Genomic DNA, 57,490 nt, shown 5'->3' with positions numbered 1-57,490 from the left:
TTTCCGGCGGATCATGGCCCGTCACGTGCATCTGGAGGGTCGCGATCCCTATCTGGTGCTTGGCGTGTCGCCGACGGACGAACTCTCCGAGATTCGTCGGATCTATCGCCGCCTGGCTTCTGAACATCATCCCGACCGCCTGATCGCACGCGGCGTGCCGGCAGCATTGCATGCCGCTGCCAATGAACGTATGGCAGCGCTCAACGCGGCCTTCGCCGCGATCGAGAAAGAGCGCCGCGCTGCATGAACCACTTCGCTGCCGACCATGTCGGCGCAACGGTTATTCCCTCACCGAATTTCGGGCCACGCGCCGGCGCGCGTGAGCCAGACGTGATCGTCCTGCACTATACCGGCATGCCGGACCACGAGCAGGCCTTGTCGTGGCTCTGCAATCCCGACAGCCAGGTCTCGAGCCACTACTTCATCCACGAAGACGGACGCATCGTACAGCTCGTACCGGAGTCGGAGCGCGCCTGGCATGCGGGAAAGAGCTGCTGGGGCGGCGAAAGTGATGTTAACTCCGCCTCTATCGGCATCGAGATCGCCAATGCCGGACATCCGGCCGGTCTTCCCGAATTCCCGACGGCGCAGGTCGATGCCTTGATTAGATTGTGTCGCGATTGCGGCCGGAGGTGGCAGATTGCCCCGGAACGGATCCTTGCTCACTCCGACGTGGCGCCGATCCGCAAGCTCGATCCGGGAGAAAATTTTCCCTGGGGAAGACTTCACGCCGAGGGGGTAGGACACTGGGTACAACCGGCGCCGATCGGTGGCGGCCGGTTCTTTCAGCTTGGCGAAGTGGGGCAACCCATCGAAGCCCTGCAGTCCATGCTCTCCCTCTATGGTTATGATGTTGAGATCAATGGGAGTTTTGACCAGCGGACGAAGGGTGTCGTCGAGGCTTTTCAACGGCATTTTCGAACCGAGCGCGTCGACGGGATCGCCGATATCTCAACCATCGATACGTTGCACCGGTTGCTGACGTCACTGCCAAGATACAACCGGGCGTAACGTCTACAGGGCACGCTGGTTCCGTAGCGCAATCGTAAAATAATTCCCGTGCCACATCATTTCCTCAATGAGCCGTTTTAACCGGGCTCATCAACGTGGTCGCCGCCAATGGACGGGGGGATCACAAAACATCAATGACTTGGGATGCTTCCCGCTGTCGCTGCGTCTGACGGACGTGGTGCGCAGATGCCGATCCGTGGCCGGAGCATCCCTGATCCGGAGAATTCTTCCAGACATGAATAGATCGATTGTTGCTCTCGCGGCGTGCTTCACCATGCTTGTTGCCCTTCCCCAGGCGTCCTTCGCTGCGGAGGAAAAGACCAAGTCGAAGACCGTCGCGCTGGAAACGAAGGTCAGCAAGCCGGGATATGCTTCGCCGAAGAACGCCGTCTCGGATGCCGCGCATGCCGGCAAGCCCTATTCGAAGATCATCGCCAAGTACGCCAAGGCCTACGGCGTGCCAGTCGATCTCGCCCACGCGGTGGTCCAGGTCGAGAGCAACTTCAACGCCAAGGCGCGCGGCAGTGCCGGCGAAGTCGGGCTGATGCAGATCAAGCCGGCGACGGCGCGCATGATGGGGTACAAGGGCAGCGTCAAGAACCTCTACAATCCGGAAACCAATATTCAGTTCGGCATGAAGTATCTCGCTGCCGCCCATGAACTCGGCGGCGGCAAAACCTGCGGCACGATCCTAAAATACAATGCCGGCCACGGCGCGAAGCGCATGAACCCTATTTCCAAGCGCTACTGTGGCAAGGTCCAGGCGATCCTGTCCTCCTGAGGTGCCGCGCTTTCCGCTGGCAAACTGATTCCGGAAACGGCTAGAACCGCCGACGAGAACATCGTTTTCCGGAATCGAAGCAGACGGACATGGCAGCGCATTTCAAGTACATCGTCATCGGTGGCGGCATGATGGGTGCCGCCGCGGCCCGCCACCTCTCCCAGCGTGTCGACGGTGTCGCGCTGATCGGCCCGGGAGAGCCCGCCGACTACCGATCCCATGACGGGGTCTTTGCCAGCCACTATGACGAGGCCCGAATCACCCGCCGGTTCGATGCCGATCCGCTCTGGGCAAGCGTCGCGCAGCGAGCGATCGACCGCTACCGGGAGATCGAGGAGGGCAGTGGTATCCGCTTCTTCTCCGAAGCGGGATGCCTGTTTGCTGGACCCGAGCCCAGATCCCATGCCGACTATCTCCAACGCGCGACCGACGTCGCCACGTCTACGGGCCTGGAGATCGAGAGGCTGACGTCCGGCGAACTCCAAAGCCGCTTTGCGCAGTTCGACTTTCCGTCCCATCTGATCGGCTATCACGAATTGTCGCGGGCCGGTCACATCAATCCGAGAGCGCTGGTGCGTGCGCAAATTGCACTGGCGAAGCGCGGCGGCGCGACGGTGCTGGATGCGCATGCGACATCGGTGCGGGAGGAGGGCGGCCGGGTCGAGGTCATTGCCGGCGGTGAGACCTTCCATGCCGATCGTGTGCTCGTTGCTGCGGGCGCCTTCAGCAACCTGAATGCTCTCCTGCCCCGTCCTTTGCAGGTGCGCGCGGCGCCGCGAACGGTGGTCTTCTTCGAACTCGACGAGCAGGCAATGACTGTGTTCGGCACCATGCCGTCCACTATCGTCTTCACGGAGCGCGAAGAGGATCATGTCTATATCCTGCCGCCCGTCCGCTACCCTGACGGAAAGACCTATCTCAAGCTCGGTGGCGACATAGAGACTGGCGATCTGGCACGCCCGGAAGAGTTTCGCGCCTGGTTCGGGTCCGATGGCAATCCCGAGGAACGCCAGCGGCTGGTCGACACTGCGCTGCAGCTGATGCCGGCCCTCAAGGGACGACCGACATCGTCTGCCGCCTGTGTCGCGACATTCACGCCGACAGGTCGTCCCTATGCAGGCTTCGTGGAATCGTCACGTATCGCGGTCCTGACCGGCGGCAATTTCGTCGCCGCGAAATCATCCGACGAGCTGGGACGGCTCGGTTCGTTCCTTCTTCTGGAAGGGGGCTTAAGCGAAGACGACTACGGAAGCCTGATGACGCCACTCTTTCGGTGAGCCCTCGACATGCAAAGCTACAGATACATCATCGTCGGCGCGGGCATGATGGGGACGGCTGCCGCCCGCCATCTGTCGGGGTGGACGGATGGGGTCGCGCTGATCGGGCCGGACGAGCCACTAGATCACTCCGCGCACGAGGGCGTCTTCGCCAGCCACTACGACGAGGCGCGGATCACCCGCACGATCGACTCTGACCCAATTTGGGCCTGCCTGGCCAATCGTTCGATTGCCCGCTATCGGCAGATCGAATGCGATTCGGGCATAGACTTCTACACGGAGACCGGCTGCCTCATCGTCGGCCCGCGACGAGTCGAGGGGAACTCCTATATCGGCGAAGTTCTGGCCGCATCGGAGCGGCTGGGCGTCGGTGTTGCTCTCCTCGACGACGTGGACCTAACGCGCACCTTTCCGTTCTTCGCCTTCCCCAGCAGAAGCGAAGCAGTCTGGGAAGCAAGGAATGCGGGACATATCAATCCGCGCAGGCTGGTACGGGCGCAGACGCTGCTTGCGGAGCGGCAGGGCTGTGCCCTGATCCGCCAGACCGTTGGCGGGATACGCGAAGAAGGCGATCGCGTCATCGTTGCGACGGAAAGCGGCGAGCAATTCATGGCGGATCATGTTCTGGTGGCCGCCGGTGGCTTCTCGATCAATACGGCGCTGCTACCGCGGCGTCTCGACCTCAAGGTCTTCGCCCGGACCGTCGCATTCTACGAGGTGGACGAAGCGGCGGTGCAGGAGTGGGGGAGCTTTCCTTCGCTGATCTGGAAATGGAGCGAGGAGGATGACGGTATCTACCTCCTGCCGCCCGTCCGTTACCCCGACGGCAAGATCTACCTGAAGATCGGCGGTGATCCGAATGACCTTCTGCTCGAGCGGGAGAGCGACATCCGTGCCTGGTTCCGGTCGGGTGGCCGGACGAGCACGCATCGGCACCTAACCGGGGTGATGGAGCGGCTCATGCCGGCGCTTGATCTTTCGCGCACCTCCATGGCGGCCTGCGTGACCTCCTTCACGCCAACCGGCTATCCGGCCATCTCATGGTCCGAGTCGAAACGGATCGGTGTGCTCGCAGGCGGCTGTGGTGCCGCGGCCAAGAGCTCCGACGAAATCGGGCGGCTTGGAGCCGAACTCCTCTTCCAGGGAGCCATCAACGACAACGGCTATGGCGTTGACTTCGAGGCCGCATTCCGCAGATGACCGGCTGCTGCCGTTTCTTCTGGCGTTGCGTTGCCAACTCCATTATCTGGGGGCGGCCAGTTGGCCGGGCAGCCGCGCTTCACCAATGCCGAAAGGCGGTGAGGTGAGGAAAGTCCGGGCTCCACGGAAACACGGTGCCGGATAACGTCCGGCGGGGGCGACCCCAGGGAAAGTGCCACAGAAAGGATACCGCCCCGCCTGCTGTCCCGCTCCCAATCGAGCGGCAGAGCTGGCGGGGTAAGGGTGAAAGGGTGGGGTAAGAGCCCACCGCGTCGCTGGCGACAGGGACGGCATGGTAAACCCCACCGGGAGCAAGACCGAATAGGGATGACGTGGGGCGCGCAAGCGCCTACAGCCGGTTTCCAGGCCAGTCATCCGGGTGGGTTGCGCGAGGCGATGTGCAAGCACCGCCCCAGATGAATGGCTGCCACGTTCCGGTTCGCGCCGGAGCCATACAGAACCCGGCTTACAGGCCAACTGGCACCTCTTTCCCTTGACGTCGTCCTGACGCAGTTCCCAGGTGCGGGCCTTGCTCAAGGCTTTCCTGAAATTCGTTCCTAAACATAGGCTTAGAAGGGTCGAGGGTGGGGCTTACGAGCCTCTTGAGAACCTCTTTCTCCGCATTGCGAACTAACCCTTTGTTAAACTTAACAGCTCATAAATAAACGATGTTGCGGCCCTGCTGCGGGGCCTCTTCCCATTGACGCCCATGTGGTCCCATGCTATCCCATAACCGTACTGTTCAAGGGCGAATGACTGCCCGCCAATCACAGAGTTTGAGGCGTTTCAACGGGCGGAGTTCCATCCGCTTCGCTGGCGAAGCTGTGTCTGGTTCAGTCGTGTGCGAGGGGCGATTTGTCGTCCCCGGGAGTAGCGAGGCGGATGTCGGGCGTCATGAGCCGCTTCCTGTCGAATGCCACGAACCGGATCGATTCGAAGGGGCGGGTTTCCGTCCCGGCGAGCTTCCGTTCGGTTCTGGTGGAGAGGGGAATTCAGGAGCTTTACTGTCTCCAGGATTTTATCTTTCCGGCGATCAGCATTGGTGGACCGGATCTGCTCGATCGGTACGAGCGGCAGATCGCGTCTGTCGATCCCTTCTCGCCGGAGGCGAACAGGATGTCGCTGCTGGTTCATGGTGGCGGCGTCTTCATGAGGCTCGATGCGGAGGGCCGGCTGATGGTCACGGATTTCATTCGCGACTTCGCGGGAATCAGCACGGAAGTCACTTTCGTGGGGCGCTCGGATCATTTTCAACTGTGGCAGCCGCAGGCGTTTCACGAGGCGCAGGCGGCGGCAAGAGCAGGACGCGTTCCGCGTCCTGCCTAGGACGGGGGATCGGAATGGCGGCGAATCTTGGTGGAGGCGTGCCCGAAACCGAAGGCGGACCGGTTCGCCACATTCCTGTTCTTCTCCCGGAGGTGATGTCGGCCCTCGACCTGGCGCCTGGTCAGATCGCCCTGGACGGTACTTTCGGTGCGGGCGGATACACTTCGGCTATGCTCGATGCTGGCGCCCAGGTCATTGCGCTCGATCGCGATCCGACCGCCATCGCCGGCGGCCGTGAATTGGTGGCTGCAAGCGGCGGCAGGCTGACTCTGATCCGGTCGCAGTTCTCCCGCCTCGCGGATCATGCGCCCGCCAGCGGGCTGGATGCCGTCGTGCTCGACATCGGCGTCTCCTCCATGCAGATCGACGAGGCCGAACGCGGCTTCTCCTTCCAGAGGAATGGACCGCTCGACATGCGCATGTCGGCCGAAGGCGTATCGGCCGCCGATGTGGTGAACCGGGCCAAGGTCGGAGACCTCATCCGGATATTTGGATTCCTGGGCGAGGAAAAGCAGGCCGGGCGGATCGCGCGGGCCATTGAAAAGCGTCGTTCTTCGGAACCGTTCACGACCACGCGCGATCTGGCCAACCTCATCGAGAGCGTCAATCCGCGCAAGGCCAAAGACAAGATCCATCCTGCCACGCGCGTCTTCCAGGCCCTGCGCATCTTCGTCAATGACGAACTCGGTGAACTGGCGCAGGCGCTGTTCGCGGCGGAGCGCGCGCTAAAGCCGGGCGGTCGGCTCGTGGTGGTGACCTTCCATTCGCTCGAGGATCGGATCGTCAAGAAATACTTCTCCGATCGTTCCGGCAAGGCGGCGGGCTCCCGCCACATGCCTATGGTGGTCGAGAAGCCCCCGATCTTCGAGCCGGTCGGCAAGGGCGTAGTTAGCGCTACGGAGGAGGAGGCGGAACTCAATCCTCGGGCGCGCTCCGCCAAGCTACGGGCAGGGCGCCGCACGGATGCGCCGGCCCGCGCGGCGGACATGGGCATTTTCGATCTGCCGGATCTCGCCAGCCTCGCGAAGATGGGAGCCGCCTGATGCTGAGAAGCCTCGACCTCGTTCTGATCGGCGTAATGACCGCCGCGGCCGTTGTGACCTATACCATCAAGCACCGGGCCGACGACAAGCTGCAGGAGGTGCGGCGCCTGGAGGCCGAGATCGTCCTTGAAAAGGATACGATCGATCTGCTGAAGGCGGATTGGGCGTTGTTGACCCAGCCGAACCGGCTGGAGCGACTGATCTTAGCGTATCAGTCGGAGCTGCAACTGGTGCCGACGCAGCCGACTCAACTTGCCATGCCTGTCGAACTGCCCATGCCGCGATCGCAGCTGCCGATGCCGGAAACGACGATCGAGGAATTGATCGCCAGCGCCGGTGGTGAAGTCGCTGCCGCCATCAAGGGCGTGGACGCGGCAAGGAATGCGGCCCCTTCAAACGGAATTCCCGTGCCGATCCCGCGAGGAGGCGTGCCCCTGGATGCAATCTCAACTGGATCGGTGAGGCGCTGATGTCGTTTCTCTCGCGCATCATGGTGTTGAAAAGTCGCGCACACCTGTCGACGGGGAGCCGCCGCAGCGCGGCCGTGTCGGGTGACAACACGTTCGAGGGCGTCGGCAAGCGAAAGGCCGCGCAGGCGCGCAATCGTGTCGGGCTGATCATCGTCGGCTTTGTCGCCGTGTACGGCGTCATCGGTGGCCGGTTGGTTCAGTACGGAGTGGCGCAACCGGAGATCACCTCCAGCATCATGCCGGCAGACAGGCTGATGGCTTCCCGTCCCGATCTTCTCGATCGCAACGGCGAGGTGCTGGCGACCGACATCCGCACCGTCTCGCTCTACGCGGAGCCGCACAAGATCGTCGATGCCGACGAGGTCATCGAGAAGCTTGCTACTGTCCTGCCCGATCTCGACGCCAAGTCGATCTACGGGAAGCTCTCTTCGAAGTCGCATTTCCAGTGGCTGCGTCGCCAACTGACGCCGAAGCAGCAGAGCCAGATCCTCGCACTTGGGATTCCCGGCATCGGCTTCCGGCCCGAGAAGCGGCGGTTCTATCCCGGTGGCGCGACCGCCGCCCACGTGGTGGGCCACGTCAACATCGACAACCGCGGCGTTGCAGGCATGGAACGGTATGTCGACAGCCAGGGCCTTGCCGATCTGGCAGCGGTCGGCATGACGTCCGACCAGCCGCTGGAGCCGGTTCGGTTGTCCATAGATCTCCGGGTGCAGTCGATCGTGCGGGAGGTGATCTACTCCTCCATCGACAAGTACCAGGCTGTGGGTGCAGGGGCCGTCGTCCTGGACGTCCATACCGGGGAGGTCATCGCGATGGCATCCGCTCCGGACTACGATCCCAACACCCCGGCGGCGGGTGCAGAGGAAGGTTGGCTCAATCGGATGTCGAACGGCACGTTCGAGATGGGATCCACCTTCAAGGCTTTCACCACAGCGATGGCGCTCGACTCTGGCAAGGTCAAGATGACCGATAGCTTCGATGCCCGCTTTCCGATCCGCATCGGCGGCTTCACGATCAAGGATTTCCACGGCAAGGGCCGGATGCTGACGGTTCCGGAGGTCTTCCAGTATTCCTCCAACATCGGGACCGCCAAGATGGCCGACGTGGTTGGCATAGAGGGACACAAGGAGTTCCTGACCCGGCTCGGCCTTCTGACCCGGACGCAGACCGAACTGCCCGAGGTGGCCATGCCCAGTCAGCCGCGGGAATGGAAGAAGATCCACTCGGTCACGATCTCCTTTGGTCACGGCGTTTCCACGACGCCGCTGCAGACGGCCGTTGCCGTTGCTGCGCTGGTGAATGGCGGCAAGCTCATTCCGCCGACCTTCCTCCCGCGGACCCGGGACGAGGCGGATGTCGTGGCGCAGAGGGTGATGAAGGAATCGACGAGCGAAGACATGCGCTTCCTGTTCGACTGGAACGCCACCAAAGGTTCAGGCAAGCGCGCGCTGGTCGAGGGCTTCAACGTCGGAGGCAAGACGGGAACCGCCGAGAAGGTGGTCAACGGTCGCTATTCGAACGAGAAGAACTTCAACGTCTTCATCGCCGCCTTCCCGATTCACGAGCCGCAATATGCCGTGCTTACCTTCATCGACGAGCCGAAGACCGGAGAGGGCGGAGGGCGCACAGCCGGCCTCAATGCTGCCCCGATGGTACAGGACATCATCAGCAGGTCAGCGGCGATTCTCGGTGTAAAACCACGCTTCGGCGAGGATGGTTCGGCCCTTTTGGTATCGTATTAGGCGATAATGATTCACGGGCGATTCGAGAGAGTGCCCGCCTGACCAATGATGAGAGTACCGCTGATGAAGTTACGCGACCTGGCCGGCGATGATTTTCCGGAGATCAGCGAACTGCTCGCCGGAGCGACGGGCGACATCGAGATCGGCGGCATCTCTGCCGACAGCCGGAAGGTTGAGCCCGGCATGCTTTTCGCGGCGCTGCCTGGGACGAAGGCTGATGGTGCTCGCTTCATTGCCGACGCAGCGCAACGCGGTGCGGCTGCGGCTGTCGCAGGTCAGACGATCGATGCCTCGGTACCCGTCCTGACCCTCTCCAATCCGCGCCGCTTTCTGGCTTTGGCTGCCGCACGCTTCTACGGAGCCCAGCCGGCCACCATGGTCGCCGTCACCGGGACCGCCGGCAAGACGTCCGTCGCCTCCTTCACCCGTCAGATATGGGCACATGCCGGCCATCCTGCCGCGCAGATCGGCACCACCGGCGTGGTTTCGCCGACCCGCAACGACTATGGATCCCTGACGACGCCGGACCCGGTTGGGCTCCATGCGCTGCTGGCGGAACTTGCGGCCGAAGGTGTGACCCACGCCGCCATGGAAGCATCCAGTCACGGGCTCGATCAGTGCCGGCTCGACGGCGTGCGCCTCGCGGCGGCCGGGTTTACCAATCTCGGCCGCGATCACATGGATTATCATCCGACGATCGAAAGCTATATGGCCGCGAAGATGCGGCTCTTCGATACGCTGCTGTCGAAAGGTTCGCCGGCGGTCATCTTTGCGGATGACGAATGGTCGGCGGACGCGATCCGCGTTGCCGGTAAATCGCAGCTTCAGGTGCTGACCGTCGGCCGCAAGGGAGATTACCTCGCTCTCAAGCGCGTGGAGCACTTCCGCCACAAGCAGACTGCCGAGATCCATTTCGGTGACGAGATCTTCGAGGTCGATATTCCTCTAGCGGGCGACTTCCAGGTGGCAAATGCACTCGTGGCTGCGGGTCTGGCGATATCGACCGGCACGCCGGCTGCGGTTGCGATGGCGGCGCTGGAGAAGCTGCAAGGCGCCTCCGGACGCCTGGAGCTCGTGGGGCAGACACGCGAAGGGGCCTTGGCCTACGTGGATTATGCCCACAAGCCCGATGCGCTCGAGAATGTCCTGTCGTCCGTGCGACCCTTCACCACCGGGCGAGTCGTGGTCGTTTTCGGATGTGGCGGCGACCGTGACAAGGGCAAGCGCCCTATCATGGGCGAGATCGCTACACGGCTGGCGGATGTTGTGGTCGTAACTGACGACAATCCGCGTTCCGAGGTCCCGGAGGTCATCCGGTCCGAAATCCTGGCGGCGGCGCCTGGTGCCACCGAGATCGGCGACCGCGCGGCGGCGATCCGCCATGCCGCCTCGCTTCTGAAAGCGGGTGACACCCTCATCGTCGCCGGCAAGGGGCATGAGGAGGGGCAAACGATCGGCGACCGGGTCCTGCCGTTCTCCGACCACCTGGAACTGCGTAAGGCACTGGAGGAGATGACATCTTGAGCTGGCTCTGGACCTGCGATGCAATGGTTGCCGCAATGGAAGGGCGGCCGGTGGGTACGCTTCCGGAGGGTATCACCGGCATCTCGATCGACAGCCGTTCGATAGCCCCCGGGGAAGCCTTCTTCGCCATCAAGGGCGATCACGTCGATGGTCATGACTTCGCCAGTATCGCCGTGGCAAACGGGGCCTCCCTGATTGTGGTGAGCGAGGCGAAGCTGCCGGCCATGGGGCGGTTGACCATCCCGATGATCGTCGTGGAGGACGTGCTGGCGGCGCTTGGAAAGCTCGGCGTCGCCTCTCGTGAGCGGAGCCGCGCCCAGATCGTCGCGGTAACCGGCTCGGTCGGCAAAACGACAACCAAGGAGATGCTGCGGCACGTTCTCGCACCGTCCGGCAAGGTGCATGCGGCGGTTGCTTCCTTCAATAATCATTGGGGGGTGCCGCTGACGCTGGCCCGCATGCCCGAGGAGGCGCAGTTCGGCGTCTTCGAGATCGGCATGAATCATCCGGACGAAATCCGCCCGTTGGTGAAGATGGTGCGACCCCATGTGGCCATCATCACCACGATCGCCGCCGCCCATCTCGGTCACTTCCGCAATCTCGAGGAGATCGCGGCCGCCAAGGCGGAGATATTCGAAGGTCTGGAACCCGGCGGGGCAGCGATTCTAAATCGCGACAACAAGCAGTTCGCTTTCCTCGAGCAGCGGGCCCAGGAGGTCGGCGTCGGCCGCATCTATACGTTCGGTCAGCATGCCAAGGCAGACTTCCGGCTGGCCGATTTCGAGGGCAACGCGCAAAGCTCGACCGTCTGGGCGACGCTCAGCGGCGAGACGGTGGAGGTGGAGATCGGCACTCCGGGCAGGCACATTGCGGAAAACGCCATGGCTGCACTCGGCGCTTGCACGCTGGTTGGTGCGGATCTCGGCAAGGCCGTCGCTGCACTGGCAGAACTGCGACCGGTCAAGGGCCGTGGCGAGCAGCACAGGCTCGGTATCGGCGAAGGCATCCTGACGCTGATCGATGAAAGCTATAATGCCAACCCGGCGTCCATGCGTGCCGCGATCGCGCTTCTTGCCGCATCGGAGCCAGTCGCGTCCGGGCGGCGCATCGCCGTGCTCGGCGACATGCTGGAAATGGGGGAGTTTTCCGCCAAGGTCCACGAGGAACTGGCAGGCCCCATCCTTGCAGCCGGTATCGAGCATGTCTGGCTTGCGGGCGCTGAAATGGCGGCCCTTCGGGATGCGCTGCCGGAGAGCGTGCATTGCGAGTACCGGTCGACGACGGAAGAGCTTCGGGATTTTGCTGTGCGCGCCGTCAAGCCGGGTGACGTGGTCATGGTGAAGTCGTCCCTCGGCATCGGTTTCGGAAAGATCGTTTCTGCGCTTATTGACAATTATCCGGCAGTCTCCGAGACGGAGCGCCAACTTTAATTCGGCTTCTAGAAAGGGCCATGGATGCTCATCTGGCTTGTGGAACTGGCGGATACGTTTCAAATCTTCAACCTGTTCCGATACATTACGTTTCGCACCGGTGCGGCACTCTTCACCTCTGCATTGATCGTCTTCCTGTTCGGTCCCGCAATGATCGCCTCGTTGCGCGTGCGCCAGGGCAAGGGACAGCCGATCCGCGCTGACGGACCTCAGACCCACTTCAAAAAAGCCGGCACACCCACGATGGGCGGGTTGATGATCCTCGCGGGGATCATCGGCGGATCGCTGCTCTGGGCGGATCTGTCGAACATCTACGTGGTCGCGACGCTGCTGGTGACGCTCGGTTTCGGTGCGATCGGCTTCTATGACGACTATCTCAAGGTGACGAAACAGACCGACAAGGGCTTCTCGGGGAAGGCCCGGCTCGGGATCGAGTTCCTGATTGCCGCGATCGCCGTGTTCTTCATGATGCGCATCGCTTCAGCCACCGGGCAATCGGCTAATCCCAACCTCGGCACCTCGATCGCCTTTCCATTCTTCAAGGACTTCCTGGTCGACCTGGGCATCTTCTTCGTCCTGTTCGGCGCTTTCGTGATCGTCGGGGCCGGGAACGCGGTGAACTTGACGGATGGACTTGATGGACTTGCCATCGTCCCGGTGATGATCGCCGCGGCCTCCTTCGGTGCCATCTCCTATCTCGTCGGCAACGGCGTCTTCGCGAATTACCTGCAGATCAACTTTGTTCCCGGCACGGGGGAACTGGTCGTTATCCTCGGTGCTGTGATCGGTGCCGGCCTCGGCTTCCTCTGGTTCAACGCGCCGCCGGCTGCGATCTTCATGGGGGACACGGGCTCGCTCGCCCTCGGCGGACTGATCGGCTCCGTTGCCGTTGCGACGAAGCACGAGATCGTCATGGTCATCATCGGCGGCCTGTTCGTCATGGAAACCCTGTCGGTCATCATCCAGGTTGGCTTCTTCAAGCTGACGGGCCGGCGCGTATTCCTTATGGCGCCCATCCACCATCATTTCGAGAAACTCGGATGGACCGAGAGCCAGGTGGTCGTCCGCTTCTGGATCATTGCCGTCGGGCTGGCATTGCTCGGCCTCTCGACACTGAAGTTGCGGTGAGGGGGAGATGATCCCGGTCACCACATTCGCCGGCAAGAAGGTCGCACTCTTCGGGTTGGGCGGCTCCGGGCTTGCCACCGCACAGGCCTTGCAGGCCGGCGGAGCCGACGTGACGGCGTGGGACGACAATCCGGACAGTGTCGCCAAGGCGGCTTCGGCCGGCATGCATACCGAGGATCTGCGCTCCATTGACTGGCCGCAGATGGCCGTCTTCGTCCTGTCGCCGGGCGTGCCGCTGACCCATCCGAAGCCGCACTGGAGCGTTGATCTCGCCCGTGCCGCCGGTGTCGAGATCATCGGTGACATCGAACTCTTCGTGCGTGAGAGGCGGGCATTCGCGCCCGATTGCCCGCTCATCGCCATTACCGGCACCAACGGCAAGTCGACGACGACCGCGCTTGTCGCCCACATCTTGAGGAGCAGCGGCCGTGACACGCAGCTTGGCGGGAATATCGGCACCGCGGTGCTGACGCTCGATCCCCCGAAGGCTGAGCGTTACTATGTCGTCGAGTGCTCCTCCTACCAGATAGACCTTGCGCCGACACTCGATCCGACTGCCGGCATCCTGCTCAACCTGACACCGGACCATCTCGACCGCCACGGCACGATGCAGCACTATGCCGACGTCAAGGAGCGGCTGGTGGCGGGCAGCGACATTGCCATCATCGGCATCGATGACAGCTTCTCGACCCTCATCGCCGACCGGGTCGAGCGGGCAGGGGTGAAGGTTCGTCGAATCTCCAGGCGCAACGTTGTTGTCGACGGGATCCATGCCGAGGGGAGCCGGCTCTTCAGGGCCGAAGGCGGCGCGAGTTCGCTGTTCGTCGACCTGGAGGGCATCGCAACCCTGAGGGGCGGGCACAATGCCCAGAACGCAGCGGCGGCAATCGCGGCCTGCCTTGCGGTCGGCGTCGATGCTGATGAGATCCGCGAGGGTCTGAGGTCGTTTCCGGGACTGAAGCACCGCATGCAGCCGGTTGCGCGCCGCGGAAGCGTGCTGTTCGTCAATGATTCCAAGGCGACCAATGCTGAAGCCGCTGCGCCGGCTCTGTCGAGCTATGACCGCATCTACTGGATTGCCGGTGGATTACCCAAGGAAGGCGGTATCGCAAGCCTCGCACCACTCTTCCCGCATATCGTCAAAGCCTTTCTGATCGGAGAGGCGGCACCGGCCTTTGCCGCGACGCTTGGGCAGGCTGTTCCTTACGAGATTTCCGGGACGCTCGAGCGTGCAGTCGCCCATGCCGCTGCGGAGGCTGAGGCGGAAGGCAATTCGGCTGCTGTAATGTTGTCGCCGGCTTGCGCCAGCTTCGATCAGTACAGGAATTTTGAGGTCCGCGGAGATGCATTCGTGAGCCATGTTGCCGAACTCGACGGCGTCACCATGCTGGTCGAGACGAACAAGGGGATTTGACCATGGTAAGCCGCGCCGACCGGGGACCACTGGCGGATTGGTTCTGGACGATCGATCGCTATTTCCTTGCGGCGTTCATCCTTCTGATGGGGATCGGCTTCATGCTGTCCTTCGCCGCATCGCCGCCGGTCGCCGAACGGCTCGGCCTCGACAGCTTTCATTTCGTGGAGCGACACGCCGTCTTCATTGTCCCGTCGCTGATGGTGATGATCGGGTTGTCGTTCATGACGCCGCGCCAGGTGCGTCGAGCCGCCATCATTCTGCTGGCCGTCTCGCTGCTGATGATGGTGATGGCGCTGTTCTTCGGCGTGGAAGTGAAGGGGTCGCGCCGATGGGTCTCCATCGGCAGCTTCTCCATCCAGCCCTCGGAGTTCATGAAGCCGGCCTTTGTGGTGGTGTGCGCATGGCTGTTTGCCGAGCATGCCCGCCAGCCGGAAATTCCCGGCAATCTCTTCGCGATCATCCTGTTCGGCATTGTGGCCGCGCTGCTCGTTGCCCAGCCCGACCTGGGGCAGACGATTCTGACCGCGGTCGTCTGGGGCGGCATGTTCTTCATGGCCGGCATGCCGTGGCTCTGGATCATGGTTCTCGGGGCAGTCGGTATCGTCGGCTTTGCCTCGGCATATTACATGTTGCCGCACGTGACCGGGCGTATCGACAGGTTCCTGACCGGCGAGGGCGACACGTTCCAGGTGGACACGGCCCGCGATGCGATCATCCGCGGCGACTGGTTCGGGCAGGGCCCGGGCGAAGGCATCGTGAAGCGCATCATTCCCGACAGCCATACCGACTTCATCTTCTCCGTGGCGGCGGAAGAGTTCGGAATCCTGTTCTGCATGCTGCTGGTGCTCATCTTCGCCTTCATCGTTCTGCGCGGCCTCGGTCACTCCTTCAAGGAGCGCAACGATTTCGCACGGTTTGCCGTTGCGGGCCTCGTGCTGCAGATCGGCATCCAGTCGATGATCAATATCGGCGTCAATCTCGAACTCTTGCCCGCGAAGGGAATGACCCTGCCACTGATCTCCTATGGCGGCTCCTCGATGATCGCGATCTGCGTGACGGCAGGTTTCATCCTTGCGCTGACCCGGCATCGTCCGGAAAAGCGGGCGCAGGAGCGCAGCCTCTTCCGCATTGCCGGCGTTCCGGCGGAGTAGACTATGGCCAGTGGCATCATCCTTCTTGCCGCCGGTGGGACCGGCGGGCACCTCTTTCCTGCCGAGGCCCTTGGGCACGAACTGAAGGCACGCGGCTACGCCGTCCACCTCGTGACCGACAGGCGCGCCGAACGGTTCGCCGGTAGCTTTCCCGCGGACGAGATCCACGTCGTCCCCTCGGCGACCTTCGGATCGAAGAATCCCATCGCGGTGCTGCGCACGGCGTGGACCTTGTGGACGGGCCTGCGGGCCGCCCGCCGCCTCATCGGGCGGCTGAAGCCGGCCGCCGTCATTGGATTCGGAGGGTATCCGACCGTTCCGCCCCTGCTTGCTGCGACATCAATGGGCGTGCCGTCGCTGATTCACGAGCAGAATGCCGTGATGGGCCGCGCCAACAAGGCGCTCGCCTCGCGGGTACAGGCAATTGCAGGTGGCTTCCTGCCGGATGATCACGGAGCCCATGCGGCAAAGACGGTGACGACCGGCAATCCGGTGCGCCCCGCCGTCCTGCAGGCCGCCGGTTCGCCGTACCTCGCCTCCCGGAGTTCGGAAGAATTCCGCCTCCTCATCTTCGGCGGCAGTCAGGGAGCACAGTTCTTTTCGTCCGCAGTGCCCGCGGCCATCGCACGTCTCGACGGTGCGGATCGAAGCAGGCTCAGGGTGACGCAGCAGGCACGGCCGGAGGACCAGCAGGCGGTCGCCGATCACTATCGCGCGCTGCAGGTTTCGGCGGAGGTCTCGCCCTTCTTCGGCGACATGGCCGAACGTCTTCGCTCGGCGCATCTGGTCATCTGTCGGTCGGGGGCATCCACGGTGTCGGAAGTTGCCGTCATCGGCCGTCCTGCCATCTTTGTTCCCTATCCCCACGCGCTCGACCACGACCAGGCGGCCAATGCTGCAGCGCTCGTCGAGAAGGGCGGGGCAGAGGTCGTCGCGCAGGCGGAGCTGTCACCCGAGCGGCTCGCACAGATGATCTCGTCGGCAATGCAAGAGCCGGAGCGGCTTGAAACTATGGCGGCTGCCGCCCGGCAGGCGGGGCATCCGGATGCATCGACCTTGCTCGCGGACCTTGTTGTAGCTATTTCCGGGCGGCGACCGGTCGCGGAATTCAAAGGAGTACGTTCATGAAGATGCCGAAGGCCATCGGGCTCGTTCATTTCGTCGGCATCGGCGGCATCGGCATGAGCGGTATCGCGGAAGTGCTCCACAATCTTGGCCATCGCGTCCAGGGCTCGGACCAGTCCGACGGCGCCAATGTCCAGCGGTTGCGCGACAAGGGCATACCTGTCTTCGTCGGCCATCGGGCGGAAAACCTCGGAGAGGCTGAAGTCGTAGTCGTGTCGACGGCGATCAGGAAGGATAACCCGGAACTGGTCGCCGCACGCGAGCGCTTCCTGCCGATCGTCCGGCGTGCGGAGATGCTTGCTGAGCTGATGCGTTTCCGCAATGCGATCGCGATCGGTGGTACGCACGGCAAGACCACGACGACCTCGATGGTCGCGACGCTTCTCGAAGCTGGAAACCTCGATCCTACTGTTATCAATGGCGGCATCATCAACGCCTATGGAACCAATGCCCGCATGGGTGAAGGCGAGTGGATGGTGGTCGAGGCGGACGAATCGGACGGGACCTTCCTCAAGCTCCCTGCGGACGTCGCAGTGGTCACCAATATCGATCCGGAGCATCTCGACCATTACGGCAGCTTCGACGCCGTCCGCGCTGCCTTCCGGCAGTTCGTCGAGAATGTGCCTTTCTACGGCTTCGGCGTACTGTGTATCGATCATCCGGAAGTGCAGGCGCTTGCGGCGCGAATCGAAGATCGCAAGATCATCACCTATGGCGAGAACCCGCAGGCCGACGCCCGCTTTTCCAATGTTCGCATGGAAGGGACGAAAGCCATCTTCGACGTCGAGATCCGCCGCCGTCGCACGGGGAGGGTCTTCAGCTTCAAGGACCTGACACTGCCAATGCCCGGGCGGCACAATATTTCGAACGCCACCGCGGCAATCGCCGTCGCCAATCGGCTCGGCATTTCCGAGGAAGACATCCGCAAGGGGCTGGCGGCCTTCGGTGGCGTCAAGCGGCGCTTCACGCTGACGGGGACCTGGAACGGCGTTTCCGTCTTCGACGACTACGGCCATCATCCGGTGGAGATCAGGGCGGTCCTGAAGGCGGCAAGGGAATCCTGCTCGGGGCGGATAATCGCAGTCCACCAACCGCATCGTTACACGCGTCTTTCCAGTCTCTTCCAGGAGTTCGCGACCTGCTTCAATGATGCCGATAGCGTCATGCTGGCGCCGGTCTACGCTGCTGGAGAGGATCCGATCGAAGGCGTGGATTCGGAAGTCCTGATCGGCAAGATCCGGGCCGCCGGCCACCGCGATGCGCGCTACATCTCCGGCCCTGGCGAACTTGCGCCGATCGTAGCCGGCATTGCGAAGCCGGGTGATTTCGTGGTTCTTCTGGGGGCTGGTAGTATCACGCAATGGGCGGCAGCGCTGCCCAGGGAACTGGAAAGCGTATCGGGACAGTCGTAATGAAGCAGGTGCATGGTGAAAAGCTGCTGGCCTCACTCGGTGAGGGCGTCAAGGACCTTCGTGGGCGGTTGACGCCGGATGCGCCGATGGACCGCGTGACCTGGTTCCAGGCCGGCGGACTGGCAGAACTGATGTTCCAGCCGCATGACGTGGATGACCTCGTCACCTTCCTGAAGATACTCCCGGCTGAAGTGCCGCTGACGGTCGTTGGCGTCGGCTCCAACCTGCTTGTTCGCGACGGGGGTATCCCGGGCGTGGTCCTGCGCCTGTCGGCAAAGGGGTTCGGGCAGGTCGACCTTGCAGGGGACAATCGCATCCGCGCCGGCAGCATATGTCCCGACAAGCATGTCGCGGCGATGGCAATGGATCACGGCATTGGCGGTTTCGCGTTCTACTACGGCATCCCGGGCTCCATCGGCGGCGCGCTTCGCATGAATGCGGGGGCGAACGGCACGGAGACTGCGGATCGTGTGGTGGAAGTCCATGCCGTCGACCGGCAGGGCAATATCCATGTCCTGGACAAGGCGCAGATGGGCTACGGCTATCGCAAATCGAGCGCTCCGGGCGACCTGATTTTTACCCATGCAATCTTCGAGGGCTATCCGGACGATCGTGCCAAGATTCGGCATGAGATGGATGCGGTGCGCCAGCACCGCGAAACGGTCCAGCCGGTCAAGGAGAAGACCGGCGGCTCGACCTTCAAGAACCCCGAGGGTCATTCCGCCTGGAAGCTGATCGACGAGGCGGGGTGCCGCGGGCTCGTCTGCGGCGGCGCTCAGATGTCCTCGCTCCATTGCAACTTTATGATCAACACCGGCAATGCCAGCGGTTACGATCTTGAATATCTCGGCGAAACGGTTCGCCAGCGGGTCTTCGAGCATTCAGGAATCAAGCTGGAATGGGAGATCATGCGGCTCGGGATCTTCATGCCCGGTCGGGAAGTGAAGCCATTCCAGGGCGTCGCCACCGAATAGAGCAGCATTAGAAGATTCTGAAAAAAAGGCTGTCAGCCCATGCGGTTGGCGGCCTTTTTTGATGTCTTGAATCAGATTCACGATGTGGGGTGGAGCGATTGAAATTCCACGCCTTTTCCGCCTCGGTTAACGAAAGTAAACGGTTTGTTAACCATATGCCGGCAGTATGAACCTGCGCGGCGGGATCCGGAATCGCATCGGGAACAGGTCGGCGCAAGCAAGGCTGTGCAAGGATGCGTACTTTTTCCGGAGGTCGTTCGATGAGTGACAAGCATGTGGCTGTTCTGATGGGAGGGTTTTCCGCCGAGCGGCCCGTGAGCCTGTCTTCCGGGGCGGCTTGCGCCCAGGCCCTCGAAGCTGAAGGCTACCGTGTCACGCGCGTCGATGTTGATCGCAACGTCTCCGGCGTTCTTTCCGATCTTCGTCCGGACGTCGCTTTCAATGCCCTCCACGGCCCTTTCGGCGAGGATGGTACGATTCAGGGTGTTCTGGAGTACCTGCAGATTCCCTACACGCACTCCGGCGTCCTTGCGTCGGCGCTGGCCATGGACAAGGGGCAGGCGAAGCATGTTGCCAAGGCCGCGGGCATCCCGGTCGCCGAGGCACGGGTGATGAGCCGCTTCGATATCGGTAATCGCCACCCAATCGAGCCGCCTTATGTCGTGAAGCCTGTACGCGAGGGTTCGTCCTTCGGCGTTGTGATCGTCAAGGCGGACCAGTCCCATCCGCCGCAAGTTCTGTCGTCGGATGAGTGGCGCTACGGCAACGAGGTAATGGTCGAGCGCTATGTCCATGGTCGCGAGCTGACCTGCGGCGTCATGGGTGACACAGCGCTCGGCGTAACCGAGGTCGTGCCGACGGGGAATGCCTTCTACGATTATGACGCGAAGTACGCAGCGGGCGGATCGACGCATATTCTTCCTGCGCAGATTTCATCGAATGTTTACCAAAAGATCCAATCCTTGGCCCTCAAGGCGCATCAGGCGATGGGCTGCCGCGGCGTGAGTCGATCCGATTTCCGCTACGACGACCGCGTTTCCGAAGACGGCGAGGTGATCTGGCTGGAGGTCAATACCCAGCCCGGCATGACCCCGACTTCGCTGGTGCCCGAAATGGCCGCGCATGCCGGCCTCTCGTTCGGTGATCTCGTCCGTTGGATGGTGGAGGACGCATCGTGTCTGCGTTGAGCGGCCAGAGTTCTGCAGGTTTCAAGGGGGGCGCATCTCGCGCCTTTCCTGCGGTGGAGGATCGTCGGGTTCTCCCGCGTCCGCTCCGTCGTATCGTTCGCTTCGCGGTCAGCCTGGCAAGCGGCCGCGTTCATATTCCTCGCCATATCGGGACGGTTTCGACCTTCGCCTTCATGGGGGTTGTGGGCCTCTACGGCATGTCCGTTGGCGGGCATAGTGCTGTCGTTTCGCAGGCGGTAACAGCCTCGGCGGGTTTTGCGATCGAGGATGTTCGCGTTTCCGGTAATGACCAGACCTCCGAGATCGATATCCTGCAGCTTCTCGGTCTGGATGGGACGACCTCGCTCGTCGCTCTCGACATTGAGGCTGCCCGCAAGAAGCTTTCCGAACTGCCTTGGGTCGAATATGCGGAAGTCCGCAAGGTCTATCCGAATACCATCGAGGTCACGCTCAGGGAGCGCAAGGCCTTCGGCATCTGGCAGCATGGCGACGAGCTTTCCCTGATCGAGAGGAACGGCGCCATCATCGGGCCGCTGCGGGACGGCAAGTTCGCCTCGCTGCCGCTGTTCGTCGGTCGCGATGCCGAGACGAGGGCCGCCGCCTTCGTGGAGGAACTGGCCGGCTGGCCGGAGCTCGGCAGCCGAGTACGCGCCTATGTCCGCGTAGCTGGTCGGCGTTGGGATCTGCATCTCGACAACGGCGTCGTCCTCAAGCTGCCGGAGCAGGGCGTGCAGAACGCGCTTGCCGTTCTGTCGCGCCTGGAAGCGGAGCAGGGGCTCTTGGAGCGGGACATCGCTGCGGTGGACCTGCGGCTCAATGACCGCACCACCATACAGTTGTCACAAGGCGCGCTCGAGCGCCGCAACGAGGCGCTGGAGCTGCGAAGCAAGGCACTCAAGAAAGCAGGAGTGCGGTCATGAGCCTCTTCGGTTCGGGTCACTTCCTGCCGCGCCTCAAGCCGCTTTCCTCCAAGCGTAGCCACGTGGTCACGGTGCTGGACATCGGGTCGACCAAGGTCGTCTGCATGATCGGCCGGCTGACTCCTCGCCAGGAGAGCCTCGTGCTCCCAGGGCGGACCCATAATGTCGAGATCATCGGCATCGGGCACCAGCGGTCCCGCGGCGTGAAGTCCGGCGTGATCGCGGATCTCGATGCGGCCGAAAGCGTCGTCCGGCTCGCCGTCGACGCCGCCGAGCGGATGGCTGGCCTGACCGTCGACAGCCTGATCATCAACGTTTCCGCCGGTCGTCTTGCAAGCGACGTCTACACGGCCACGATCGACCTTGGCGGCCAGGAGGTCGAGCAGGCCGACCTGCGCAAGGTGCTGGTGTCGGCAAGCCAGCAGTCACAGCGGCAGGATCGCGCCATCCTTCATTCCCTGGCGACAGGCTATTCGCTCGATGGCGAGCGCGGCATCCGCGATCCGCTCGGGATGTTCGGCGATCTCCTCGGCGTCGACATGCACGTCGTCTCCGCCGAACGGGCGACGCTCAAGAACCTGGAGCTCTGCGTCAACCGCGCTCACCTGTCTGTCGAAGGCATGGTCGCGACGCCCTATGCCAGCGGCCTCGCCGCCCTCGTCGATGACGAGGTCGAACTGGGATGCGCCGCGATCGACATGGGTGGCGGCACGACGACCATTTCCGTCTTCGCAGAAGGCAAGCTGGTTCACACCGATGCGATCAGCCTCGGCGGCCACCACGTCACGACCGATCTTGCGCGGGGGCTTTCCACCCGTATCGAGGATGCCGAGCGCCTGAAGGTCGTCCATGGTTCTGCGCTCGCCAACGGGGCGGATGAGCGCGACATGATTTCCATTCCGCCGATCGGCGAGGATGACCGGGACCTGCCGACGCAGGTACCCCGCTCGCTGGTCACCCGGATCGTCCGGGCCCGCATCGAGGAAACGCTGGAATTGATCCGCGACCGGATCGAGAAGTCCGGCTTCAGTCCGATCGTCGGCAAGCGCGTCGTCCTGACGGGTGGTGCCAGCCAGCTGACGGGGCTGCCGGAGACGGCGCGCCGGATCCTGGCTCGCAACGTGCGCATCGGGCGCCCGATGGGGATTTCCGGCCTGCCGGTCGCAGCCAAGGGCCCCGCATTTTCCACGGCTGTCGGGCTGATGATCTATCCGCAGGTGGCCGAGATGGAGACGCATGCTTCGCAGGGGGGGCTGATAAGCTCCCTCGGCAGTGGAAATGGCCGGCTGGCTCGTATGGGCCAGTGGCTCAAGGAGAGTTTTTGACGTCCGTCCCAAACGGGCGGCGGCATGAAGAACAGCAATGAATCGGCCGGCGGCGATGCGGCCAGAGTTAGAAGGAACGGTACCCATGACTATCAAGCTGCAGAAGCCGGACATCACTGAACTGAAGCCCCGCATCACCGTCTTCGGAGTTGGCGGTGGCGGCGGCAATGCCGTCAACAACATGATCACCGCCGGGTTGGAAGGCGTCGATTTCGTTGTCGCCAATACCGACGCGCAGGCGCTGACGATGACGAAGGCCGACCGGATCATCCAGATGGGTGTCCAGGTCACGGAAGGTCTGGGTGCAGGTTCCCAGCCGGAAGTTGGTCGCGCCGCCGCCGAAGAATGCCTGGACGAGATCGTCGACCACCTGAACGGCACCCACATGTGCTTCGTCACGGCCGGCATGGGCGGCGGGACGGGAACGGGTGCGGCTCCGGTCGTGGCGCAGGCTGCCCGCAACAAGGGCATCCTCACCGTCGGCGTCGTCACCAAGCCGTTCCACTTTGAGGGCCAGCGCCGCATGCGGCTTGCCGAATCCGGCATCCAGGAGCTGCAGAAGTCGGTCGACACACTGATCGTCATCCCCAACCAGAACCTCTTCCGCATTGCCAACGACAAGACCACCTTCGCCGATGCCTTCGCGATGGCCGACCAGGTGCTCTATTCGGGCGTCGCCTGCATCACCGACCTGATGGTCAAGGAAGGCCTCATCAACCTCGATTTCGCCGACGTCCGCTCGGTCATGCGTGAGATGGGCCGTGCGATGATGGGTACCGGCGAGGCTTCCGGCCCCGGCCGCGCCATGCAGGCCGCCGAAGCGGCGATCGCCAATCCGCTCCTCGACGAGACCTCGATGAAGGGCGCGCAGGGCCTGCTGATCTCCATCACCGGTGGTCGCGACCTTACCCTCTTCGAAGTCGACGAAGCGGCAACCCGCATCCGCGAGGAAGTCGATCCGGACGCCAACATCATCCTCGGCGCAACCTTCGACGAGGCCTTGGAAGGTCTCATCCGCGTATCGGTCGTGGCAACCGGCATCGATCGTGCCACGGCACAGATGGACGGCCGCTTCCCCGATACCCGGCCGGCCGCCGCTGCCGCACGCCCGGTGATCCGTCCGTCGGCCGCGATCGCCCCGTCCGCCCCGGTCGCTGCTGCACCGCAGCCGGCTCCGATCGCCCTGGCACCGAAGGCTGTCGATCCGATCGCCGAGACCATCCGCCAGGCAGAAGCCGAGATGGAACGCGAACTGGCCATCGTTGACATGCCGCGCCACGCCGCTCCGCAGCCGGTCGCACAGCAGCCCGTTGCTGCTCCGGCAGAGCCGGAGTTCCGTCCGCAGAGCCGCATCTTCGCCGCAGCGCCGGGAGAAGCTCCCGTTCTTCGGGCCCCGGCCGCCCCGGTAATGCAGGCACAGCCCGCACCGATCGCTGCCCAGCCCACACCCCGCATGGCGCCTCAGTTGCACCATGAGCAGGTCGCGCCGGCAAGGGCTCCCGAGCCGGTCCGCATGCCGAAGGTCGAAGACTTCCCGCCGGTCGTCAAGGCAGAGATGGACCATCGCGCCCATCCGGCACAGCACGTGCAGGAAGAGCGCGGTCCGATGGGCCTCCTGAAGCGGATCACGAATTCGCTCGGCCGTCGTGAAGATGACGAGCAGGTCGCGGCTGACATGACCCCGCCGGCACCGAGTGCGGCTCCGCAGCAGCGCCGTCCGCTGTCGGCAGAGGCCAATCTCTACGCACCGCGTCGCGGTCAGCTGGACGACCATGGACGTGCCGTCCCTCAGGCCGGCATGCATCATGAGGACGACCAGCTGGAGATCCCGGCCTTCCTGCGCCGCCAGCACAACTGACGCTGCGGCATCAGTTCGATTGAAGGCCCGGAACGGTGTTTCGGGCCTTCGTTCGTTGTCGTGGGCCTGTGCGGAAAAGCTCCGTAATTTCCGACGCTTGGGAGCGTAACAATCCGAAATGAACAGTGATTTGGAATGTTCCAGCACTCTGCGTAGAAAAGCAGCAAGAAGGCAGGCGACTCGCGGATAGCGGTCACGCCTGCTGCCAAGGTCTTGATCGAGGATCAGGACCAACGCATGAGAAAGCAAGACGAATGACAATCGGACTCCTCGGGTTCCAGACGACCATCGCAGCCCCCGTCACCATGACGGGTATTGGCGTGCATTCGGGCGCTCCGGTCACCATCACCTTCCAGCCTGCGGAGGCGGGCACTGGCATCCTGTTCAGCCGCAGTCTCGACGATGGCAGTTCGGTGGACTATCGCGCCGTCTCCTCGCATGTCGGGCCGACCGATCTCTGCACCGTGCTTGGCGGTTCGCCGGCGAGATGGATTGCGACCATCGAGCATGTGATGGCTGCCCTTTATGCGTTGTCGATCGACAATGTCGTGGTCGAGGTGGATGCGGGTGAGATGCCGATCATGGACGGCAGTTCCTATCCGTTCATCGAGGCACTGGAGCAGGCCGGTATCGTCAATCTCGGCGCGAAGCGTCGCTACATCAGGGTGGTGAAGCCGGTACGGATCGATTCAGGCGCATCCTGGTCGGAGTTCCGCCCTTACGACGGCACGCGTTTCGAAGTCGAGATCGACTTCTCCACGCCGCTGATCGGACGGCAGAGCTGGAAGGGCGACCTGACGGCCGCCTCCTTCAAGGAAGAGCTTTCCCGCGCCCGTACCTTCGGGTTCATGCGCGATGTCGAGCGACTGTGGGCTGCCGGTTACGCTCTCGGTTCCTCGCTGGAGAATTCCGTGGTGATCTCGGACGACGACACGATCGTCAATGTCGAGGGACTTCGCTACGAGGGTGATGAGTTCGTGCGCCACAAGACGCTCGATGCCGTCGGCGATCTTGCACTGGCGGGCGCGCAGTTCATCGGTTGCTACCGTTCCTATCGTGGCGGCCACAAGATGAACGCCAACGCCCTGAAGGCTCTGCTCAGCGACCCGACAGCCTATGAGATCGTCGAGGCACCGGTTCGCAGTACCCGCGTTCGCGCCGTCGAGTTCGTGCCGGTTAAGGAACCGGAAGTCGCCGCTTGGTTTGCTTGATCCAATCTTCCAGTCCAACTGGCCGCTCCTTGTGAGCGGCCTTTCTTTTTGACCTGACTTGTGGTTTTCGCGCCCGTCCTTCGTCCTTCCGGGCAGGGAACCTTGCCACAAAATTGCGTTAATGCGCCCGCATTGCGTTGCCCGGCGCCTGCTTGTAAGGCTAGAAGGCCAGTTGGCGCAGGGGCGCCATTGCGCGGGACGATCGGGAACTGTCGAATGACTTATGCGAGGTCTGTTGGAATGAAGAGAACGGCGAGGATAGCCTTCGTGTCCATGGCTCTGGCCTGCGCCGGCGTCGCGGTGAGCGCGTGCCAGTCCGACAAGGATATCGACATCACCAAGCTGGGCGTCGAGACCGATCCACCTGAAGTTCTCTACAACCAGGGCCTGGCCAACATGAAGGCCGGAAACATCGCAGAAGCAAGCCGCAAGTTCGACTCCATCGACCGCCAGCATCCGTTCACGGACTGGGGCCGCAAGGCGCTCGTGATGAGCACGTTTGCCAAGTACCGGCTCGGACGCAACGAAGATGCGATCACAACCGGGAACCGTTACCTGAAGCAGTATCCGAACACCGAAGATTCGGCCTACGTCCAGTATCTGGTTGGCCTTTCCTATTCCAAGCAGATTGCCGACGTGACGCAGGATCAGCGCGCCGCCGCGCAGACCATCGACGCTATGTCCAAGGTCGTCAACGACTATCCCGATTCCGAATACGTCGAGGATGCGCAGGCCAAGATCCGCTTTGCGCGAGACCAACTCGCGGGCAAGGAGATGCAGGTCGGCCGCTATTACCTGGAGCGGAAGGAATATCTGGCGGGAATCCAGCGTTTCCGCACCGTGGTTGAGCGCTATCCCACGACGAACCAGATCGAGGAAGCTCTCGCCCGCCTCGTCGAGTCCTATTATGCGATGGGGATCGTGGAGGAGGCGCAGACGGCGGCGGCGGTGCTCGGCCGAAACTATCCCGACAGCCAGTGGTATGCCGATTCCTACAAGCTGCTGCAGACGGGCGGTCTGGAACCGCGTGAAAACCGTGGCTCCTGGATTTCTCGCGCAGGGGCAAAGCTCATCGGGGCCTGATCGTGCTCGTCCAGCTTTCGATCCGCGATATCGTTCTGATCGAGCGGCTGGATCTTGCCTTCGAATCCGGCCTCTCCGTGCTGACGGGCGAAACCGGCGCAGGCAAGTCGATCCTGCTCGACAGCCTGTCGCTGGCTCTCGGCGGGCGCGGCGATGGCGGGCTCGTCCGGCACGGCGAGGACAAGGGGCAGGTAACGGCCGTCTTCGACGTGCCCGGGCAGCATCCGGTTCGACAGCTTCTCCGCGACAGCGGCATCGATGACGACGGCGACCTCATCTTCCGGCGCATCCAGAACGCCGATGGACGGACCCGCGCGTCGATCAACGACCAGCCGGTCAGTGTCCAGCTGATGCGGCAGATCGGCCAGCTGCTGGTCGAGATCCATGGCCAGCACGACGACCGGGCGCTGACCGACACCAACACCCATCGCGACTTGCTCGATGCTTTCTCCGGCCTGGCCGATGAGGTGAAGCAGGTCGGGGGGCTCTATCGCACCTGGAAGGAGGCCGAGCGCGCCTTCAAGGCGCATCGTGCCAAGGTCGAGGCGGCGGCGCGGGAGGCGGACTATATCCGTGCATCCGTCGAGGAGCTCGAAGTCCTAAGTCCCCGGGATGGCGAGGAAGAGGAGCTTGCGGAGCAGCGCTCGCAGATGCAGAAGGCCGAGCGAATCGCCGGCGACATCTCGGAAGCCTCCGAGTTCCTCAACGGAAATGCCTCGCCCGTGCCCTTGATCGCTTCCATGGTGCGGCGGCTGGAGCGCAAGAGCCACGAAGCGCCGGGCCTGCTGGAGGAAACAGTCGAACTGCTGGATGCTGCCCTGAACAGCCTCTCCAACGCCCAGATGGAGGTCGAGGCGGCGCTCAGGAAGACGGAGTTCGATCCCCGGGAACTGGAGCGCGTCGAGGATCGACTGTTTGCGCTGAGGGCTGCGGGGCGAAAGTATTCCGTTGCCGTCGCGGACCTGCCAGCACTTGCAGAGAAGATGGTTGCCGATCTTGCCGATCTCGATGCCGGCGAAGAGAAGCTCGGTCAGCTGGAAAAGCAGGTCGCCGCCGCGAAGGCTGCCTTCGATGCCGCGGCGCTGACGCTGTCGGAGAAGCGCCGGCAGGGCGCCCAGACGCTGGCGAAAGCGGTGATGGAAGAACTTCCCGCCCTCAAGTTGGAACGGGCCCGTTTCATGGTCGAGATGACGGCCGATCCGCAGGCAGCGACCGCGGAGGGCATCGACACCATCGAATTTCACGTCCAGACCAATCCGGGTACGCGTCCGGGTCCGATCATGAAGGTCGCCTCGGGCGGCGAACTTTCCCGCTTCCTCCTGGCGCTGAAGGTGGCGCTGGCAGATCGAGGCTCGGCCCCAACGCTGGTCTTCGACGAGATCGATACCGGAGTGGGCGGTGCAGTCGCAGATGCGATCGGCCAGCGGCTGAAGCGGCTGTCGGCGACAGTGCAGGTGCTCTCTGTCACCCATGCGCCTCAGGTGGCAGCCCGTGCGGCCACGCATCTTCTCATCTCCAAGGGCCCCGCGGGCGAGGGCTCGGAGAAGATCGCCACGCGCGTCGCTACCATGGCGCCGGAGCACCGGACCGAGGAGATCGCCCGCATGCTCGCCGGTGCTTCGGTGACCGACGAAGCGCGGGCGGCGGCCAGGAAGCTGATCGCCGGCGCGAGCTGAACGCATCTCTTCCCATCCTGCCGATTTGCACTAAAAAAGCGACTCCATCTCCGGAGTGACTTTTCATGGCTGACGCGCGACCATCCGTTGACACGCTAACCGAAGAGCAGGCGGCAGCCGAACTGGCCTTCCTCGCGTCTGAGCTCGTGCGCCACGACGAACTCTATCACAGTCATGATGCACCGGAGATCTCGGACGCGGAATATGACGCGCTGAAGCGGCGCAATGATGCGATCGAGAAGCGGTTTCCCCAGCTTCGTCGGGCCGACAGCCCGTCGCTGCGGGTCGGTGCCGCGCCGCTCCCGACCTTCGCGCCCATCACCCATTCCCGGCCCATGCTGTCGCTTGACAACACGTTTTCCGACGACGACGTGCGCGACTTCATCAACTCCGTCTACCGCTTCCTCGGCAAGCTCCCGGACGGTTCGATCGCCTTCACTGCAGAACCGAAGATTGACGGGCTGTCCATGTCGATCCGCTATGAGAACGGCTGGCTCGCCAATGCCGCCACCCGTGGCGACGGCACGACAGGGGAAAACGTCACCGCCAACATCTTGACGATCAAGGAAATCCCGAACCAGCTCCCGGACAGCGTGCCGTCCGTCGTGGAAGTGCGCGGCGAAGTGTATATGACGAAGAGCGACTTCCTAGCGCTCAACGAGAGGATGGCGGCTGAGGGCAAACAGACATACGTCAATCCACGGAACACCGCTGCCGGGTCGCTGCGCCAGCTCGATGCGAAAGTGACCGCGAGCCGCAACCTTCGCTTCTTCGCCTATGCCTGGGGCGAGATTTCCGACATGCCGGCCGACACCCAAATGGGAATGGTGGAGAAGTTCCGGGAATGGGGGTTCCCCGTCAATCCGCTGATGAAGCGGCTGAATTCGGTCGAGGAGATCATCGCCCACTACACGGAAATCGGGCTGAAGCGGCCCGACCTCGATTACGAGATCGACGGCGTCGTCTACAAGGTAGACCGGCTCGACCTGCAGCAGCGGCTCGGCTTCCGCTCGCGTAGCCCACGCTGGGCGACCGCGCACAAATTCCCGGCTGAGCAGTCGTTCACCCGGGTGGAACGGATCGACATCCAGGTCGGACGTACCGGAGCGCTGACGCCGGTCGCGCGCCTGACCCCCGTGACCGTCGGCGGCGTCGTCGTCACAAATGCCACGCTGCACAACGAGGACTACATCAAGGGCATCGGCAATTCCGGTGAGCGCATCCGCGAGGACGAGCATGACATCCGCATCGGCGATACCGTGATCGTGCAGCGGGCAGGGGACGTCATCCCACAGGTCCTCGACGTCGTGATGGAAAAGCGGCCGGCGGATGCCGTTCCTTACGAGTTTCCTAAGAAATGCCCGGTCTGCGGCAGCCACGCGGTGCGGGAGAAGAACGAAAAGACCGGCAAGCTGGATTCCGTAACGCGTTGCACCGGTGGCTTCGTCTGCCGCGCACAGGCCACCGAGCATCTGAAGCACTTCGTGTCACGCAATGCCTTCGACATCGAGGGGTTGGGCTCCAAGCAGATCGACTTCTTCTTCGAGGCGGACGATCCGGCGCTTTCGATCAAGACCGCTCCGGATATTTTCACATTGAGGAGGCGACAGGAGGCGTCGCCACTCACGAAGCTCGAGAACATCGAGGGCTTCGGAAGGGTGAGCGTCCGCAAGCTCTTCGACGCCATCGATGAGCGGCGATCCATTGCGGTCCACCGCTTCATTTACGCACTCGGTATCCGCCATGTGGGGGAGACGACCGCAAAGCTGCTGGCGCGCTCCTACGGGACCTATGACGCTTTTTCCGAAGCGATGCAGGAGGCGGCCGATCTGACGGGGGAGGCCTGGGAGAACCTGAACAATATCGAGGGCATTGGCGAAGTGGTGGCGCGGGCGATGGTCGAGTTCTTCAAGGAGCCGCGTAATCGCGACGTGATCGGACGGCTGCTGCAGGAGGTTACGCCTCAGGCTGCCGAACAGGTTTCCGCCGCGGACAGTCCCGTCGCCGGCAAGACGGTGGTCTTCACCGGCAGTCTAGAGAAGTTCACGCGAGACGAAGCCAAGGCGCGCGCTGAAAGCCTCGGTGCCAAGGTGGCCGGCTCGGTTTCCAAGAAGACCGATTACGTCGTCGCAGGGCCGGGCGCCGGTTCCAAGCTCGACAAGGCGAGGGAGCTCGGTGTGGAGGTCATGGACGAGGATGAGTGGCTCGCGCTGATCGGCGGGTGATGTCGCTTTTTGCCGAATCAGGGTCGCTTGCGCTAAGGCTTGGGCAGCAGGATTAGGGCTGACCTTGAAAACCATCGCGATCGACTTTGAAACCGCCAACGAAACGCGCGGCAGTGCCTGCTCCGTCGGGCTCGCCTGGATCGAGGATGGCGAGGTCGTTCGCGTCGAGGAGCGGCTGATCCGCCCGCAGGATATGCGCTTTTCCTCTTTCAACATCGCCATCCACGGCATCCGCCCGGAGCATGTCGAAGACGCGCCGGAGTTTCCGGAGGTGATGGAAGAGTTCGAGGAGGATTTCCGCGGCGCGACGATGATTGCGCACAATGCGGCCTTCGATTTCAGTGTCTGGCGCGCCTGCCTCGATCTCTATCGCCGCGGCTATCCGGAACTCTCCTATGTCTGTAGCGTGAAGATGTCCCAGAAGGTCTGGCCGCATCTCGGCTCCCACCGGCTCAACGTGCTGGCGGCTCATCTCGGGTTGAAGTTCGCGCACCACAATGCCGCCGAGGATGCACATGTCTGCGCACGTGCGGCGATCGCAATCGGAAACTCGCTGGGTGTGTCCCACATCCGCGATATTCCGGCATTGATCGGCATGAAGGTCGGCCGCCTCTTTGACGGTGGTTATGCGCCCTGCACCTGCCGGCTGAAGTAGATCGGCCGCTTCCGCTTGTAACCTGCGCCGTTACGCTTATCTGTGATCACGAATGGTTTACCGGAGTGCCAGATGATGAAACGAACTGCCTTGCTTGTCTCTGCTGCGGCACTCGCCGCTGGTATGTTTGCGGCAGCCGCCTCTGCCGAAGTGGTCGGCAAGGTCGGTGTCGACTGGATCGGCAACGACATCATCGTCGAGGCAGTCGCTGATCCGGAAGTGAAGGGCGTTACCTGCCATGTCACCTATTTCGACCGCTCGATCATCGACCGGCTAAAGCAGGGCAACTGGTTCGAGGATCCCTCCAACAGCTCGATCGCCTGCCGCCAGACCGGGCCGATCGAGATCGGCGATATCGACCTTTCGCGCGGAGGAGAAGAGGTCTTCCGCCAGGGCCGTTCGCTGATCTGGAAGGACCTGCTGGTCAAGCGCATCTACGACAAGACGAACGATACCCTGGTCTACCTCGCGCATTCGCGGCAGGTTATCGAAGGCTCGGCCAAGATGGCGATCTCCACCGTGCCGCTTTACGGACAGGAAGTGAACTGGACCCAGGGAAAACCCTAGTCGCTCACGCGATTGCTGCGGCCGCGGCGCGTCCTGCGACGCGGCCTGAAAACAGACAGCCGCCGAGGAAGGTGCCTTCGAGCGCGCGGTAGCCATGCATGCCTCCGCCGCCGAAGCCCGCCGCTTCGCCCACCGCATAGAGGCCTGGCACCGGCTGTCCGTCATTGCCGAGAACGCGTGCCGAAAGGTCCGTTTCGAGCCCGCCCAGCGTCTTGCGGGTCAGGATGTTGAGCTTCACGGCGATGAGCGGGCCATGAGCGGGATCGAGGATTCGATGCGGCCGTGCCGTGCGTATCAGCTTGTCGCCTATTGACCGCCGGGCGTTGTGGATGCCGATCACCTGCAAGTCCTTCCCGTAGGGATTGGTCACCTGAAGGTCGCGCGCCACGATCTGCCGCTCTATCCCATCCAGCTTGAGCAGATCATTGCCGGCGACGCGGTTCATGCCGTGCACCAGTTCGCCGAGACTGTTCGCAACGACGAAATCCTCGCCTTTCTCCTTGAACGCCTCGACCGGCCCCGTCGCACGACGGCCGACGGCGCGGCGGGCTGTCAGCCCCCAGTCGCGGCCAGTCAGATCGGGATTCTGTTCTGAACCTGAGAGGGCAAACTCTTTGCGGATGATCGACTGGTTCAGGATGAACCAGGAGTAGTCGTAGCCCGTGGAGAGAATGTGCTGCAGTGTCCCCAGCGTATCGTAGCCGGGGAAAAAGGGTGCCGGCAGCCGCTCGCCTGTGGCGTCAAGCCATATGGAGGAGGGGCCGGGCAGGATGCGGATACCGTGGTTCTGCCAGACAGGGTTCCAGTTGCGCAGGCCTTCTGTGTAGTGCCACATGCGGTCGCGGTTGATGATGCGCCCGCCGGCCGACTCCGTTATCGCCAGCATGCGCCCGTCGACATGCTTCGGCACGCCGGATACCATGAATTTCGGCGCCGGACCGAGGCGGGCAGGCCAGTTCCTGCGCACGAGGTCTTGGTCGCCGCCGATCCCGCCGGACGCGACGATCACGGCCTGTGCGGGAAGGTCGAAATCGCCCACAGCTGTTCGAGAACTTTCTGCTCCACGCGGTGCCTTGCTGGGTTCGAGGATCGTCCCGGCGATGCCCGTCACTGCGCCGTCGGTCAGGATCAGTCGGTCGACCCGATGCCGCCATAGGAAGCGTATCCTGCCATTCTTCTCTGCCTCGCGAACACGCTTCTCGAAGGGTTCGACGACGCCGGGCCCTGTTCCCCAGGTGATGTGAAAGCGCGGCACGGAATTGCCGTGGGAGGTAGCCGACCAACCCCCGCGCTCCGCCCAGCCGACGACGGGAAAGAGGCGGTGGCCCAAGGCCCGCAACCACTCCCGCTTCTCGCCTGCGGCAAAGGCGAGATAGGCTTCGGCCCAAGCACGGGGCCAGTAGTCTTCGGGACGGTCGAAAGCGGCGGATCCGAACCAGTCCTCCCGCGCGAGCTCGTAACTGTCACGAATGCCCATGCGTCGCTGTTCGGGAGAATCGACGAGAAAGAGACCGCCCAGCGACCAGAAGGCCTGGCCTCCGAGACTCTGCTCAGGCTCCTGGTCGACAATTGTGACGGAGCGGCCGGCATCCGCCAGTTCTGTCGCCGCCACCAGCCCCGCCAGGCCGGCGCCCACGACGATCACATTCGATTGGGCCTGGCTCATCGATCCTCCTGGCAGGATGCTATCGCATACTGGTGCATCCATGCCCCGACCATAGAGGCATCGCAATATCCGCAAAGTCAACCTCAGGCCAGAACGTGGAAAGAGCCCGCGTCGGCGGGCTCTTTCGTGCTTCGTCTTTATACGAGGCGGCTTACTTCACGTAGACGATCTTGCCGCCGTTGGCTGCGGTGTCGATCGCCAGCACATTGTCCAGGTCGATGCTGTTTTCCTGCAGTTCCGCCATGATCTCAGCGTCTGCCTGAACCTGAGCCTTGGCATCTGCCGTCATGTCTGCTGTCGGGTTGCGGAACATCTCAGGAATGGGATTATTGGCGTCGTCGCTGTCGGAGTTCTCGTCGATGCGGACGATGCGAACGTCATCGCTCATGGTCGTTGCGCTTGTGGAGCCGGTGGTGGTCTGAGCAAATGCGATTCCGCCGAGCGACGCGGTGGAAAGGGCTGCGGCGAGAGCGAGTGTTACGGCGTTTTTCATGGTGTATTCTCCCTATTGGATTTCCGATCGACCAGCCTTGGCTTAGCCGAACAATTCGCTGTCCGTTGGGACACTAGGGCAACACTGGGAGGCCGAGATCGTTCCAGGAGTAATCTGGCAAGCACGTCACGTGCGGATAACGAAATCGTCATCTCCGGGTCTTTATGACGCGGAGATGACGCCGCTGGTTCAGGCAGCTTCGCGAGTCAGTTCGTCGGCGATCACTGTGTCGAGGTTGAGGAAGCAGACCATCGTCTTCTCCAGGGCAACGATGCCGCGGCAGAAGGCGCGCTGGGCTTCCGGAATGATTTCCGGTGCCGGCTGCAGGTCTTCGGAGCGGATGGTCATCATGTCCGAGACCTGCTCGACGAGAAGACCTACCAGCTTGCCCGCGATATCGGTCACGATGATGGCGGAACGTTCGGACGGCTCGGTCATCTTCATGCCGAGGCGGCAGGCCATGTCGATCACGGGAATGACGGCGCCGCGCAGGTTGATGAGGCCCAGCACATAAGGGGGCGTATGAGGCATCGGCGTAACCGGCGCCCAGCCGCGGATTTCGCGGATCGCCATGATGTCGATGCAGAATTCCTGATCTCCAAGATGGAAGGAGACGATTTCGAGATAGGCTCCCGATTGTTTGATGGCGTTGCTCATTCTTTTCTCCCACCTGCCAATGGGCTCGCGACTTATGCCGCGGACGCTGCCATTCAGGCTGCCATGGATTATCTGGATATCGATGCGGAGCTCGAGAATGACCTCGATGACATCATGTCGGCATGGCTCACCTGCGTCCGGTTCGAGTAGCCGCGGGACGCTGTTGGAATCCACCTTCGCGCCGCAAGCATGCCCGTCAATTGTTAAGCTTCTGCTAAAACCGTGCGGCCTTCAGGCCCTTCCAGCGCAGATAGATTTTGAGTAAGATCGCCGTATGGACATGGTTTTGCCCGCATCGCATCGTCTGCCTCTCGTCGCGCTCATCATACTGGTTGGTGTCGCGGTCAGTGGCGGGGCGTTTTACGGCTGGATGCGTTACGGGTCGGATATGTTGATAACCCTCAGCGAGAACGGCCTTTCCGGTTGTCTCTGAACCTCTCCCTGTTTGAGACAAATCAGCGCGCACGGTGACGCGATCCGCTATTGATTTGCGAGCGCGAGGCCTTTCGCCTATCGAGGGTGGGCTTTGCCGCAGATGGCATGAAGAGAGAAAGACATGAAAACGCTGCGCATCATCCTCTGGGCCGCCGTGATCTTGCTTGGCGGCGTCCTCGCATGGCTGACATTCGAGGTGACACGAAGCAAGGAGCAGATTGCCGAAGGTCCCTTTGGCGTGCCGTTCCAGCTCGTGTCCCAGGATGGACAGCCAATCACCGAAGAAGCCTTCCGTAAGAAGCCGACCGCTCTCTTCTTCGGCTTCACCCACTGCCCGGAGGTATGCCCGACCACGCTCTATGAACTCAACGGCTGGATGCACCAGGTCGACCCCGACGGTACCAAGCTCGCCGGCTATTTCGTGACGGTCGACCCGGAGCGCGACCCGCCCGAAATGCTCGGGCAGTACATATCGAATGTGACCGACCGCATCATCGGGATCTCCGGCCCGCCGGAAAAGGTCATCGAAATGGCGAAGGGCTTCAAGGTCTACTTCAAGAAGGTGCCTCTCAACGAGAAGGATCCGACCGGCGACTACACGATGGACCATACGGCCTCGGTCTTCCTTCTCGATGAGGAAGGCCGCTTCGTCGGGACCATCTCCTACGGCGAAAACGCCGATACTGCCGTGAAGAAACTCGAAAACCTGATCAGCGGCTGATCGAGCGCATTGCAGTTGAAGGGGCGGTGCCTTTGTGGCATCCGTCCCGCATCCGCAACCATCCGAAAGCGCAATCTTGAGCGAGATCCGCCTCTACGTCAGCACCACCGAAAAGGATGCCGAACGCATCCTCGACATTTTAACGGATATCTTCGGCGAGGAGGACTACGCGCTCGGGACCACCGAGGTCGACGAGAAGCGGGATCTCTGGGAAGCCTCGGTCTACCTGATGGCGGACGAGGAGGAAGAGGTCCGGCAGCGAATGTCGGATGGTCTCGCGCCAGCCTTCCCCCAAGCCCTCATCGAGAGGGAGGTAATCCCCGATGTCGACTGGATCGCGAAATCGCTCGAGGGGCTGAAGCCGGTTCGGGCAAGGCGCTTTCTGGTTCACGGCTCGCATGATCGCGACAAGGTTCGGCCTAATGATGTATCGATCGAGATCGATGCCGGCCAGGCCTTTGGAACCGGGCATCATGGGACGACCGCCGGCTGCCTGGAGATGATCGATGCGGTCGCCCGGGCCCGCCCGATTCGCAACGCGCTCGATCTAGGTACCGGCAGCGGCGTGCTCGCGATCGGCCTCAGGAAGATCCGTAACATCCCCATTCTTGCCACTGATATCGACCCGGTCGCGGTTCGGGTGGCTCAGGAGAATGTCCGGCGCAACGGCATCGTGTCCGGACTGCGGCTTGTGACGGCGCCGGGCTTTCATTCGCCCGCCTTCAGGCAACAGGGACCTTTCGACCTCATCATCGCCAATATTCTCGCCCGGCCGCTGATGCGGATGGCCCCGCAACTTGCAGCCAACCTCGCATCCGGTGGATCGGTGATCCTGTCAGGGATTCTGGCCGAGCAGCGCTGGAAGGTTCTTGCCGCCTATAACGCCGTTCATCTTCGGCATGTGCATACGCTCTGGCGCAACGGCTGGGTAACGATCCACCTGCGACAGGGACAATAGTTGTTGCGACGCAGCATTGCGCTTGATGCAGGACTGACTGACGGTGAAACGCCATAAGGAAAAGGCGGCGCCATAGGGCACCGCCTTCGCGATCAGGTTATTCCTGATCTAGCCCGCGAGCCGGGGAGGAGCGGCTCTAGCGGGCTGGTCCGTATTCCGAAGGCCTGGCGGGGGAGGGAGGAGGAAAGACCGCCAGGGTTTTAAATCAGAATACGAAACCGGATCCGCCCTTGCGGCGGAGTTCTTCGCGGCTGGTTCCCATGCCCTTCAGGGTCTGGTCGTCCAGGTTCATGAGAACGTTGTTGACGTAGCGGCTGGCCTGACGCTCGCGCGCTGCGACCACGCGTTCGAAGGCAGTGCGGAAGATTGAGTTGGCCATTTTATAGATCCTTTCATCGCGGGCGCTGTTCATTGCCCGTTCGATGAGTGGAATATAGTCCAGATTGTGCGGTGCAGTGAGGGGCTTCCCATCAACGGTGTTATGCGCTGAGCGCATGGCCTGTGCAATCGGCGTCCAAATGCAGTTAGCAGATGCACAATAGATCGGCGGACGTTCTCCCGCTCTGGCGGTGCAGGCTGCGCCCCGCTAGTATCGCGTACTGTTTGAATCACTCCTCCCGGAAAGCTTTCATGTTCCAGTCCTTCGACAGCAGGTCCACCCCCCAGTTCGGCCGCGAGCGCGTGAGCGCCTTGCGCAGCCATTTCGACGGCCTCGGGATTGACGGGTTTCTGGTGCCTCGCGCCGACGAATACCAGGGTGAGTACGTGCCGGCGTCGGCCGAGCGGCTTTCCTGGCTCACCGGCTTTACCGGCTCGGCCGGTGTCGCACTCGTGACGCAGTCGCAGGCGCTGATCTTCGTCGACGGTCGCTATACGACGCAGCTCAAGGAGCAGGTCGACGGCAGCGTCTTTTCCGGCGGCGACCTCGTCAACGAGCCGCCGCATGCCTGGCTGAAGGCCAACGCCGCCAAGGGGTTCCGTCTCGGTGTGGACCCATGGCTGCACACGGCTGCGGAAGTCCGCAAGCTGCGCAAGGCGCTTGAGGAGATCGCCGGGTCGCTGGTCTTCGTTCCGTCCAACCCGCTCGACGCGATCTGGACGGACCGTCCCGCCGAACCCCTGGGTGCATTGATGATCCAGAGGCATGAACATGCCGGCACGCTTGCAGCCGAAAAGATCCCCATGATTGCCGCGCAGGTGAAGGAGAAGGGGGCCGCTGCCGTCATCATCACGGATCCTTCTTCGGTCGCGTGGCTCTTCAACATCCGCGGAAGCGACGTGCCACATACCCCTCATCCCCTGGCGCGGGCCATCGTGCCGGTAGAGGGCAAGCCGCTGCTCTTCCTCGACGAGCGCAAGACCGGTATCGAGGCCCGCGCCTACCTTGCCCAACTCGCCGAACAACTGCCGCCCGCGGACTTTCCTGCCCGGCTCGAGGATTGGGCGCGGCGCGGACCGATCATGCTCGATGCCGATCTCGCTCCGCTCGCCCTCAGCATCGCGATCGAGAAGGCGGGCGGAAGCGTCGTCGAGGCAACCGATCCTGCGCGCTTGCCGCGTGCCTGCAAGAACGCTGCCGAACTGGAAGGCTCGGCGAAGGCGCATCTCCAGGACGGGGCCGCCGTCGTCGAGTTCCTCTGCTGGCTCGACGGGCAGGAAGCGGGCAGCGTGACCGAGATCGAAACGGTCCGGGCGCTGGAGGTGGCCCGCGTGAAGGTGGGCGAGCAGATGCAGAACCCGCTCAAGGACATTTCCTTCGATACCATCTCCGGGGCGGGGCCAGACGCCGCGGTCATTCATTACCGGGTGACGACGGAGACGGACAGGCCGTTGAACGAAGGCGAGCTCTTCCTGATCGACTCCGGCGCCCAATATATCAACGGCACCACCGACATCACCCGGACTGTGGCAATCGGCGATGTTCCGGAGGACCGTAAGCGCTTCTTCACCCTTGTACTGAAGGGAATGATCGCGATCAGCATCGCGCGCTTCCCCAAAGGCACGCGCGGCTGCGATCTCGATCCGCTTGCGCGGATCGCCTTGTGGAAGGCCGGCGGCGATTATGCCCACGGGACCGGCCACGGCGTTGGCTCCTATCTCTCCGTGCACGAGGGGCCGCAGCGGATCGCCCGGCTGTCGACGCAGGAGCTCCTGCCCGGGATGATCCTCTCGAACGAGCCCGGCTACTATCGTCCCGGCCATTACGGCATCCGCATAGAGAACCTGATCTATGTGAAGGAAGCGACGGAGATCGAGGGCGGCGACATCCCGATGCTGTCGTTCGAGACGCTCACATGGTGCCCGATCGATCGCCGCCTTGTTCTGCCGGAGCTTCTGACGGCGGAGGAGCGTGACTGGCTGAACGGCTATCACGCCGCGACGCGCGAGAAGCTCATGCCGCTGATCGAGGATGACAAGGTGCAGCAATGGCTGGTGCAGGCGACCGAGCCGGTGTGATTACCGGCTCCGTCGGCTTCTAGAGGCCGAGGATCTGGCGGCAGACCATGACTGCCGCCCAACCAACGCCGAGCATCAGCAGTCCGGGGCGGACTAGCGCGACGAGCAGTGCTGCGACCATGGCGATCTTCACGTCCCAGCCGCCGGAGAAGAAGGCGGGGGCGACGAGCGTCGTCAGCACGGCGGCAGGGACCGCATTCAAGGCGGCTTCCATACGTGGTGGGATCGTCTTCATCCGCGTGATCAGGACGTAGCCGCCGATGCGGGTGAGATAAGTCGCCACGGCTGCGCTAAGGATCAGCAGCACTGTGCCGGTGTCGAGCGTTCCTTCCATCGTCAGGCCTCTCCACCTTCTGGCGACGCCGCTTCTGCAACCGGTGCGGGGAGCGGCAGCAGCGTCGCGACGATGATGCCGGCGGCGGCGCCAAGGCTGACATGCCAGGGAGAGCCGACGACATGGTAGGCCGCAACCGATCCGAGCGCGCTTGCCAACACGATGGGGGCAAAGCCGGGGCGGCGCCGGAAGGCCAGCACCATGCCAAGGAAATAGACCGGCAGCAGGATGTCGATGCCGATGGAAGCCGGGTCGCCGATCATGCGTCCGAAGAAGGCACCAAGCATGGTGGCAACGCTCCAGCTGACATAGACCACAACACCAAAGCCGATGTACCACGAGAAGCTTACGCCCTGGCCGCTTTCGCCACGCCGCACACCTTCGGCGAAGGCCGGATCGATCAGCATGAAGAAGGCGAGCGCCTTCTGGGGCAGGGAGTAGTGGCCGATGTATTTCGCCATCGCCGCGGAATACAGGATATGGCGAAAGTTGACGGCAAAGACCGAGAGTACCACCAGCCACGGCTCGACGCGCTGGCCGAAAAGCTCAATCCCCACCAACTGGCTGGCTCCGGCATAGACGGTGGCACTCATCAGCAGGGTCTCGAGGAAGCTCAGGCCGTTGTCGACCGCGACAGCGCCGAAGAGGGCACCGAAGGGCGCCGAGGACAGGGCAACGATAACGCCGCCCCGCAGGCCTTCTCTGAAATCACTGCGGTTCATGGGGATTCCTTCTTCCCACTCCCTTAGGCGAGAGGGAATGCCCGGCGCAATTCAATAGCGCTGATGCATCGATCGATTCTGGTGAAGTCCCGGCGAAGAGTTGGTGCTCGCCGTGGTCGTCAGTCCTTCAGAATCTGGCGGCTCTTGACGACGCCGACGCCCTTCTGGCGCATCTCCTCGATCGCAGCTTTCACACCCTTTGGATCGATTCCGCGGCTGGCATCCTCGATGAAGCAAATCTGGACGCCGGGCAGCATCTCGATTGCATCGAGTGCCGAGAACTTCACGCAGTAATCCGTGGCAAGGCCGCAGATGTCGAGCTCGTTGATCTGCTGGGCCCGAAGATAGCCCGCAAGGCCGGTGACGGCCGCCTTGTCGTTGTCGCGGAAGGCGGAATAGCTGTCGATCGCCGGATTTTCACCCTTCTGCTGGATATAGTCGACCTCGTCGATCTTGAGGTCGGGATGGAACTCCGCGTCGCTGGTGCCCTGGACGCAGTGGTCGGGCCACAGCATCTGCGGCCGGCCGCAGAGTTCGCCCATCTCGAAGGGTTTTTTACCGGGATGTTGCGAAGCGAAGCTGCCGTGGCCTTCGGGATGCCAGTCCTGCGAGGCGACGATGACGTCGTAGCCGCCTTCCTCGATCAGGCGGTTGGCCACCGGGACGATCTTCTCGCCATCGGGAACAGGCAGGTTTCCGCCAGGGCAGAAGCCGTTCTGGATATCGACCAGCAGCAGGGCCTTCATTATGGTTCCTCCTTCTCTGTCTATGGCGATTAAATACCGAGGAGTGGCAGTCGAACAACCCTCGAAGGCGTCAGGGCGAGCGAAAGTCGGGATGGGCCGTCGGGTGTATGCATGAAAACTAGCAATCTAAAAGCGCCTTCAACCCAGTCGTGCGAAACCCAGAACTCGCTTTGCGCGTCGGATGCCCGCCGCGGAAACATTATCCGCTGCCGGCGCGCCCGCCAGAAGCGGGTTTCTCGTTCGGAATGGCAGGCTGGGCTAAGACTCTGGTAAATTCCGGAGTGTTGCCATGTCCATTGCCAGTTCATCTCTATCGCCCCATGTCGATACCGCTTCGCCGATCGGCGTCCCGGGACTTGCCGCCCTTGTCGCGCTTGTCGCCGGCACGGTCGCGCTGGGCTATACCTACGGTGCCGCCCACGGAGCGCTCTTCCTGATCGGCGGTGCGCTGGGGATCACGCTCTATCATGCAGCTTTCGGCTTTACCTCCGCCTGGCGCGTCTTCATTGCTGAAGGCCGGGGCCGGGGTCTTCGCGTGCAGATGATCCTGCTTGCGCTCACCGTCGTCCTCTTCTTCCCCTTCCTTGCGTCCGGCACGCTGTTCGGCAACGAGGTTCGCGGCTTCGTATCGCCTGCGGGAACCGGTGTCATCATCGGCGCCTTCATGTTCGGCATCGGCATGCAACTCGGTGGCGGTTGCGCGTCGGGTACGCTTTTCACCGCAGGTGGTGGCAATGCACGGATGCTTGTCACGCTGTTCTTCTTCATCGTCGGTTCGCTCTTGGCGACCATCCACTTCGAGTGGTGGACGAGCCTGCCGTCGTTACCGCCGACGACGCTGGTGAGCCTCGGTCCGGTGCTGGGCATCCTCCTCTCGCTGGCGATCTTTGGCGCCATCGCTGCCTTGACGGTCGCGGTCGAGAAGAAGCGCCACGGCTCGCTGGAAAAGCCTGAAGCAGCGCCGCGCGAAGGTCTCGCCCGCTACCTGCGCGGACCTTGGCCGCTGGTTGCCGGTGCCATTGCGCTTGCCGTTCTGAACTTCGCGACCCTGGCGCTCGCCGGTCGTCCCTGGGGCATCACCTCGGCCTTTGCGCTCTGGGGTGCCAAGGGCGCACAGCTGATCGGCATCGAGCCGGCTTTCTGGGGATACTGGCAGGCACCGGCCAATGCCAAGGCTCTCTCCGAGAGTGTCTTTGCCGACGTAACCTCGGTCATGGACTTCGGCCTGATCGCCGGCGCCATGCTCGCGGCAGCACTTGCCGGTCGTTTCGCGCCGAACTTCAGGATACCGCTGCGCTCGGTTCTGGCGGCGGTCGTCGGCGGGCTTCTGCTCGGCTACGGCGCCCGCATTGCCTATGGCTGCAATATCGGCGCCTACTTCTCCGGCATCGCGTCCGGCAGTCTGCACGGCTACCTCTGGGCGGTCGCGGCATTCGCCGGCAATGTGCTGGGCGTCAAGTTGCGCCCCTGGTTCTTCATGGAACGTGCTACCGTCCGCCGCATCGACGGCTGACCCAAAGCATCGGTGCGCACCGCTGATGTGGTGCGGGCCATGTGGTGCGTAAATGCCGCTTTCCAAGCGCCTGCCACCGCATCGCCGCATTCCTGCTAAATTTCCGGCAGGTTTGCCCCTTAGTGCCGAAAGCATCAAATCAGGGGCGGGGCGTAAAGACATTGGTTACCATATATCGTCATTCTCTAATCCAGTCGCCGGACGGCATGACGGCTTCGGGCCGCCGTTCAACGCAGATGGACATGGTCGCAGTTGCGGCTTTGGCAGAATGATCGGGTAACGAGTATCATGGCGCTAGAGATCGAGGCATTCGGCACCGCAACTCCCTCCACACCGGTTTCAAGACGCCCTCGGCGCCTCTCGCGCATCGCCTTTGCAGGCCGGATGGCTCTTGCCACCGCGGCGCTGGGCGGCGTCTGGATGTTCGCCGCGACCACTACCGTCAGCAGCTTCGCACCCTCTTTCTCCGCGCCCGCCAAGCCTGAGTTCTCGCTCGGCCTGTCGCTCAAGCCCGTCGTTGACGCGGTCGCCGGCGAGGTGGAGCAGGTGGAGCGCGCCGCGCTGAGGATCAGCAAGTTCGAGCGCCTCTACCGGCAACCTGCGGCGCCCAAGGCCTCGCGGCTTGAGGGCGCGCAGCTTGCTGCCGTCCTTTCGCAGCGGCCTGGGAGCGACGCGGTTGCCGGGACGCTCGGCGCCGCCTTCGCATTGGCCGCAGAGGATGCCAAGTTCCAGGAGCTTGCGGCGATCCGGCCGGGGAGCGACATCGTCAAGCAGATGCTGGACGAGGCGATGAACCAGATGGTTGCGCTCGCGCCGCGTGTCGAGATGTCCGATGCGGCAATCGTCACCGCGTCCATTCCCTCCGACATAGCGGAAGATGAGAGTTTCTCCGACGAAAGCGCCGTCGAAACCGCGGCGATCGAGGCGGAAGAGGCGGGGCGCACCACCGAACTGGCCGCCCTCATGGATGACACGCTGCCGATGCAGGGGCCGCTGCCGACCTCGCGTCCCGAGACGGCCGCCAAGGCACTCGAAGCGCTGGCTGCGGCGAAGCTCGCGAAGCCGGGCCGGGCTCCCGCCGAGGACGCAGGCGAGCCTGCTTCCACCGTGCTTGCCTATGCAAAGCCCGAGAACCCGATGAAGTCGCTGCCCAAGGTGACGCCGATCCCCGATCCGGGCACGAAGAAGGTGGCGATCTACGACATCACCAATGGCGTGGTGCACATGCCGAACGGCACCAAGCTGGAAGCGCATTCCGGCATCGGCAAGATGCGCGACAACCCGAAATACACCCATGTGAAGATGAAGGGCCCGACGCCGCCCGGCACCTACAAGCTCTCCATGCGCGAGAAGCCCTTCCATGGCGTCGCGGCGATCCGCCTGACTTCCGTGGATGGCAAGCACCCGCAGAACCGTACCGGGCTCCTGGCGCACACCTACCTGCTGCGCTCCGCTCCAGGGGATTCGCATGGCTGCGTCGCCTTCAAGCACTACGACAAGTTCCTGGCGGCCTTCCGTCGCGGCGAGATCACCCACATGGTTATTGTGCCGGAATATAACGGCCGCCTGCCCGGCAAGAACCAGAACCTGCTGGTCAAGCTGTTCGGTGGTAACGACGCCTAACCGAGCAAGTCTCTGGCCGTGCGCATGAAGATACGGGCGCCGAGCGGGATCAGATCATCGGGATAGTCATAGTCCGGATTGTGCAGGGCAGGGTGCTCCTCGCCGGCCCCAAGATAGAACATCGCCGATTTCGAGACAGTGCCGAACAGGCCGAAGTCCTCCGAGGCCCGCAGCGCCTCGCCCGCCTCATGGGTGACACCTTCCGCATCGAGAGACGCCCTCAGGATCGTCACGGCCTCCGGCTGGTTGTCGCAGTGGCTGAAGATCTCGTGGTAGCTTGTCTCGAGCGCCAACCCGTCTCTCTCCGCCGCCTCCCGCGCCAGTCCTTCTGCCGCATCCACCAGCGCTTGCATCTGGTCGTTCGTGGTCGTCCGCAGCGTCACCCAGAGTTCCGCGTAGGCAGGTGCGATGCCAAAGGCGGGCTCGCCGAGGTGCACATGCCCCACCGTGGCGAGAACGAAATCGCCGTCGGCGACCGAGCCGCCGCTGAGATCCGTCAAGGCCGGCATCAGCGATGCGATCGCTCGCATCGGCGACCTACCCGTTTCTGGTGCCGAGGCATGCGCCGTCTTGCCCGTCAGCATGATCTTCAACCCGCGCGAGGCGCAGTTGGCGATACCTTCCTTCAGCCAGACATGCCCGAGCGGCAGCCCCGGCAGGTTGTGCAGCGAGAAGGAGTAGTCGGGCCGGATTTCCGCGAATCGCTCGTCAGCGATCACCGCCGCGGCACCGGCGCCGGTTTCTTCGGCCGGCTGGAACATCAGCACGACGCGGCCGCGCCTGGGGCGCTGCTTTGCAAATCCCCGCGCCAATGCCGCAACCGTCGCGGTGTGCCCGTCATGGCCGCACATATGGCCCTTGCCGGGCAGGCGCGAGCGGTGCGGCAGGTCGGAGATCTCCTCGATCGGCAGGGCGTCGAGTTCGCAGCGAAAGAGCACGGTCGGGCCGGCTTCGTCGCCCTCGAAGACCGCCGCGACGCCCGTGCCGCCCAGTCCCGAAATCACCTTGTCCGGGGCCGTCTCGGCGAGGAAGGCCTGTACCTCCGCCGCCGTCGCCACTTCGTCGCCGGAGACTTCCGGCATGGCATGCAGCTTTCGCCGCCAGGCGGTGAGTTCGACGACGTCGTGATTGGTGAGAAACATGCCAGGCCTCCTCCTATGCTCCACGAGACCTATCTGCCGTTCCGATGCAGCGCAACGGGTCGCCGAGCAGAGCGGTGTGGATCACCCTGGCCGGTCGCTGCGCAGCGGCTGCCAGATGGAGATCTTCCGCTCGGCTGCCAAGAGGTCCGGCAGCGCTGCATGCCAATCCTCGCGATAGGGGCGGGCAAGTTGCACCGTCAGGACATCCTCATGGCTCTGCCATGTCTCGTGCAGGAGAAAACGGGTGTCGTTCTCAGGATCGGCATGAAGGGTGGCACCGACGAACATCGCCTCATGGCGCATGGCGTCCAGCACGCCGTTCAGCAGCCTCAGGAAGCGCTCGCGCTCGGTGGGCTTGACGTCGAACTCGATCAGGTAGGTGACGCTCATGACGCGCTCCTTTCTTGGCCTTGCATCAGGGTTACCCGGGTCTCGGCGTCGGCTGGGTAGAAGCATTCCAGCGCCAGTTCGGAGAGGGTGACGCTGGTTGCGGTGCTGAAGACGGTGGTGGTCGAGATGAAGCGAAGCATCCGGTCGCTTCCCGGCATGCGCAGTTCGAGCGGCACGGCGAGCAGCGGGTAGGTGCGGTTTTCACCCGGCGCCGGCGGTGCCGGATAGGCGCAAAGCTCCGCATATAGTTCCGCGAGGAAGGGATCGCCCGAGCCCTCCATCTGCACCCGCAATCGCTCCAGCACGTGGTGCCTCCATTCGCCGAGGTTTGCGATCCGGGGCGCCAGTCCCTGCGGATGGAGGCTGAGCCGCAGCACGTTGAGCGGCGGTGCCAGCACCATGGGATCAATGCCTTCGAACAGTGCCGTCGCGGCTGCGTTCGCCTGCAGCAGCGTCCACCGCCCGTCGACGGCAATGGCGGGGAAGGGCATGTGACCCGTCAGGATGGTCTCCACCGTCTGCCGTATCTCCGTAAGTTCCGGCGCATCGAACGCCGCTTCCGGATGAACGGGTGCATAGCCGGCCGAAAGCAGCAGGCGGTTTCGGGCACGCAGCGGCATGGACAGCCGCTCGGCGAGCTTCAGCAGCAGGTCGCGGCTTGGCGAGGATCGGCCGCTTTCGACGAAGCTCAGGTGCCGCGCTGATATTTCGGCGTCGAGCGCAAGGTCGAGCTGGCTCATGCGCCGGCGGCCGCGCCATTCGCGCAGCACGGTGCCGACGCCGGCCGGGGGCGAGGGTGACTGGGTGAGGGTGTCTGCCTGGGTCATGGGCAAACCCTATCAGAGGAGCGGCGGAATACGATTACCTCGGAGGTAATTGTCCGGCGTCCTCAGCCCGGTCAAGTTCGGGCCGTGATCAACGAAAGGAGCGCGACCATGACCGATCATCTCACCATCGCCAACGCCTATCTCGCCCTCTGGAACGAGGCGGACGATAACGCCCGGAGTGCCGCGCTCACCAGGGACTGGGCCGCTGACGCCCGCTATGCCGACCCGCTGATGCAGGGCGAGGGTCCTGCCGGAATTTCCGCCATGATCGCCGCTGCCCGCAGCCACTTCCCCGGCCACCGCTTCGAGCTTTCCGGCACCCCCGACGGCCACGGCCCCTTCACCCGCTTCTCCTGGACCCTCGTCTCACCCAACGGCGAGGCCGTCGCGCGCGGCATGGACGTAGCGCGGTTGGACGCGGCGGGAAGGGTGACGGAGGTGGTGGGGTTTCTGGAGAAGTAGGCAGCAACGAATGGAGGTGCCGGCACCCCGGAGGCCGGTATCTCCGCCATTCCGAGTCGCCGTGCCCTGCAGTGTATGACAAAGTTTGTAATACTCATGGGCAGACGAGGTGTTCTGCCATGGCAACGATGAACGTATCTCTGCCGGACAAAATGAAGGATTGGGTTGAGGAGCAGGCCCGATCCAGCTGCTATTCAAACGTAAGCGATTACGTTCGGGACCTCATCCGGCGCGATCAGGAGCGGTCCGACAAGATCGCTGCCATGCAACGGTTGGCCGATGAAGGTCTGGCAAGCGGCATCGGGGAGCGATCTGCGGTGGATTTATTTAAGCAGGTAATATGACGTAGCTGCAAGTACATGTAAACGATCGAGAGCTTCGTTGCCAAATCGAACGGGGTTAACAACAGAGTTATTCACCCACCGCGACGGTGAGCTTTTAGGTCGGGTTGCGGTGGCCGAAGGATCTGCTTGAAACATAATGCCGTTCGTTGTTTTGAGAATAAAATGTCCTGCGCAGTTTTCGGACCCATTGAGCGAAGTCAGAGAAGATGTCGAACTGTTTCGTTTCCCCGTCTAGTGAACGGACTACAATCGAGCCGACTTCATACTTCGAGCGTGCGGAGATTTCTCTTAATTGCAGGTCATAGCACGATAACGCCTTATCCACGTCGGACTGCAGGCCTGATCTTATTCTACGCGTAAACTGACCGATGCAGCCCATTGTTTCCCTTAGGATGAGACTGATGTCTGCGCGTTCACCAAACGCTTCGCGGTAGCTCTGGCGCTCAGCAGCATCAACCTTTTGGCTGCGACACACCTCCTCAACAGAAGCATACAGTGAGACACGGTGCTCGAGGAACTCGCGCTCTTTGCTCCAGGCGCCGCCACTTGTTGTAAAGGACACTGGCTGGAAATGATGCTGCGAAAAATTCCTTAGTCGCTCACAGAAATTGAAAGCAGCGGATTTGGTCTGTGTCTCTCGCCACGAGTTAATGAAGTCCCGGCGGACTGCTGCGAGCGAGGATTTTCGGAATTTAGGTAACTGATCTCGGAAGCTTGTGATCGAGTTTAGCAAACTTAGGACCTTTATGTTGGCCCTAATCCGGTGTTCTTGTTCGAACTCGTGAGGAGACAATGGAAAGAGTGAATGTTCTAACGCGGAGCCAAGAACAAACTTTTCATACTCCTGGAAGGCATACAGCACTTGAAGCCCGAGCTCTTCAAAGCGAACGTATTCGATTAAGAGCGAGCGAGAGGCCGCCAACTCAGCGAAGCAATCCGGAGAAACTTCAAACTCCCAGCGTTCGTTGATAAACGGACTAACGACCAGATGTCTGCTCTCCATTCAAGCTCCTCGTTGCGTCTGAAGATAGTCACACCCGCTCCACAAACCCTTCCAGCACCCGCTTCTGGCCGGCCTTGTCGAAGTCGATGGTCAGCTTGTTGCCTTCGATCGAAGCGATGTTGCCGTTGCCGAACTTGATGTGGAAGACGCGGTCGCCGACGGTGAATTGCGAGGGCGTGTCGGCGACGGATTTCGCCACCAGTTCGCCCTCAATGGTGCGGGTGCGCGGGCCGCTCTCGCCGTAGCCGATGCGCTCCACCGCGTGGCCGGAGCGGGTGCCCCAGTTGTCGCGGGTGGCGTTCGTCTGGTTGGCCTGGGCACGCTTCCAGCCGGGGGTGGAATAGGTGTTGGCGAAGGGGTCGGCCTTGTCGAAGCGCGACTGGCCATAGCCGCCGCGCCCGCCATAGCCGCCATAGTTGCTGTCCGACGCCGCGACATCGACGTGATGCGCCGGCAGTTCGTCGAGGAAGCGCGAGGGCATGGTGGACTGCCACAGCCCGTGGATGCGCCGGTTGGAGACGAACCAGATGTGGCAGCGCCGCTTGGCGCGAGTGATGCCGACATAGGCGAGGCGGCGTTCCTCCTCCAGCCCAGAGCGGCCGCCCTCGTCGAGCGCCCGCTGGTGCGGAAAGAGACCTTCCTCCCAGCCGGGCAGGAAGACGGTGTCGAATTCCAGCCCCTTGGCGGAGTGCAGCGTCATGATCGAGACGGCGTCGAGATCCTCGTTCTGCTCGGCATCCATGACCAGCGAGACATGCTCGAGGAAGCCCCGCATGGACTCGAACTGCTCCATGGAGCGGATCAGTTCCTTGAGGTTTTCCAGCCGTCCAGGCGCTTCAGCCGACTTGTCGTTCTTCCACATGTCGGTATAGCCGGACTCTTCGAGGATCTGCTCGGCAAGCTCGATATGCGGAATCTTCTCAAGCCGTTCCTGCCAATTCCTGAAGCTTTGAATCACGTCGAACAGCGCCTTGCGCGCCTTCGGTTTCAGCTCGTCCGTTTCGATGATCTCGCTTGCGGCAGCCAGCATCGGAATATCGCGGGCGCGGGCATAGTCGTGCAACGTGCGCACCGTCGTGTCGCCCAGCCCGCGCTTCGGCGTGTTGACGATCCGCTCGAAGGCGAGGTCGTCGGCCGGCTGGCAGGTAAGGCGGAAATAGGCCATGGCGTCGCGGATCTCGAGCCGCTCGTAGAAGCGCGGGCCGCCGATGACGCGGTAGTTGAGACCGAGCGTCACGAAGCGGTCTTCGAACTCGCGCATCTGGAAGGAGGCCCGCACCAGGATCGCCATGTCGTTCAGCGCGTGCTTCCTGCCGTCAGCATCGCCCCGCTGCAGCCGCTCGATCTCCTCGCCGACGGCGCGGGCTTCCTCTTCCGAATCCCAGGCTGCATGGACCTGCACCTTCTCGTCGTCGGGGTCCACGCGGTCGGTGAACAGCGTCTTGCCGAGCCGCCCCTCGTTATGGGCGATCAGGTGGCCGGCGGCGCCGAGAATGTGCTCGGTGGAGCGGTAGTTACGCTCCAGCTTGATCACCCTGGCGCCCAGAAAATCCTTCTCGAAGCGCAGGATGTTGTCGACCTCCGCGCCGCGCCAGCCATAGATCGACTGGTCGTCGTCGCCGACGCAGCAGACATTCTGCGGCACGCCTTTCGGCCGCTGGGCGAGCAGCCGCAGCCACATGTACTGGGCCGTATTGGTGTCCTGGTACTCGTCCACCAGGATGTAGCGGAACTTGCCGTGATAGTCCTTCAGGATGTCCGGATGTTCGCGGAAGATCGCGATCGGATGCAGCAGCAGGTCGCCGAAGTCGCAGGCGTTCAGCGTCTTCAGCCGGTCCTGGTAGGCCCGGTAGAGTTCGCGGCCCTTGCCATTGGCGAAGGCGCGGGCATCGCCCTCAGGGATGTCCTTCGGCGTAAGACCCTTGTTCTTCCAGTTGTCGATCATGCCGGCGAACTGCCGGGCCGGCCAGCGCTTGTCGTCCAGCCCCTCCGCCTGGATCAGCTGCTTGATCAGCCGGATCACGTCGTCGGTATCGAGAATGGTGAAGTCGGAACGCAGCCCCGCGAGCTCTGCGTGGCGGCGCAAGAGCTTCACGCCGATCGAGTGGAACGTGCCGAGCCATGGCATGCCTTCAACCGCGCCGCCGACGAGCACGCCGATGCGCTCCTTCATCTCGCGCGCAGCCTTGTTGGTGAAGGTGACCGCGAGGATCTGCGAGGGGAAAGCCTTGCCCGTTGCAAGGATGTGGGCGATGCGGGTCGTCAGCACGCGCGTCTTGCCCGTGCCAGCCCCGGCCAGCACCAGCACCGGGCCGTCCAGCGTCTCAACGGCTTCCCGCTGCTCGGGATTGAGGCCGGAGAGATAGTCGGGCATTGCACGGTTCTGGTCGCGCGCGGCCATGGCGCGGGCGGCAATGCCGAGCCCTGATCCCTGTCCCGCGGCGGCCGGTGGTGGCGCCGGTTGCGAAGGACGGCGGGGTTCCGGTTCCTCGTCGAAGAACGGAATGTCGTCGAAAACGTTACTCATGCCGGTCAATGTAGTGATTCGGACCTGAAAGGCCAGAAAAGATGTTCTGGTTTCATTCCTGTCCTTTCACCAGCCGATGGCAAAATCAAGGTATGGCCGGCGAAATGCGGGAGAGGGGCAAGGATGTACAGCGCATGCATCAGACGCGCGATCTGACATCTGCGTGAAATCCCACGATGTTACAAATCCGTAAGGATGCCGATCGCGAATTGCATGTATAGTCGCCGGCATAGATATTGCCGCCATTCATCCGTACTACTCCCGCCGGAGATATTAATGCGCATCTGGAAGCAACTGCTCCTCAGTCTCGTTGTCGTCGTCGTCGCCCTCTGTCTCTGGGTCTTCATGGTGCCCGGCGCGGGCGACACGCTGGCGAGGATGGGCATGCCCGAGCCGATCGTTGCTGCCATCCGGCCGCTGGCGGCTCAGGACGCGGATGCTCCCGGCGCGGGCAGGAATGGCGGGCCGGGCAGGGGCCCTGGCGGACGCGCGACCGTGGTCGTGACGGAGGCCGTGGCAACCGGCACGGTCAACGACCGGCTGGCGGCGATCGGCAGCGGAGAGGCGATCCAGTCCGTTGTCGTCGTGCCTCAGGCGTCAGGCACCATCGAGGAAATCCTGGTGTCGGCAGGCGACAATGTCACGAAGGGCCAGGTGCTGGCTCGCCTCGACGACGACGAGCAGGTGATTGCGCGTGACCGGGCGCAGGTTGCGCTTCGTAGCGCGACCGAGCGCTCCCAGTCGCTCAGCAACCTGCGTTCCATGTCGCGGCTCGACGTGCTCGATGCGCAGATCGCCGAGGAGACGGCGAAGCTCGAAGTCTCGACTGCCGAACTCAACCTGAAACGCCGCGAAATCGTCTCGCCGATCGATGGCGTGGCAGGGATCGTGCCGGCCAATGTCGGCGACAATGTCACCACCCAGACCGCCATTGTCACGATCGATGACCGGTCGTCGCTTCTGGTGGACTTCTGGGCGCCGGAACGCTTCGCGACCGCCATCTCCGTCGGTCATCCGGTCGAGGCGACATCCATTGCCCGTCCTGGCGACGCCTTCACCGGCGTCGTCCACGCTATCGACAACCGCGTGGATCCGGCAAGCCGGACGCTGCGCATCCGCGCCCGCATCGACAATCCGGACGACAAGCTGCGCGCCGGCATGGCCTTCAGCGTCGGCATGCGCTTTGCCGGCGATACCTTCCCGGCCGTAGATCCGCTGGCGGTACAGTGGGATGCGGAAGGCTCCTATGTCTGGCAGGTCGTCGACGGCAAGTCGGTGAAGACGCGCGTGCGGATTATCCAGCGCAACCCCGATGTCGTGCTGGTGGATGCCGAGCTGAAAGCCGACGATGCCGTGGTGGTCGAAGGCCTGCAGCGCGTCCGTGAAGGTGCCGACGTCCGTATTGCCGGGGCGCCGGAGAGCGCGGAGGTGGCGAGCCAATGACATCCCACGACAGCCAGACGCCCTCGCAGCAGGATCCCGGCCAGAGCTTCACGGCGCTCTTTGTCCGCCGGCCGATCCTCGCCGCCGTTCTCAACACGCTTCTCGTCGTTGCCGGCCTTGCGGCCCTGTTCGGGGTCGAGGTTCGCGAACTTCCCGATGTCGACCAACCGGTCATCACCGTGCGCACCTCCTACGACGGGGCCTCGCCCCAGACGATCGACCAGGAATTGACGCAGGTCATCGAGGGGGCGGTGGCGCGCGTCAGCGGGCTCAAGTCCATCTCATCGGAATCACAGTTCGGCTCCAGCCGGGTCACGATGGAGTTCTCCGATACTGCCGACCTTGCCGTGGCAGCGAACGACGTACGCGACGCACTTGGACGCATCACCAACCAATTGCCGGACGATGCCGACGAACCGCGCATCATCAAGGCGGATTCGGACTCTCAGGCGATCATGCGGATCGCCGTCACCTCCAGCACCCTGTCCATGGAAGACCTGACGCTGCTCGTCGATAACGAGGTCACCGACAGGCTGGCTTCCGTCGATGGCGTTGCCGACGTCGAACTCTATGGCGATCAGGAGAAGATCTTCCGCGTCGACATCAATCAGGCGGCCCTTGCCGGTCGTGGTCTGACGGTCGGCGACATCTCGACGGCACTTTCGACCGCTGCCCTCGACGTCCCGGCAGGCTCGCTGGAGAGCAACCGGCAGAACATCGTCGTGCGAGCCACGGCAAACCTGACGACGCCCGAGGATTTCGAGAGCGTCCTCATCAAGGACAATATCCGGCTGCGTGACGTCGCGACGGTGACGCTTGGTCCCGATGACGGCTCTACCGTGCTGCGCGCCAATGGTGTCCAGGGGGTCGGCCTCGGGATCATCCGCCAGGCGCAGTCGAACACGCTGAGTATTTCCGACGGCGTCAAGGCCGCGGTGACGGAACTGCAGGAGAATTTGCCTGAAGGTACGCGCATCGCCATCACCAGCGACGACGCTGTCTTCATCGAAGGTGCGCTGCACGAGGTGGAAATTGCGCTCGGGCTTTCCGCCACGGTGGTGCTGATCGTCATCTTCCTCTTCCTGCGGGACTGGCGCGCCACCCTCATCCCCGCCGTCACCATGCCCGTTGCACTGATCGGGACGCTGGTCGCCATCTATCTCGTCGGCTTCTCGATCAACATCCTGACGCTGCTCGCCATTGTACTTGCCACCGGCCTCGTCGTCGACGATGCCATCGTGGTTCTCGAGAATATCGTGCGCCGGCGTGCGGAAGGCATGGGACCTCGGGCGGCTGCCGTCCTCGGCACACAGCAGGTCTTCTTCGCCGTCATGGCGACGACGGCGACGCTGGCTGCGGTGTTCATCCCGCTCTCGTTCCTGCCCGGTCAGATGGGCGGCCTGTTCCGCGAATTCGGCTTCGTGCTGGCCTTTGCGGTTGCGCTATCTTCGGTCACGGCGCTGACGCTCTGTCCGATGCTGGCCTCGCGCATGCTGTCGAAACCGATCAGGGAAAGCGAGAGCGGCCCGCTGTACTGGATCGGCGAAAAGTTCGCGGGCCTCTATGCCGGCATCCTGCGCCGCTGCCTCGATGCGCCGCTGGTCGTCATTGCCGTCTCCGTCCTGATTTCAGTTGCGGCCTATGGGGCCTTCGGTTCTGTTCGCAGCGAGCTGACGCCGCGTGAAGACCGGTCGATGGTGATGATGCGGCTTTCCGCCCCGGAAGGCGTGAGCCTAGACTATACGCGCGACCAGATGCAGCGCGTGGAGGAAAACCTTCAGCCGCTTCGCGAGTCCGGCGAGATTGCGAACATTTTCTCCATCTCGGGCTTCGGCAGCAACACGAACAGCGGCTTCATGGTGTTGACGCTTGCTCCCTGGGGTGAGCGTGAGCGAACGCAGGATGAGATCGTCCAGGATATCAACGCGGCGGCGCAGACAGTGCCGGCACTTCGCGGCTTTGCCATTCAGTCGAACAGCCTGCGCATCCGCGGGGCCGGTAATGGCCTGCAGATGGCCATGGTCGGTAGCGACCATGCCAGCCTGACCCAGGCTGCCATCCAGCTCGTCTACAAGATGGAAGACAGCGGTCTGTTCGAGACGCCGCGGCTGTCGAACGAACCAACCCAGGCCCAGCTCTCGGTGGCAATCGACCGCGAGCGCGCCTCCGATCTCGGCATCGACATCACCGGGCTTTCGGCTGCCATGCAGGCATTGCTTGAAGGCCGGTCCATCGTGGATGTCTTCGTCGACGGCGAAGCTCTGCCGGTCAAGCTCACCTCCAACACGCAGCCGATCGACGACCCGACAGACCTTGAGAACATCTTCCTCAAGGCGGCCGACGGAAAGATCGTGCCGATGTCGACGATCGCGACCCTGCAGGAAGGCGCTGTGGCCCCCGAGCTCAACCGGGAACAGCAGCTGGCGGCCGTATCCTTTTCCGGCAACCTGCGCGACGGCGTGACGCTCGGCGATGCGGTACAGGCAGTCGAAGAGATGGCCGAGCCGCTGCTGCCGGCCGGTGCACGCCTGATGCCGCTGGCCGAGGCTGCGACGCTGGAGGAAAACTCTTCCGGCATGCTGATGACCTTCGGCTTTGCCATCGCGATCATCTTCCTGGTGCTCGCAGCCCAGTTTGAAAGCGTCCTGTCCTCCCTCATCATCCTGTCGACGGTCCCGCTCGGGCTCGCCTGCGCCGTGTTCGCGCTGATCCTGACGGGCACCAGCCTGAACGTCTACAGCCAGATCGGCCTTGTTCTACTCGTCGGCGTCATGGCCAAGAACGGCATCCTGATCGTCGAATTTGCCAACCAGCTGCGCGATCAGGGCGCAGGCGTGCGCGAGGCGATCGAGCGGGCGTGCAGCATCCGTCTTCGTCCCGTGATGATGACGATGATTGCCACCATCATCGGCGGCGTTCCGTTGATCCTCGCCCAGGGGGCGGGTGCAGAGGCGCGCATCGCACTCGGCTGGGTGATTGTCGGCGGGCTCGCGCTTGCGACGTCCGTCACGCTGCTGATCACGCCCGTGGCCTATCTGTTGATCGCACGCTTCTCCAAGCCCCACGTCCATGAGGAGCGGCGGCTGCATCAGGAACTGGTGAATGCCACCCAACGGCAAGCCAACGAGGATGGTGATCGTCCATTGCTTGCAGCGGAATGACCGCCGGACGGATGCGGCTGGATTGCCACGCCGCATCGAACCGTCTGCCGCCTCGCCGTTCTGGACAAACCCGCATCTGTTCCCTAACCGGTACTGGACATATTTGCGGGAGAAATCGCCATGGGGCTGAAGGACGTGAGACCGGGCATCCGGAACGAGGAGGGGGTTGGCAAGGTCCTTGGCATCCTCAAGCAGTCCTTCGGAGAGCGCTTCCAGACGGGCCAGGCGTTCCGCGACCAGCATGCCCACACCACCAGTTACCTTCCCGCGCAGCTGCCCGACGGCGTCGTCTTCGTTGAAAGCGCAGATGACGTGAAGAGTGTCGTCAGGGTCTGCGCCGCCCATCGGGTGCCAATGATCCCGTTCGGCACCGGCTCTTCCCTGGAGGGGCATATCAATGCGCCGAACGGAGGGATCTCCATCGATTTCTCGCGCATGAACAGGGTTCTGGAGGTCAATGCCGAGGATCTCGACGTGGTGGTCGAGCCGGGTGTAACCCGTGAGCAGTTGAATACCGAACTGCGCGCTACCGGCCTGTTCTTCCCGATCGATCCCGGCGCCAATGCGTCCATCGGCGGGATGACGGCAACGCGTGCCTCCGGCACCAATGCCGTCCGCTACGGCACGATGAAGGACAATGTCCTGTCGCTGACCGTGGTCACGGCGAACGGCGAGGAAATCCGCACCGCCCAGCGCGCTCGAAAGTCGTCTGCCGGTTATGATCTGACCCGCCTCTTCGTCGGCTCCGAGGGGACGCTCGGCGTCACCACGTCCATCACGCTCCGCCTGCAGGGTATTCCCGAAAAGATCGGTGGTGGCGTCTGCGCGTTTCCGTCGGTCAAGGCGGCCTGCGATGCGGTGATCATGACGATCCAGATGGGAATACCAGTCGCTCGCATCGAACTGCTCGACGAGATGCAGATGCGCGCCTGCAACAGCTATTCCGGCCTCTCCTACGCGGAGAAGCCGACACTGTTCCTGGAGTTTCACGGGACAGAGGAAACCGTGGCGCTGCAGTCGGCGCAGTTTTCGGAGATCGCGGCCGAGTTCGGCGGGGACAGCTTCAGCTATACCCAGGATGCCGAGGAACGCAATCGGCTCTGGAAGGCACGGCACAATGCCTACTGGGCGTCGCGGGCACTGGCTCCGCATCTCAACGGCCTCTCGACGGATGTCTGCGTCCCGATATCGCGGCTTGCCGATTGCGTCGTCGAGACCCAGGCGGATATCGCCGAACACGGGTTCCTCGCGCCGATCGTCGGGCATGCCGGGGACGGCAATTTCCATGTGCTCATCCTGTTCGACGACAAGGACCCCGATGACGTCGCTCGGGCCGAGGCCTTTGTCGCGCGTCTGAACGCGCGGGCGCTCGCCATGGGCGGCACATGCACCGGCGAGCACGGGATCGGACAGGGAAAGATGAGCTTCCTGGAGCAGGAGCTTGGCGATGCCGTTGATCTGATGCGTTCGATTAAGAAGAGCCTTGACCCGGACAATATCTTCAATCCCGGCAAGATCTTCGCGCTGAACGTGCAGGGCTGAGCGGGCTCGCAATGCCTTGACTTGCCCCGCCGCCGGGTGGGACTAGTCTGTTAATCAACGCAGGGAGAGACGCACGGTGCTCGGACGCATCCTACTGACGGCTGGTGGTCTTCTCGTGGTAGCGCTTTTTGCGGCTCTGCTTGCGCCATTCTTCGTCGACTGGACCGACTTCCGGGTAGAGTTCGAGCAGCGCGCAAGCCGCATCCTCGGCAAAAAGGTCGTGGTGCATGGAGACGTGGACGCCCGGATCCTGCCGTTTCCGTCGGTGACACTGCACGATGTGCGCGTTGGACAGGACCGGGACGGTTTCCCGCAACTGCACGCCGCGCGGTTCTCCATGGACATGGAATTGGCGCCCTTCCTTTCCGGCGAGGCGCGGATATTCGACATGCGGCTCGAGGAGCCGAAGGCGCGGGTCCGGATATTGCCCGACGGAACGCTCGACTGGATGCGGGGGAGCCGCGCCGACATCCCGCTCCGGACAGTAGTGATAGAAGGCGTTAACATCACTGACGGTTCGATCGACATCATTGATGAACAGAGCGGTCAGACTCGTCAGCTTGCCGGCCTCAACGCCGATCTCTCGGCGGCATCTCTTGCCGG

The 57,490-nt window shown here is 62.9% G+C and carries 50 protein-coding genes and 1 other RNA gene (2 of these 51 running past the window's edge); 39 read left to right on the top strand and 12 right to left on the bottom strand.

Translation table 11 applies throughout. The features are described 5' to 3' along the window. The 28 genes from FN060_RS10190 to FN060_RS10055 all read left to right on the top strand — a co-directional run. Nucleotides 1-247, top strand: the end of a protein-coding gene (locus tag FN060_RS10190; RefSeq protein WP_052638734.1) for a J domain-containing protein. It extends 494 nt beyond the left edge of the window; the window shows 247 of its 741 coding nt (coding positions 495-741); its start codon lies beyond the left edge, outside the window; it ends in the stop codon at nucleotides 245-247. Beyond that, nucleotides 244-1,011: an N-acetylmuramoyl-L-alanine amidase gene (locus FN060_RS10185; RefSeq protein ID WP_077546627.1), complete on the top strand. Its 768-nt coding sequence runs from the start codon at nucleotides 244-246 to the stop codon at nucleotides 1,009-1,011. The genes FN060_RS10190 and FN060_RS10185 overlap by 4 nt, the downstream gene beginning before the upstream one ends. A 235-nt stretch (nucleotides 1,012-1,246) precedes the next feature. Next, nucleotides 1,247-1,792 carry a lytic transglycosylase domain-containing protein gene (locus FN060_RS10180; RefSeq protein ID WP_077546626.1) on the top strand — a complete coding sequence of 182 codons (546 nt, stop codon included), beginning with the start codon at nucleotides 1,247-1,249 and terminating at the stop codon, nucleotides 1,790-1,792. 89 nt (nucleotides 1,793-1,881) lie between these two features. Next, nucleotides 1,882-3,069: an NAD(P)/FAD-dependent oxidoreductase gene (locus FN060_RS10175; protein WP_142587932.1), complete on the top strand. Its 1,188-nt coding sequence runs from the start codon at nucleotides 1,882-1,884 to the stop codon at nucleotides 3,067-3,069. 9 nt (nucleotides 3,070-3,078) lie between these two features. Beyond that, nucleotides 3,079-4,269, top strand: a complete 1,191-nt coding sequence (locus tag FN060_RS10170) for an NAD(P)/FAD-dependent oxidoreductase (RefSeq protein ID WP_142587931.1) — start codon at nucleotides 3,079-3,081, stop codon at nucleotides 4,267-4,269. A 56-nt stretch (nucleotides 4,270-4,325) separates the two neighbouring features. Beyond that, nucleotides 4,326-4,754, top strand: an RNA gene (gene rnpB, locus FN060_RS10165) — RNase P RNA component class A. A gap of 409 nt (nucleotides 4,755-5,163) precedes the next feature. Next, nucleotides 5,164-5,595 carry a division/cell wall cluster transcriptional repressor MraZ gene (mraZ, locus tag FN060_RS10160; protein WP_142588463.1) on the top strand — a complete coding sequence of 144 codons (432 nt, stop codon included), beginning with the start codon at nucleotides 5,164-5,166 and terminating at the stop codon, nucleotides 5,593-5,595. Between the two features lie 14 nt (nucleotides 5,596-5,609). Beyond that, nucleotides 5,610-6,638: a 16S rRNA (cytosine(1402)-N(4))-methyltransferase RsmH gene (rsmH, locus tag FN060_RS10155; protein WP_142587930.1), complete on the top strand. Its 1,029-nt coding sequence runs from the start codon at nucleotides 5,610-5,612 to the stop codon at nucleotides 6,636-6,638. Beyond that, nucleotides 6,638-7,108, top strand: a complete 471-nt coding sequence (gene ftsL, locus FN060_RS10150; RefSeq protein WP_142587929.1) for a cell division protein FtsL — start codon at nucleotides 6,638-6,640, stop codon at nucleotides 7,106-7,108. The genes rsmH and ftsL overlap by 1 nt, the downstream gene beginning before the upstream one ends. Beyond that, the gene (locus FN060_RS10145; protein ID WP_142587928.1) at nucleotides 7,108-8,853 is read left to right on the top strand and encodes a peptidoglycan D,D-transpeptidase FtsI family protein; all 1,746 of its coding nucleotides are present in this window, start codon (nucleotides 7,108-7,110) and stop codon (nucleotides 8,851-8,853) included. Before ftsL ends, FN060_RS10145 begins: the two co-directional genes overlap by 1 nt. Nucleotides 8,854-8,916: 63 nt before the next feature. Next, nucleotides 8,917-10,377, top strand: coding sequence for a UDP-N-acetylmuramoyl-L-alanyl-D-glutamate--2,6-diaminopimelate ligase (locus FN060_RS10140; RefSeq protein ID WP_142587927.1), 1,461 nt, complete (start codon nucleotides 8,917-8,919; stop codon nucleotides 10,375-10,377). After that, the gene (locus tag FN060_RS10135; RefSeq protein WP_142587926.1) at nucleotides 10,374-11,807 is read left to right on the top strand and encodes a UDP-N-acetylmuramoylalanyl-D-glutamyl-2,6-diaminopimelate--D-alanyl-D-alanine ligase; all 1,434 of its coding nucleotides are present in this window, start codon (nucleotides 10,374-10,376) and stop codon (nucleotides 11,805-11,807) included. Before FN060_RS10140 ends, FN060_RS10135 begins: the two co-directional genes overlap by 4 nt. Nucleotides 11,808-11,831: 24 nt before the next feature. Further along, on the top strand, nucleotides 11,832-12,935 hold the full coding sequence (gene mraY, locus FN060_RS10130; RefSeq protein WP_052638714.1) for a phospho-N-acetylmuramoyl-pentapeptide-transferase: 1,104 nt from the start codon (nucleotides 11,832-11,834) through the stop codon (nucleotides 12,933-12,935). 7 nt (nucleotides 12,936-12,942) lie between these two features. Continuing rightward, the gene (gene murD / locus FN060_RS10125) at nucleotides 12,943-14,349 is read left to right on the top strand and encodes a UDP-N-acetylmuramoyl-L-alanine--D-glutamate ligase (protein WP_142587925.1); all 1,407 of its coding nucleotides are present in this window, start codon (nucleotides 12,943-12,945) and stop codon (nucleotides 14,347-14,349) included. Nucleotides 14,350-14,351: 2 nt separating this feature from the next. Continuing rightward, a complete protein-coding gene (gene ftsW / locus FN060_RS10120; protein ID WP_077546619.1) occupies nucleotides 14,352-15,503 on the top strand; it encodes a putative lipid II flippase FtsW in 1,152 nt (383 codons plus the stop codon). Nucleotides 15,504-15,506: 3 nt separating this feature from the next. Continuing rightward, on the top strand, nucleotides 15,507-16,631 hold the full coding sequence (murG, locus tag FN060_RS10115) for an undecaprenyldiphospho-muramoylpentapeptide beta-N-acetylglucosaminyltransferase (RefSeq protein WP_142587924.1): 1,125 nt from the start codon (nucleotides 15,507-15,509) through the stop codon (nucleotides 16,629-16,631). Next, nucleotides 16,628-18,040 (top strand): UDP-N-acetylmuramate--L-alanine ligase, encoded by a 1,413-nt coding sequence (murC, locus tag FN060_RS10110; RefSeq protein WP_142587923.1) that lies wholly within the window; start codon nucleotides 16,628-16,630, stop codon nucleotides 18,038-18,040. The genes murG and murC overlap by 4 nt, the downstream gene beginning before the upstream one ends. After that, nucleotides 18,040-19,014 (top strand): UDP-N-acetylmuramate dehydrogenase, encoded by a 975-nt coding sequence (gene murB / locus FN060_RS10105; protein WP_142587922.1) that lies wholly within the window; start codon nucleotides 18,040-18,042, stop codon nucleotides 19,012-19,014. The genes murC and murB overlap by 1 nt, the downstream gene beginning before the upstream one ends. Before the next feature lie 260 nt (nucleotides 19,015-19,274). Continuing rightward, nucleotides 19,275-20,201, top strand: coding sequence for a D-alanine--D-alanine ligase (locus tag FN060_RS10100; protein ID WP_142587921.1), 927 nt, complete (start codon nucleotides 19,275-19,277; stop codon nucleotides 20,199-20,201). Continuing rightward, nucleotides 20,198-21,121 (top strand): cell division protein FtsQ/DivIB, encoded by a 924-nt coding sequence (locus FN060_RS10095; protein ID WP_244665791.1) that lies wholly within the window; start codon nucleotides 20,198-20,200, stop codon nucleotides 21,119-21,121. Before FN060_RS10100 ends, FN060_RS10095 begins: the two co-directional genes overlap by 4 nt. After that, nucleotides 21,118-22,446, top strand: a complete 1,329-nt coding sequence (gene ftsA / locus FN060_RS10090) for a cell division protein FtsA (protein ID WP_052638705.1) — start codon at nucleotides 21,118-21,120, stop codon at nucleotides 22,444-22,446. Before FN060_RS10095 ends, ftsA begins: the two co-directional genes overlap by 4 nt. 85 nt (nucleotides 22,447-22,531) lie before the next feature. Next, entirely contained in the window at nucleotides 22,532-24,304 is a 1,773-nt protein-coding gene (gene ftsZ, locus FN060_RS10085) for a cell division protein FtsZ (protein ID WP_142587919.1), read from the top strand. Between the two features lie 254 nt (nucleotides 24,305-24,558). Then, nucleotides 24,559-25,515 carry a UDP-3-O-acyl-N-acetylglucosamine deacetylase gene (lpxC, locus tag FN060_RS10080; protein WP_142587918.1) on the top strand — a complete coding sequence of 319 codons (957 nt, stop codon included), beginning with the start codon at nucleotides 24,559-24,561 and terminating at the stop codon, nucleotides 25,513-25,515. Nucleotides 25,516-25,731: 216 nt separating this feature from the next. Beyond that, entirely contained in the window at nucleotides 25,732-26,598 is an 867-nt protein-coding gene (locus FN060_RS10075) for an outer membrane protein assembly factor BamD (RefSeq protein WP_183949651.1), read from the top strand. A gap of 2 nt (nucleotides 26,599-26,600) precedes the next feature. Continuing rightward, entirely contained in the window at nucleotides 26,601-28,274 is a 1,674-nt protein-coding gene (recN, locus tag FN060_RS10070) for a DNA repair protein RecN (protein ID WP_142587916.1), read from the top strand. A gap of 65 nt (nucleotides 28,275-28,339) precedes the next feature. Then, entirely contained in the window at nucleotides 28,340-30,499 is a 2,160-nt protein-coding gene (ligA, locus tag FN060_RS10065; RefSeq protein WP_142587915.1) for an NAD-dependent DNA ligase LigA, read from the top strand. Nucleotides 30,500-30,563: 64 nt separating this feature from the next. Continuing rightward, the gene (locus tag FN060_RS10060) at nucleotides 30,564-31,154 is read left to right on the top strand and encodes a 3'-5' exonuclease (protein WP_142587914.1); all 591 of its coding nucleotides are present in this window, start codon (nucleotides 30,564-30,566) and stop codon (nucleotides 31,152-31,154) included. A 75-nt stretch (nucleotides 31,155-31,229) separates the two neighbouring features. Beyond that, nucleotides 31,230-31,721 carry a CreA family protein gene (locus FN060_RS10055; protein WP_077546896.1) on the top strand — a complete coding sequence of 164 codons (492 nt, stop codon included), beginning with the start codon at nucleotides 31,230-31,232 and terminating at the stop codon, nucleotides 31,719-31,721. Between the two features lie 4 nt (nucleotides 31,722-31,725). On the opposite strand, the gene FN060_RS10050 is transcribed toward FN060_RS10055, so the two are convergent. The 3 genes from FN060_RS10050 to FN060_RS10040 all read right to left on the bottom strand — a co-directional run bounded on the left by FN060_RS10050 (nucleotide 31,726) and on the right by FN060_RS10040 (nucleotide 34,537). Continuing rightward, nucleotides 31,726-33,387, bottom strand: a complete 1,662-nt coding sequence (locus tag FN060_RS10050; RefSeq protein ID WP_142587913.1) for an FAD-binding dehydrogenase — start codon at nucleotides 33,385-33,387, stop codon at nucleotides 31,726-31,728. Nucleotides 33,388-33,538: 151 nt separating this feature from the next. Next, nucleotides 33,539-33,880 carry a hypothetical protein gene (locus FN060_RS10045; protein WP_142587912.1) on the bottom strand — a complete coding sequence of 114 codons (342 nt, stop codon included), beginning with the start codon at nucleotides 33,878-33,880 and terminating at the stop codon, nucleotides 33,539-33,541. Between the two features lie 189 nt (nucleotides 33,881-34,069). Then, nucleotides 34,070-34,537 carry a chemotaxis protein CheW gene (locus FN060_RS10040; RefSeq protein WP_052638696.1) on the bottom strand — a complete coding sequence of 156 codons (468 nt, stop codon included), beginning with the start codon at nucleotides 34,535-34,537 and terminating at the stop codon, nucleotides 34,070-34,072. A gap of 556 nt (nucleotides 34,538-35,093) precedes the next feature. On the opposite strand from FN060_RS10040, the gene FN060_RS10035 reads away from it, so the two are divergent. Together FN060_RS10035 and FN060_RS10030 are read left to right on the top strand one after the other, a co-directional pair. Further along, entirely contained in the window at nucleotides 35,094-35,693 is a 600-nt protein-coding gene (locus FN060_RS10035; protein ID WP_142587911.1) for an SCO family protein, read from the top strand. Between the two features lie 76 nt (nucleotides 35,694-35,769). Then, nucleotides 35,770-36,651: a 50S ribosomal protein L11 methyltransferase gene (locus FN060_RS10030; protein ID WP_142587910.1), complete on the top strand. Its 882-nt coding sequence runs from the start codon at nucleotides 35,770-35,772 to the stop codon at nucleotides 36,649-36,651. 205 nt (nucleotides 36,652-36,856) lie between these two features. Here the strand turns inward: FN060_RS10030 and FN060_RS10025 are convergent, their stop codons facing one another. Then, nucleotides 36,857-37,030 (bottom strand): hypothetical protein, encoded by a 174-nt coding sequence (locus tag FN060_RS10025; RefSeq protein ID WP_052642038.1) that lies wholly within the window; start codon nucleotides 37,028-37,030, stop codon nucleotides 36,857-36,859. Between the two features lie 251 nt (nucleotides 37,031-37,281). Between FN060_RS10025 and FN060_RS10020 the strand changes: the two genes are divergently transcribed. Then, nucleotides 37,282-39,108: an aminopeptidase P family protein gene (locus tag FN060_RS10020; protein WP_142587909.1), complete on the top strand. Its 1,827-nt coding sequence runs from the start codon at nucleotides 37,282-37,284 to the stop codon at nucleotides 39,106-39,108. A 19-nt stretch (nucleotides 39,109-39,127) separates the two neighbouring features. Here FN060_RS10020 and FN060_RS10015 read toward each other — a convergent pair whose 3' ends face one another. The 3 genes from FN060_RS10015 to pncA all read right to left on the bottom strand — a co-directional run bounded on the left by FN060_RS10015 (nucleotide 39,128) and on the right by pncA (nucleotide 40,910). Continuing rightward, on the bottom strand, nucleotides 39,128-39,442 hold the full coding sequence (locus tag FN060_RS10015; RefSeq protein ID WP_052638692.1) for an AzlD family protein: 315 nt from the start codon (nucleotides 39,440-39,442) through the stop codon (nucleotides 39,128-39,130). 2 nt (nucleotides 39,443-39,444) lie between these two features. After that, nucleotides 39,445-40,164, bottom strand: a complete 720-nt coding sequence (locus tag FN060_RS10010; protein ID WP_142587908.1) for an AzlC family ABC transporter permease — start codon at nucleotides 40,162-40,164, stop codon at nucleotides 39,445-39,447. Between the two features lie 119 nt (nucleotides 40,165-40,283). Next, a complete protein-coding gene (pncA, locus tag FN060_RS10005; protein WP_142587907.1) occupies nucleotides 40,284-40,910 on the bottom strand; it encodes a bifunctional nicotinamidase/pyrazinamidase in 627 nt (208 codons plus the stop codon). A 289-nt stretch (nucleotides 40,911-41,199) separates the two neighbouring features. Here pncA and FN060_RS10000 point away from each other — a divergent pair, with 289 nt between their 5' ends. After that, nucleotides 41,200-42,423 (top strand): YeeE/YedE family protein, encoded by a 1,224-nt coding sequence (locus FN060_RS10000; RefSeq protein WP_142587906.1) that lies wholly within the window; start codon nucleotides 41,200-41,202, stop codon nucleotides 42,421-42,423. Nucleotides 42,424-42,711: 288 nt separating this feature from the next. Then, nucleotides 42,712-44,046: a DUF2778 domain-containing protein gene (locus tag FN060_RS09995; protein ID WP_244665735.1), complete on the top strand. Its 1,335-nt coding sequence runs from the start codon at nucleotides 42,712-42,714 to the stop codon at nucleotides 44,044-44,046. Here the strand turns inward: FN060_RS09995 and FN060_RS09990 are convergent. The 3 genes from FN060_RS09990 to FN060_RS09980 form a co-directional block, all read right to left on the bottom strand. Then, complete coding sequence (locus FN060_RS09990) at nucleotides 44,043-45,188, bottom strand: amidohydrolase (RefSeq protein ID WP_142587905.1); 1,146 nt, start codon at nucleotides 45,186-45,188, stop codon at nucleotides 44,043-44,045. The genes FN060_RS09995 and FN060_RS09990 overlap by 4 nt on opposite strands. 81 nt (nucleotides 45,189-45,269) lie before the next feature. Beyond that, entirely contained in the window at nucleotides 45,270-45,578 is a 309-nt protein-coding gene (locus FN060_RS09985; RefSeq protein WP_142587904.1) for a putative quinol monooxygenase, read from the bottom strand. After that, nucleotides 45,575-46,405, bottom strand: coding sequence for a helix-turn-helix domain-containing protein (locus FN060_RS09980; RefSeq protein WP_142587903.1), 831 nt, complete (start codon nucleotides 46,403-46,405; stop codon nucleotides 45,575-45,577). The genes FN060_RS09985 and FN060_RS09980 overlap by 4 nt, the downstream gene beginning before the upstream one ends. Before the next feature lie 108 nt (nucleotides 46,406-46,513). Here FN060_RS09980 and FN060_RS09975 point away from each other — a divergent pair, with 108 nt between their 5' ends. Next, on the top strand, nucleotides 46,514-46,867 hold the full coding sequence (locus FN060_RS09975) for a nuclear transport factor 2 family protein (RefSeq protein WP_142587902.1): 354 nt from the start codon (nucleotides 46,514-46,516) through the stop codon (nucleotides 46,865-46,867). A gap of 119 nt (nucleotides 46,868-46,986) precedes the next feature. Continuing rightward, nucleotides 46,987-47,211, top strand: coding sequence for a type II toxin-antitoxin system ParD family antitoxin (locus FN060_RS09970; RefSeq protein WP_142587901.1), 225 nt, complete (start codon nucleotides 46,987-46,989; stop codon nucleotides 47,209-47,211). Nucleotides 47,212-47,305: 94 nt separating this feature from the next. Here the strand turns inward: FN060_RS09970 and FN060_RS09965 are convergent, their stop codons facing one another. Continuing rightward, the gene (locus tag FN060_RS09965; protein WP_142587900.1) at nucleotides 47,306-48,214 is read right to left on the bottom strand and encodes a hypothetical protein; all 909 of its coding nucleotides are present in this window, start codon (nucleotides 48,212-48,214) and stop codon (nucleotides 47,306-47,308) included. A gap of 28 nt (nucleotides 48,215-48,242) precedes the next feature. Next, the gene (locus FN060_RS09960) at nucleotides 48,243-50,741 is read right to left on the bottom strand and encodes an ATP-dependent helicase (protein WP_142587899.1); all 2,499 of its coding nucleotides are present in this window, start codon (nucleotides 50,739-50,741) and stop codon (nucleotides 48,243-48,245) included. Nucleotides 50,742-51,017: 276 nt separating this feature from the next. Between FN060_RS09960 and FN060_RS09955 the strand changes: the two genes are divergently transcribed. From FN060_RS09955 to FN060_RS09940, 4 genes are all read left to right on the top strand, one after another. Continuing rightward, nucleotides 51,018-52,184: an efflux RND transporter periplasmic adaptor subunit gene (locus tag FN060_RS09955; protein ID WP_142587898.1), complete on the top strand. Its 1,167-nt coding sequence runs from the start codon at nucleotides 51,018-51,020 to the stop codon at nucleotides 52,182-52,184. Next, a complete protein-coding gene (locus tag FN060_RS09950; protein WP_142587897.1) occupies nucleotides 52,181-55,345 on the top strand; it encodes an efflux RND transporter permease subunit in 3,165 nt (1,054 codons plus the stop codon). The genes FN060_RS09955 and FN060_RS09950 overlap by 4 nt, the downstream gene beginning before the upstream one ends. Before the next feature lie 120 nt (nucleotides 55,346-55,465). Beyond that, on the top strand, nucleotides 55,466-56,887 hold the full coding sequence (locus FN060_RS09945; protein ID WP_142587896.1) for an FAD-binding oxidoreductase: 1,422 nt from the start codon (nucleotides 55,466-55,468) through the stop codon (nucleotides 56,885-56,887). A gap of 76 nt (nucleotides 56,888-56,963) precedes the next feature. Continuing rightward, on the top strand, nucleotides 56,964-57,490 hold the 5' end (the start) of the coding sequence (locus tag FN060_RS09940) for an AsmA family protein (RefSeq protein WP_142587895.1). 3,196 nt of this gene lie beyond the right edge of the window; 527 of the gene's 3,723 nt are visible here — the first part of the coding sequence; its start codon is at nucleotides 56,964-56,966; its stop codon lies off the right edge, out of view.

This window comes from Pseudorhizobium halotolerans (assembly GCF_902153235.2).
Taxonomy (GTDB): Bacteria; Pseudomonadota; Alphaproteobacteria; order Rhizobiales; family Rhizobiaceae; genus Neorhizobium; species Neorhizobium flavum.
The sequence above is the reverse complement of the archived record's forward strand: the minus strand, read 5'-3'. Positions and strand labels throughout refer to the sequence as shown.

Coding starts and splice junctions, on each gene's coding strand:
- FN060_RS10100 (WP_142587921.1), top strand. CDS start 19,275: ATGAGTGACAAGCATGTGGCTGTTCTGATGGGAGGGTTTTCCGCCGAG.
- FN060_RS09975 (WP_142587902.1), top strand. CDS start 46,514: ATGACCGATCATCTCACCATCGCCAACGCCTATCTCGCCCTCTGGAAC.
- FN060_RS10140 (WP_142587927.1), top strand. CDS start 8,917: ATGAAGTTACGCGACCTGGCCGGCGATGATTTTCCGGAGATCAGCGAA.
- FN060_RS10045 (WP_142587912.1), bottom strand. CDS start 33,880: ATGAAAAACGCCGTAACACTCGCTCTCGCCGCAGCCCTTTCCACCGCG.
- FN060_RS10055 (WP_077546896.1), top strand. CDS start 31,230: ATGAAACGAACTGCCTTGCTTGTCTCTGCTGCGGCACTCGCCGCTGGT.
- FN060_RS10185 (WP_077546627.1), top strand. CDS start 244: ATGAACCACTTCGCTGCCGACCATGTCGGCGCAACGGTTATTCCCTCA.
- lpxC (WP_142587918.1), top strand. CDS start 24,559: ATGACAATCGGACTCCTCGGGTTCCAGACGACCATCGCAGCCCCCGTC.
- murG (WP_142587924.1), top strand. CDS start 15,507: ATGGCCAGTGGCATCATCCTTCTTGCCGCCGGTGGGACCGGCGGGCAC.
- murD (WP_142587925.1), top strand. CDS start 12,943: ATGATCCCGGTCACCACATTCGCCGGCAAGAAGGTCGCACTCTTCGGG.
- FN060_RS09980 (WP_142587903.1), bottom strand. CDS start 46,405: ATGACCCAGGCAGACACCCTCACCCAGTCACCCTCGCCCCCGGCCGGC.
- ftsA (WP_052638705.1), top strand. CDS start 21,118: ATGAGCCTCTTCGGTTCGGGTCACTTCCTGCCGCGCCTCAAGCCGCTT.
- mraZ (WP_142588463.1), top strand. CDS start 5,164: ATGAGCCGCTTCCTGTCGAATGCCACGAACCGGATCGATTCGAAGGGG.
- FN060_RS10175 (WP_142587932.1), top strand. CDS start 1,882: ATGGCAGCGCATTTCAAGTACATCGTCATCGGTGGCGGCATGATGGGT.
- FN060_RS09955 (WP_142587898.1), top strand. CDS start 51,018: ATGCGCATCTGGAAGCAACTGCTCCTCAGTCTCGTTGTCGTCGTCGTC.
- FN060_RS10035 (WP_142587911.1), top strand. CDS start 35,094: ATGAAAACGCTGCGCATCATCCTCTGGGCCGCCGTGATCTTGCTTGGC.
- ftsZ (WP_142587919.1), top strand. CDS start 22,532: ATGACTATCAAGCTGCAGAAGCCGGACATCACTGAACTGAAGCCCCGC.
- pncA (WP_142587907.1), bottom strand. CDS start 40,910: ATGAAGGCCCTGCTGCTGGTCGATATCCAGAACGGCTTCTGCCCTGGC.
- FN060_RS10020 (WP_142587909.1), top strand. CDS start 37,282: ATGTTCCAGTCCTTCGACAGCAGGTCCACCCCCCAGTTCGGCCGCGAG.
- FN060_RS10025 (WP_052642038.1), bottom strand. CDS start 37,030: ATGGCCAACTCAATCTTCCGCACTGCCTTCGAACGCGTGGTCGCAGCG.
- mraY (WP_052638714.1), top strand. CDS start 11,832: ATGCTCATCTGGCTTGTGGAACTGGCGGATACGTTTCAAATCTTCAAC.
- FN060_RS09970 (WP_142587901.1), top strand. CDS start 46,987: ATGGCAACGATGAACGTATCTCTGCCGGACAAAATGAAGGATTGGGTT.
- FN060_RS09985 (WP_142587904.1), bottom strand. CDS start 45,578: ATGAGCGTCACCTACCTGATCGAGTTCGACGTCAAGCCCACCGAGCGC.
- FN060_RS10050 (WP_142587913.1), bottom strand. CDS start 33,387: ATGAGCCAGGCCCAATCGAATGTGATCGTCGTGGGCGCCGGCCTGGCG.
- FN060_RS10180 (WP_077546626.1), top strand. CDS start 1,247: ATGAATAGATCGATTGTTGCTCTCGCGGCGTGCTTCACCATGCTTGTT.
- FN060_RS10015 (WP_052638692.1), bottom strand. CDS start 39,442: ATGGAAGGAACGCTCGACACCGGCACAGTGCTGCTGATCCTTAGCGCA.
- FN060_RS09995 (WP_244665735.1), top strand. CDS start 42,712: ATGGCGCTAGAGATCGAGGCATTCGGCACCGCAACTCCCTCCACACCG.
- murB (WP_142587922.1), top strand. CDS start 18,040: ATGAAGCAGGTGCATGGTGAAAAGCTGCTGGCCTCACTCGGTGAGGGC.
- FN060_RS10075 (WP_183949651.1), top strand. CDS start 25,732: ATGACTTATGCGAGGTCTGTTGGAATGAAGAGAACGGCGAGGATAGCC.
- FN060_RS09960 (WP_142587899.1), bottom strand. CDS start 50,741: ATGAGTAACGTTTTCGACGACATTCCGTTCTTCGACGAGGAACCGGAA.
- FN060_RS09990 (WP_142587905.1), bottom strand. CDS start 45,188: ATGTTTCTCACCAATCACGACGTCGTCGAACTCACCGCCTGGCGGCGA.
- ftsW (WP_077546619.1), top strand. CDS start 14,352: ATGGTAAGCCGCGCCGACCGGGGACCACTGGCGGATTGGTTCTGGACG.
- FN060_RS10040 (WP_052638696.1), bottom strand. CDS start 34,537: ATGAGCAACGCCATCAAACAATCGGGAGCCTATCTCGAAATCGTCTCC.
- murC (WP_142587923.1), top strand. CDS start 16,628: ATGAAGATGCCGAAGGCCATCGGGCTCGTTCATTTCGTCGGCATCGGC.
- FN060_RS10170 (WP_142587931.1), top strand. CDS start 3,079: ATGCAAAGCTACAGATACATCATCGTCGGCGCGGGCATGATGGGGACG.
- FN060_RS09945 (WP_142587896.1), top strand. CDS start 55,466: ATGGGGCTGAAGGACGTGAGACCGGGCATCCGGAACGAGGAGGGGGTT.
- FN060_RS09950 (WP_142587897.1), top strand. CDS start 52,181: ATGACATCCCACGACAGCCAGACGCCCTCGCAGCAGGATCCCGGCCAG.
- ftsL (WP_142587929.1), top strand. CDS start 6,638: ATGCTGAGAAGCCTCGACCTCGTTCTGATCGGCGTAATGACCGCCGCG.
- FN060_RS10010 (WP_142587908.1), bottom strand. CDS start 40,164: ATGAACCGCAGTGATTTCAGAGAAGGCCTGCGGGGCGGCGTTATCGTT.
- ligA (WP_142587915.1), top strand. CDS start 28,340: ATGGCTGACGCGCGACCATCCGTTGACACGCTAACCGAAGAGCAGGCG.
- FN060_RS10000 (WP_142587906.1), top strand. CDS start 41,200: ATGTCCATTGCCAGTTCATCTCTATCGCCCCATGTCGATACCGCTTCG.
- rsmH (WP_142587930.1), top strand. CDS start 5,610: ATGGCGGCGAATCTTGGTGGAGGCGTGCCCGAAACCGAAGGCGGACCG.
- FN060_RS10145 (WP_142587928.1), top strand. CDS start 7,108: ATGTCGTTTCTCTCGCGCATCATGGTGTTGAAAAGTCGCGCACACCTG.
- FN060_RS09965 (WP_142587900.1), bottom strand. CDS start 48,214: ATGGAGAGCAGACATCTGGTCGTTAGTCCGTTTATCAACGAACGCTGG.